The sequence below is a fragment of the Paraburkholderia sp. BR13444 genome, assembly GCF_040948755.1.
In the GTDB taxonomy this organism is placed as follows: Bacteria; Pseudomonadota; Gammaproteobacteria; order Burkholderiales; family Burkholderiaceae; genus Paraburkholderia; species Paraburkholderia youngii.
The window spans coordinates 115,344-167,084 of sequence record NZ_JBFPKM010000014.1; the positions used below are offsets into that span (position 1 = coordinate 115,344).

Here is a 51,741-nt window from a genome sequence, read left to right on the forward strand (position 1 = left end):
CGGCAGCCGGCGTTCGCCGTTGCGCGCGCTGATCTGCACGGCCGCTGGGCGCTTCGAGCTCGCTGCGCGATCGTCGCCGATGCAGCGAGACCTGGACGCAGCTCGGCGCTTTCCAGAAAGGACAAAAGAATGAATCAGATGAATCCCGCCTTCGTGATGCCCGACGTGCAAAGCACCCCCGACACGCGCCAGATTCCGATCCAGCGGGTCGGCGTGAAGGGCGTGCGTCATCCGTTGACGGTTCGAACGCAAGCCGATGAAGTGCAGCCGACGGTCGGCACGTGGAATCTCGACGTGCATCTGCCGGCCGAGCAGAAGGGCACGCACATGTCGCGCTTCGTCGCGTTGCTCGAAGAGAACAAGGCGCCGCTCGAACCGGCCACGTTCCGCACGATGCTCGCGGCCATGCTCGATAAGCTCGAGGCCGAGGCGGGCCGCATCGAAGTGTCATTCCCGTACTTCGTGAACAAGACCGCGCCGGTGTCGGGCGTGCAGAGCCTGCTCGACTATGAAGTTACGCTGACCGGCGAGACCCGCCATGGCGCGACGCGGCTGTTTCTGAAGGTGCTGGTGCCGGTCACGAGCCTGTGCCCGTGCTCGAAGAAAATCTCGCAGTACGGCGCGCACAACCAGCGCTCGCACGTGACGATCGATGCCGAGCTGATCGGCGACGTCGCTGTCGAAGAGTTGATCCGCATCGCCGAGGAAGAAGCGTCGTGCGAACTGTGGGGTCTGCTCAAGCGTCCGGACGAGAAGTTCGTTACCGAGCGCGCGTACGAAAATCCGAAGTTCGTCGAAGACCTCGTGCGCGACGTTGCCCAGCGTCTGAATGCCGACGAGCGCATCGTCGCGTATGTGCTCGAGGCCGAGAACTTCGAGTCGATTCACAATCACAGCGCTTATGCGGTGATCGAGCAGGACAAGCGCCTCGCCTGATACGTTCTGCGTCGGTCCACGCCGTTTCGTTGCAAAGCATTGAACCCATAAAAAAGCCGCTTTTAAAGCGGCTTTTTATCGTCTTGCGGCGGCGGTTCAGTGCGCGAGCGACGTCAGATCCCACCGCGGCTTCACGGTGAACGCGTAGTCGTTGACGGCCTGTTCGGGCCAGCGTTGCAGACGCAGCGCGCCGGCCAGCGCGATCATCGCCCCATTGTCCGTGCACAGCGACAGGTCGGGATAGTGCACGTAAAAATTGCGCTTCTGCGCGGCGGCCGACAACGCTTCGCGCAACTGCCGGTTCGCGCCGACGCCGCCCGCCACCACCAGCCGGTTCAGCTTCGTGCGCTTGAGCGCCGCGAGCGATTTCGCGGCCAGCACTTCGACGGCGGCATCGACGAAACCGCGCGCGAGATCGGCCTTGGCCTGTTCGCAAATGTTCGCGCCGCCCAGCCGGTTGGCGTGCGTGAGCACGGCGGTCTTCAGGCCGCTGAAGCTGAAATCGAGGTCGCCGGAATGCAGCATCGGGCGCGGCAGCACGACTGCGCCGGGGGTGCCGAACTCGGCCATGCGCGAGACTTCCGGGCCGCCCGGATAGCCGAGGCCCAGCAGCTTGGCGGTTTTGTCGAAGGCTTCGCCGGCGGCGTCGTCGAGCGTTTCGCCGAGCGTCTCGTAGACGCCGACATCCGTCACGCGCATCAGTTGCGTATGGCCGCCCGACACCAGCAGCGCGACGAACGGAAACGGCGGCGGCTCATCGACGAGCAGCGGCGACAGCAAATGCCCTTCGAGATGGTGAATGCCGACGGTCGGCTTGTTCCACGCCATCGCCAGCGAATTGGCGACGCTCGCGCCGACCAGCAGCGCGCCCGCGAGCCCAGGGCCTTGTGTGTAGGCGATCGCGTCGATGTCGCCGCGCGCGACGCTGGCGCGCTCCATCACCTCTTCGAGCAGCGGCAGCGCACGGCGGATGTGGTCGCGCGATGCAAGCTCCGGCACGACGCCGCCGTACTCGCGATGCATCGCAATCTGCGAATGCAGCGCGTGCGCGAGCAGGCCGCGCTCCGTGTCGTAGAGCGCGAGACCGGTTTCGTCGCAGGAGCTTTCGATGCCGAGAACGAGCATGATGAATCGCTTGAGACGGGCGCGCGCAATGCGCGTCCGAAAGTAAAAGGTAAGCCTGAAAGTATACCAGCGCGGACCAGCAGCCGCTGGCGGTCGGCAGCGCACGGACATGGACGCGAGGGCCCGGCAGGTACAATGCGGCCCCATGGAATCCTTCGATATCGCGGTGATCGGCGCGGGCGCGGCCGGCATGATGTGCGCTGCAGTTGCCGGTCAACTCGGTCGGCGTGTGGCGCTGATCGACCACTCGCAGCGTCTCGCGGAAAAAATCCGCATTTCCGGCGGTGGCCGCTGCAACTTCACGAATCTGTATGCGGGGCCGGCCAATTATCTGTCGGCGAATCCGCATTTTTGCCGCTCGGCGCTGGCACGCTATACGCCGCGCGACTTCATGGCGCTGCTCAAGCAACATCGCGTGACGTGGCATGAGAAGCACAAGGGCCAGCTGTTTTGCGATCAATCGAGCGACGCGGTCATCGACGTGCTGAAAAGCGAGTGCGACGCCGGTGGCGTTGCATGGCGCACGCCGCTATCGGTCGAAGAAGTGCGCCGGGATGCCGAAGGGCGATTCCTGCTCGGCACGACGGCGGGCACGATCGCCGCCCGTGCGCTCGTGATCGCGACGGGCGGTCTGTCGATCCCGAAGATCGGCGCGACCGATTTCGCATACCGCATCGCCAAGCAGTTCGGCCACAAGCTGATCGACACGCGCCCCGCGCTGGTGCCGCTGACCTTCGCGCCGGCCGACTGGGAGCCGTTTGCGGCGCTGTCGGGTGTGTCGCTCGAAGTCCAGCTATCGACTGGCAACAAGAAGACCGGCGCCGAGTTCACCGAAGATCTGCTGCTCACGCACCGCGGCCTGTCGGGCCCGGGGGTGCTGCAGATATCGAGCTTCTGGCAGCCCGGCGAGCCGATTCACATCAATCTGCTGCCGGAGCGCGACGCCGCGGCTGCGCTCATCGACGCGAAAAACGGCACGAAGCGGCAGATCGCCAATCTGCTATCGGAATGGGTGCCGCAACGGCTCGCGCACGTGTGGCTCGACACTCATCAGGTGGCGGCCGAGGCCCGCGTCGCCGATCTGCCGGACAAGTCGCTGCGCCGCATCGGTGAGGCGCTGTCGCGCTGGACGCTCACGCCGAACGGCACCGAGGGTTATCGCAAGGCCGAAGTGACGCGCGGCGGCGTCGATACGCGCGGTTTGTCATCGACGACGATGATGAGCGCTCGGGTGCCGGGTCTCTACTTCATCGGCGAGGCGGTCGACGTGACCGGCTGGCTCGGCGGCTACAACTTCCAGTGGGCGTGGGCGTCGGGTGTCGCGGCGGGGGAGGCGGCCGCCGAATATGCCCGGGGGCTTGACGGCGCAATGGCTTTGTGAGAAAGCTCTGCTATACTCCTGAACCTTTACAAAGTTCCGTTATTGAAAAATGACGACCATCCGCGTAAAAGACAATGAGCCGTTCGAAGTCGCCATGCGCCGTTTCAAGCGCACCATGGAGAAAAACGGCTTACTGACGGAACTTCGCGCTCGCGAGTTTTACGAGAAACCCACAGCCGAACGCAAGCGCAAGAAAGCGGCGGCGGTGAAGCGTCATTTCAAGCGTCTGCGTGGCCAGATGCTGCCAAAAAAGCTCTACTGATTCTGGCGTTGCCCCGCTGTACGCGGCGCGGCAGCATCCCAGCCGATGGCGGCACCCCAGTGCCATCACGGCAAACCCGGCCCATCGGGCCAGCCGGCAGGGTCGCATCCACTACGCATATTGCGCCAACCCGCTTGAGGAAGAAGTCCCAAGCGGGTTTTCGTGCTGATGCGGCGGTATCGCCGCCATCGACCGGCCGGTTTTTCAACTTTTCAACGCAATTCAGGTGAGTGATGAGTCTCAAGGACCGGATCAACGACGATATGAAAGCTGCCATGCGGGCGCGCGAGACCGAGCGTCTCGGCACGATCCGCCTGCTGCTCGCCGCGGTCAAGCAGCGTGAAGTCGATGAGCGGGTCACGCTCGACGATGCCGGCATAACCGCCGTGGTCGACAAGATGATCAAGCAGCGCAAGGATTCGATCAGCCAGTTCGAGGCCGCCGGACGCACGGATCTCGCGGACAAGGAAAAGGCCGAGTTGGCCATTCTTTCCGCCTATATGCCTGAGCAGATGTCCGAAGCGGAAATCGTTGCCGAAGTGCAGGCGGCGGTCGCGCAAACCGGTGCTGCCGGCCCGCAGGACATGGGCAAAGTGATGGGCGTGCTGAAGCCGAAGCTGGCCGGCCGCGCCGACATGACCGCCGTCTCCGCGCAGGTCAAAGCCGCGCTTGCGAAGTAACCCTGTCGATTTGTCCGGGTCGCGGGGCCCCGAAAAAACGGGCCCCGGGGCCCGGTCGCGGTGTCGGGCCCGGACTCCGGGCTTGGATTTTGAAGCTTTCCAGGCAGCGTTAATTACTGTGATCCCACCGTCATTCCTGCAGGACCTGCTCAACCGCGTCGATATCGTCGACGTGGTCGGCCGGTATGTGCAGCTGAAAAAGGGCGGCGCGAACTTCATGGGGCTGTGCCCGTTTCACAACGAGAAGAGCCCCTCGTTTACGGTTAGTCCGACTAAGCAGTTTTATCACTGCTTCGGCTGCGGTGCGCATGGCACGGCCATCGGGTTCCTGATGGAACACTTGGGCGCGTCGTTTCCCGAAGCGGTGAACGAGCTCGCGCAATCGGTGGGTCTAACTGTGCCGAACGAGCCTTCGCCCGGATATGGCGGTGGTGGCGGAGCTGGCGGCGGCTACGCGCCGGCGGCGTCGAAGGCCGTCACCACGGCGCTGTCCGATCTCATGCAGACCGCCTGCGACTATTACCGTAAGCAGCTGCGCGGTGCGCCGGGCGCGATCCAATATTTGAAAAAGCGCGGTCTGACCGGCGAAATCGCCGCGCGCTTCGGTCTCGGCTACGCGCCCGAAGGCTGGCAAAACCTCGAGGCGGCGTTCCCGAACTACCGCGACGACGCGCTGGTCGAAGCGGGTCTCGTGATCGTCAGCGAAAAGTCCGACGCGCAGGGTCAGAACCGCCGCTACGACCGCTTCCGCGAGCGGATCATGTTCCCGATCCGCAATGTCAAAGGACAGGTGATCGGCTTCGGCGGCCGCGTGCTCGACGGCGGCGAGCCAAAGTATTTGAATTCGCCGGAAACGCCGCTATTTAACAAGGGCAGCGAGCTGTACGGGCTGTTCGAGGCGCGTCTGGCGATTCGAGAGCAGCACTACGTGCTGGTCGTCGAAGGTTATATGGACGTGGTCGCGCTGGCCCAGTTGGGCTTCCAGAACGCGGTCGCGACGCTCGGCACCGCTTGCACACCGATTCATGTGCAGAAACTGATGCGCCAGACCGATACCGTCATTTTCAGTTTCGACGGCGACGCGGCCGGCCGGCGTGCAGCACGCCGCGCGCTCGACGCGTGCCTGCCGCATGCCGCCGACAACCGGACGATCCGTTTCCTGTTCCTGCCGAGCGAGCACGATCCCGACAGCTACGTGCGCGAGTTCGGCACCGAGGCTTTCGCCGAGCAGGTCGAACGGGCGATGCCGTTGTCGCAGTTCATGCTCAACGAGGTGCTGACCGGCAAGGAGCTCGATCAGCCCGAGGGCAAAGCCCGCGCGCTGTTCGACGCAAAGCCGCTGCTGCAGGCATTGCCGGCGAATGCGCTGCGCGCGCAGATCATGCATATGTTTGCGGACCGGCTCGATGTGCCGTTCAGCGAAGTCGCGGCGCTTTGCGAAGTCGATGCGCGGATCGCGGCCGCGGCGCGCGAGGCGCCGGCCCGCAAGGATCGCCGCAGCGTGACCGGCATCGAGGAAAAGACGCTGCGCAACCTGGTGATGTATCCGCGCACGGTCGCGATGCTCGACGAAGAGGCCGAAGAGGCGCTGCTCACCGTGACCCGGCACGGCGAACTGTTCGCGGAAGTGACGACGCACGCGCGCGCCCTCGGCGATTCGGCGGCGTTCCAGTTGTTGTCAGATCTCTTGCGAAATGGCGCGAACGCCCCAACTTTCGAGGAAATCTTTCGCAAAATTCTAGACTATGATGAAAACGTCCGGGATTTGCTGCTGAAAGACCCGCAGGACGCGGCCGTCATCGAGGAACGGCGCGAGCAGGAACGAATCGTCGGCGAGGAGTTGAAGGCCGCGATTTTGAAGATGCGATACGACGCTTATTGCGATCGTCTCGATCAGCTTTCGCGACAGTCACGACATACGCCGGAAGAGTTTGCCGAGTTTTCGGAGCTCAACCGGAAGCGGGCCGAGATGAAGCGTCAACTCGGCCTGTAGCGGAGAGGCGAAAACCTCGGGTGCTATAATTAAAAGTTTCTAGCGGTTTGTTTTTTCAAGGGTTTTCCTAGCAAAGGCGAAAGGCGATGCGATGGCAAAGACGACAGGCGGAAATCAGACAACTGGCTCACGCGCTAAAGAGCGCACCGGAAAAGTTACCGAAGCCAGGCTGACTGCATCCGCCAGAAAAACGTCTGCTGTCAGCGTTGCGCCAGCTGCCGGGAAGAAGTCGTCGACCACGGCGGCCGCGCAGGCCGCACCGGTTCGGGCGGCGAAAGCTGTAGCACCGCCGGCTGCCAAGCGGGCGGGTGTCAGAAGCGCAAGGGAAGCGGCTGCCGTTCAGGACGATGCGGCAGCGCGCGTGACTTCAGTATCCACGGTTCATCCGGCTGTTGTCCAACAGCCGGGGGTCGAGACTACAGCCGGTACGGCGAACTCCATGACGAAAAAGCTGAATGAAGTACCCGTCGATGACGATGCAACCCAGGCCGAAGAAACCGCTGCCGCCGCACCGGGCAAGGTGGAAAAGGTCAAGGCTCGCGACCGTCGTGCAAAGGAAAAAGCGCTGCTGAAGGATGCGTTCGCGTCGTCGCAGCCTGGCACGGTGGAGGAACTCGAGGAGCGTCGTTCCAAGCTGCGCGCGCTGATCAAGCTCGGCAAGGAGCGCGGCTTCCTCACGTACGCTGAAATCAACGATCACCTGCCGGACAACTTCACCGAGACCGAGGCGATCGAAGGCATCATCAGCACGTTCAACGACATGGGCGTCGCCGTCTACGAACAGGCCCCTGACGCCGAAACGCTGCTGCTCAACGACAACGCACCCGCGGCTTCGTCGGACGATGAAGTCGAAGAGGAAGCCGAAGTCGCGCTGTCCACCGTCGACTCCGAATTCGGCCGCACTACCGACCCCGTGCGCATGTACATGCGCGAAATGGGCACGGTCGAGCTGCTTACGCGCGAAGGCGAAATCGAAATCGCGAAGCGCATCGAAGACGGCCTGAAGCACATGGTGATGGCCATCTCCGCGTGCCCGACCACGATCGCCGACATCCTCGCGATGGCCGAGCGCGTCGCCAACGACGAAGTGCGCATCGACGAACTCGTCGACGGTCTGATCGACGCCGACGCGGAAGACGCCGACGGCTTCTCCGCGCAGGAAGCGGAAGCGATCGAGAACGAAGACGAGGAAGCCGAGGAAGAGGACGAAGAGGACGAGGAAGAAGACGATGGCTCGGCGCAAGCCACCGCCAACGCCGCACAGCTCGAAGCGCTGCGGCGCGCGTCGCTCGAAAAATTCGCGTTGATCAGCGAATGGTTCGACAAGATGCGTCGCGCGTTCGAGAAGGAAGGCTACAAGTCCAAGTCGTACCTGAAGGCGCAGGAAACCATCCAGAACGAGCTGATGACGATCCGCTTCACCGCGCGTACCGTCGAGCGTCTGTGCGACACGCTGCGCGCGCAGGTCGATGAAGTGCGCCAGGTGGAGCGTCAGATCCTGCATACGGTAGTCGACAAGTGCGGCATGCCGCGCGCGGAATTCATCGCGCGTTTCCCGGGCAGCGAGACGGACCTCGAATGGGCCGACAAGATCGTCGCGGAGGGGCATGTATATAGCGCGATCCTCACGCGCAACATTCCAGCGATCCGCGAACAGCAGCAGCGTCTGCTCGATCTGCAGGCACGCGTGGTACTGCCGCTGAAGGACCTGAAGGAAACCAACCGTCAGATGGCGGCCGGCGAACTGAAGGCGCGTCAGGCAAAGCGTGAGATGACCGAGGCGAACCTGCGTCTCGTGATCTCGATCGCGAAGAAGTACACGAACCGCGGTCTGCAGTTCCTCGACCTGATTCAGGAAGGCAACATCGGCCTGATGAAGGCGGTGGACAAGTTCGAATACCGTCGTGGCTACAAGTTCTCCACGTATGCGACGTGGTGGATTCGCCAGGCCATTACGCGTTCGATCGCCGACCAGGCGCGCACGATCCGGATTCCGGTTCACATGATCGAAACGATCAACAAGATGAACCGCATCTCGCGTCAGATCCTGCAGGAAACCGGTCTCGAGCCGGATCCGGCAACGCTGGCCGAGAAGATGGAAATGCCGGAAGACAAGATCCGCAAGATCATGAAGATCGCGAAGGAGCCGATCTCGATGGAAACGCCGATCGGCGACGACGACGATTCGCATCTGGGCGACTTCATCGAAGATACCAACACGGTCGCCCCGGCGGATGCCGCGTTGCATGCGAGCATGCGCGACGTCGTGAAGGATGTGCTCGACTCGCTGACGCCGCGCGAAGCGAAGGTGTTGCGCATGCGTTTCGGTATCGAGATGAGCACCGATCACACGCTCGAAGAAGTCGGTAAACAGTTCGACGTGACGCGTGAGCGGATTCGTCAGATCGAGGCGAAGGCGCTGCGCAAGCTGCGTCATCCGAGCCGTTCCGACAAGCTGAAGTCGTTCCTCGAAGGGAATTGACGGCGGCGGCCGCGGCTGGCCGCACATGATGCGATAGAAGGGGCCGCCCGGTCGTTTCGCGGAAGTGAAGCGGTTGCGCAGGCCCCTTTTTCGTGTAGTATGTCGGCCAATCGACGAAACGGGCCCGGCCTTCACGACCGGGTCTTTTTTCTTGGGCTGGACGCCGTGTTGGTTGCAGGCAGTGGACTCATAATCCACCTCCGAAAGGACATCGTGGGTTCGAACCCCACCCGGCCCACCAAAGTATCGAAAAAAGGGTTCCGAATTCCGGAACCCTTTTTGTTTTTGGGGCGGCCTTCGTCGGGCGTGGCGTTGCAAGTTCGGTTTCGAGCCAGCGCAATTTCTACAGGCGCCGCCGCGGGGCGAACTGCCAGCGATCGCAGGAATGGCCGTTGCGCATCCAGCGTAGGGAACTGTTCCCATCCACCTGGAGGTCGTCATGCAAACCGACCCAACCATCGACCCCGTCGCGCCTCCGAATCAGCCGCTGGAGGAATCCGACGGCGAGCCGCGTCCATTGCCCGACACGCCGCCCGACACCGACCCGCTCGCGCCGGGTTCCTCGCCCGAGGACGAGGAGGCGCTCGAGCGCGCTCCCCGCAAGCCATAAGCGGTGCTCGCGCGTAATCAGGGAAACTCCGTGTAAATGCGGGTGCCGCCCGGCCGTTAATTGAATGCGGAAGGCTTGTTGATGCACGCCGTCCGCTTTCAGCACGGGTCTTGTCACGCGGCGGCCGGCGCCGCAATTCACCTCCGGGCAATGCCCGTGCTGAAGGCTTCTTCGTTTGGTCGCGAGCGCATCTTATAGAGACGTGACAAAACGTGAAATAGAAGACCGTCGCAATGGCGGTTTCTCAAAAGTGAATGCTGATTCGACGAGGCAGGCTAGAACCGATGTGCTGCCGGGGAGTGGCAGCAACTGCTTAAGCTGGCCAATAAAGATCAAGTGAATAAGCGGTCTTGTCGATTCGACAAGTTAATCGGCCCCGCCTGAAACGATTAATTGCTAGACGCGCCAAGCCGACTGCATTAACTCCATCAAGTTCCGGCCATCGCAAAATAAATTTCAAACAACGCGGAAAACCATCATTCGAACCGTTCCATTCGAAGAAATATCGACGGTCTTTTCGTCAGCTTGCTCCGACCCGATTACGTCACGCGTATTAAAACACTGTTGCAAACGCACAACTTCGAATATTGGCGCGTTGCAAATTCGTATTGGCTGGGGCTGGCGATCCGGCACTTAGATCTTCCGACAAACGTTGGAAAAACAATAAGTTATGCCCGCCGGCCCCAACATTGTTGCGAAATTCGAAAAATCCTGTTGCGTGAATTGTCGGCGTCGATACCAGGGTGTCCCCCTACACTCACGCTTCGCTTCAAGGGTGCCCGGTCGATCCGAACGGGTCGGCCAAGCGGGCGGCGGCGGGTGCGATGCATCGGCTGCTGAGGCAGGTCCTGCTCCCCGTATAAATTTTTCGAATTGGAGTTCCCATGAAAAAGAGTCTCATCGTCGTTGCGGCTGCCGCATCGTTCGCTTCGGTCGCTCACGCACAAAGCAGCGTGACCCTGTACGGTCTGATCGACGCAGGTCTGACCTACACCAGCAACGTTGCTGGCAGCTCCAAGTGGGCAGCAAACAGCGGCGGCATCGACCAGAGCCGCTTCGGCCTGCGTGGCTCGGAAGATCTGGGCGGCGGTCTGAAGGCAATCTTCACGTTGGAAAGCGGCTTCAACATCAACAACGGCCAGTTCGCCAACAACAAGGGCATGTTCAACCGTCAGGCCTTCGTCGGTCTGTCGAGCGCGCAATTCGGTACGGTCACGCTGGGTCGCCAGTACGACGCAGCGCAGGACTACCTCGCACCGCTGACCGCAACGGGCAGCTGGGGCGGCACGTACTTCGCGCACCCGTTCAACAACGACAACCTGAACACCAACGGTGGTCTGTCGGTCAACAACTCGATCAAGTACTCGAGCGCTAACTACGCTGGCTTCACGTTCGGCGGCACGTACGGCTTCTCGAACCAGGCAGGTGGCTTCGCCAACAACCGTCAGTACAGCTTGGGCGCTGCTTACCAGTGGCAAGGCCTGCACCTCGGTGCTGCCTACGCTCAGCAAAACAACCCGGCTGCTAACACCAGCGGCGCATCGGACGGCGTTCTGGCGAACACGTCGGGCGTCCTGACGGGCAACTTCCGTCAGCGTCAGTTCGGCGCAGGCGCTTCGTACGGCTTCGGCCCGGCGCTGGTCGGCGTGGCCTGGACGCAATCGCGCGTCGACAACCTGGTTGGTGCAGCAGCTGGTCAGCGTCAAGGCCACACCAACAACTACGAAATCAACGGCAAGTACAACCTGACGCCGGCGATGGCTCTCGGCGTTGCGTACACGTTCACCGACGCACGCGGCTACGGCATCAACGCCGACGGTAACGACATGAAGACCCGTTACCACCAGATCGGCCTGCAGGCTGACTACTCGCTGTCGCGTCGCACCGACGTCTACGCTCAGGCTGTGTACCAGCACGCAATGGGCGACGGCGGCGTGGCTTCGATCTACAGCGGCGACAACACGGTTCCGACCTCGTCGTCGAAGAACCAGACGGCTGCTACGGTCGGTCTGCGTCACCGCTTCTAAGATTCAGCAGAAGCTGCCTGTAGTACAGAAAGGTGCCGTTCGCGGCACCTTTTTTTATGCGCGCGGCAGACCGGTAAGCCGGTTTCCGTATGCGAGAGCCAAAAAAACGGGCGTCCCTGGGCACGCCCGTTTTGCGATGACGACCCGGAGACTTAGAAAATCGTCCGCAGACCGAGCGCAACGCCGGTCTGGTTGTTGCGGCCCGGCAGTTCGACCGAGGCCGCGCCTGACACCTTGTCGAAATCGACGGTGCCGTACACCTCGGTGCGCTTCGACAGCGCGTACTCGGCCAGTCCGACGAACGTGTAGCGATAGCCGCTACCGACCTGACCATTGCCGATCGCCGCGTTCGACATGTGGTCGTAGTACGCGGCGCCCGTCAGCGTCAGCGCGGGCGTGGCCTGCCAGGTGACACCGGCGAACGGTCGATCCGCGTCGAGCCATCAGCGCGTTGACGCAATAGGCTATTGCCATTTTTGACATTGCGCCGTTCCGGATCACAAAAGTTGACTTTCTCCCAGGCAAGCTTCGAGTAGTCTCGAACGAGTTGACGTAACGACACTACTTTTGGAGCGACGCCGACACGCGCTTGGCGCGTGCGCTTTCACGCATGAATAGCCCATCTTCCGAATCCATCGGGACGAGGCCGGTCGTTCAGGAGTTGACCGACGAGCAATGGCAGCAGGTCGCGCCGCTATTGCCCGAAACCCTGAATGACGACGTCCCGCGGCGTGGTCGTCCGCCGATCGATATTCGCCACGTGCTCAATAGCGTGATGTGGGTGCTGCACACGCGCGCACCGTGGAGCGCGATGCCCGGGCGCTACGTGCCGTGCCAGACCGCACATCACTACTATCTGCGCTGGAAAAAATCGGGCGTGTTGAGCGCGATCATGCTCCCGCTGTTCAAGACCGACGCCGCTCTCGAAATGCGCGCGACACGCAAGGGCGGCGTGCGCGCCGGATAGCGTGCGCCCGCCGCGCCGCTAGATCTGCTCTCGTCCGTACGCCTCTAGCCGCTCGAGATCGAGCACCTCGATCTGGTTATATGACAGACCCAAAATCCGCAGCTTCTCGAGGTTCTGCAGCGCCTGATTGATGCGCTGCCGCGACACCCCCGCGAGCAAACCGACCTCTTCCTGCGAAATCGCCAGTGTGTGGCCCGTGTCCGGATACAGATCCGGGTTGAACAGCTGCGCGAGCGATTGCGCGACGCGTGCGTCCACATCGAGCAGCCGGCTGTTCTGGATCGATGCGATGAATTCCCCCATCCGGTTGTTCAACTGCCGGATCACGAAACCCGTGAACGGCAGGCTCGATTCGAGCAGCGCATGGAAGGTCGCGGCCGGCACGAACATCACGAGCGACGGCTGGATCGCGGCCACGTCGTACTTGCGCAACTCGCGCTTGATCACGCTGCCTTCGCCGAACCAGCCGCCCGGCGGCACCCCCGACAGCGTGCAACTGCGGCCCGACGCGTTGTAGATAGCGAGCTTGATGAGCCCCGAATGCACGCCGATCCAATAGTCGGACGGTTGCTGGCGACGCGCGATCCACGCGCCGCCTTCAAAGTGCTCGGCGTGCGCGCTGGCGAGCACCATCGCCTGATGCTCGGCGGCGAGCGCGCGAAACCAGGCGCAGGTGGCGAACAGCCGCGCGAGGTCGGCGGGCGCGACGCGTTGGGGCGGGCGAGAGTCGGCGCGGTCGGTGAAAGGAGCGACGGTCATTGGAGATAAGCGTCCTGGGAGCGGTTCCGGCTGAGCCAGGTCAAGGCGGAGCGCTAGCGGCGCCACTCTGTCATTTGAATGACAGACAGTTCATGACGACAATTGCTAGGCTAGGCCCTGGTTATTCATGGAAAACGATCACAACAATCGGCGGCGCGGCTCGCGCCTCAGGAGACGAAGCAATGACACAGCACATGTTCGACGAAGGCCTCGGGCGGCGCGAGGCCAATTATGTCCCGTTGACGCCGATCGATTTCCTCGTGCGCGCAGCGCAAGTGTATGGCGAGCGGCTCGCGATCGTCCACGGGGAGATCCGCCGTAACTGGCGCGAGACGTATGAGCGCGCGCGGCGGCTCGCGAGCGCGCTGCACGAGGCCGGTATCGGCCGCGGCGATACGGTCGCCGCGCTGCTGCCGAACATTCCGCCGATGGTAGAGGCGCACTTCGGCGTGCCGATGGCCGGCGCCGTGCTGAACACGCTAAACACGCGGCTCGACGTCGCGACGCTGCTGTTCATGCTGCGCCACGGGGAGGCGAAGGCGTTGATCGTCGATACCGAATACGGCGAGTTCGCGCATCGCGCTGCGCTCGAATTCCCGGAACTGCGCGTGATCAGCGTGGCCGATGCGCAGCCCGCCGACGCCGCGCAGTTCAACCGCGCGACCGACTACGAGCAGTTCCTGCAAACCGGCGACCCGTCCTACGAGTGGACTCCGCCCACCGACGAATGGGACGCGATCGCGCTGAACTACACGTCGGGCACGACCGGTGACCCGAAGGGCGTGGTCTACCATCACCGTGGCGCGTATCTGAACGCGCTGAGCAACATTCTCGAATGGGATATGCCGAAGCACGCGGTCTATCTGTGGACGCTGCCGATGTTCCACTGCAACGGCTGGTGCTTTCCGTGGACCGTGGCCGCGCGCGCGGGCGTCAACGTCTGTCTGCGCAAGTTCGACGCGAAGACCGTGTTCGAGCTGATTCGACGCGAGCACATCACGCACTACTGCGGAGCGCCGATCGTACAGAGTTCGCTCGCGAACGCGCCGGCCGAATGGCGCGAGGGCATCACGCATCGCGTGTCGACGATGGTCGCGGGCGCCGCGCCGCCGCCCGCGGTGATCGCGAAGATGAAGCAGATCGGTTTCGACCTGACGCACGTGTACGGGCTCACAGAAACCTACGGCCCGGCGGCCGTCTGCGCGAAGCAGCAGGAGTGGGACGCGCTCGACGAGCAAATCAGCGCCGACCTGACCGCCCGCCAGGGCGTGCGGTATCACCTGCAGGCGGCGGTCGCGGTGCTCGATGCGGACACGCTCGCGCCGGTGCCGGACGACGGCGAAACGATCGGCGAGATCATGTTTCGCGGCAACATCTGCATGAAGGGCTATCTGAAGAACGAGCGCGCGACCGAAGCCGCTTTCGATGGCGGCTGGTTCCACACCGGCGATCTCGGCGTGCGCACGGCCGACGGCTATATCCGCATCCGCGACCGCAGCAAGGACATCATCATTTCGGGCGGCGAGAACATTTCGAGCATCGAGGTCGAGGACACGCTGTACCGGCATCCGGCGGTGTCGGTGGCGGCGGTGGTCGCAATGGCAGATCCGAAGTGGGGCGAGGTGCCGTGCGCGTTCATCGAGTTGAAGGAAGGCGCGCAGGCGACCGAGGAGGAAATCATCGCGCACTGCCGGCTGTTTTTGGCCGGCTTCAAGTTGCCGAAGGCGGTGCGCTTTGGCGAGTTGCCGAAGACCTCGACGGGGAAGATCCAGAAATTCGAGTTGCGCGCGCGGATCAAGGCGGAGGGAAAAGCGTAACGCGCCGCGATTAACGCTGTTTCAGGGCGGCGCGCAGCGAGTCACGCCGGCGCGCGCCGCTTCATGTTGGCGTCAAATCCCGACCTTGTGCGCATTCAGAATCAGCCGCAGGCCCAGCGCGGTCACCGCGCCCGCGGCGATGCGATCGATCCACGCCTTCCAGCGCAGATAGATTTCGCGCGGCCGTTGGCTCGAAAAGCACAGTGCGACGATCGTGTACCAGCCCGCTTCGATCGCGAAGATCGCCGGCGGCAGCGCGAAATAGCACCACACCGGCGGATGCTGCGGCAGCAGCGCGGCGAAGATACTGCCGTAGTAGACGGCCGTCTTCGGATTGCTGAGCTGCGTGCTCAAGCCGATCCAGAACGACTTGCGCGGATTGACGCCATTGCCGGTTTGCGTTTCGCTGAACGCGAGCGGCTTCGCGGCGCCGCGCCAGATTTTCGACGCCAGATAAACCAGGTAGACGCCGCCTGCCACTTTCAGCCCGACGTAGAGCCATTCGACCGTCGCGAGCAGCGTATAGAGCCCGAGCAGCGCGATGCCGCTAAAAAACACACCGCCGATGCCCATGCCGAGCGCCGTCGCGAGACCGTCGCCGCGCGACAGACCGATCGCGTTGCGCGCGACGATGACGAAGCTGGGTCCCGGACTCATCGCGCCCAATAGCAGCGCGGCGAGGATCGTGAGGATGGCGGTCGAGGCGGGCATGGTCGTGTCTCCTGAGGTCGGGCCGATGCCAGTTGCTCTGGCGAACCCCGGGTTTCGCATTGTCCGCCAAACGGGTGGTGGAAGCCACGATTACCGAAAACTCGGAAGTCACGCAATTAGTACAATTAGAAAAACTTCTTTGCTGCGGCCAAAATACATCGAATGCTAGAATCACTTTCGATACGCTGAAGTTCCCTCACCACGACGAGGCGACGCACGAAGCGAAACACGGGCGCAATTCGAGCGCCTTCTATTCTTCGAGTAGCCCATTCGCTTGATCCCAGCGCTTTAATTCAGAATCTGACAGGCATCAGTTGCAAATGCGGGTTTTTACGCATTTGCAGGGATTGCGTGAATTCGTCGAATCGCTTTCGTTCAAAATTGAATTAAGCACGAGCCTCGCGTTGTTATGCGAGTTGCCAGTTTGTCTAATGCCAGCAAGAGCTGCGACACAATACGTTATGAAACAACGAGAAGGACAACAACGACTGTTCGAACGCGACGAGAACCTGCGGGAGCGCATGATCGCGTGGATTCGCCGACGCATGGACGACCACAACATCACCCTCGAAGCGCTGGCCGAATCGCTCGAAGCCGATGCGAACGCTGTGGCCGCGGTGCTGTACCGCGACGCGTTCGGCAACACGTGGGACGGTCAGGGCGATAAACCGGCGTGGCTCGCGCGCGCGATTCACGCCGGACAAAGCATCGATCACTTCCGCTGCTAACGCGCGCAGGTGCACCGCGAAACGTCCGCGCGAAAAAAAGCCCGCACAAGGCGGGCTCGATTTTTACTGCTCGGAGCTTCGCGACGAATCGCGCATCACAGGTCGAAAAACACGGTTTCCTGATCGCCCTGCATGTGGATGTCGAAGCGGTACACGTTGGCCGTACCGGCAACGCGTCGCGCGATCAGCGTATCACGGCGCTCGGCCGGCACCGACGCCAGCACGGCGTCCTGCTCGTTCGCCTGCGCTTCGTCCTCGAAATAGATGCGCGTGAACGTGTGCAGCAGCATGCCGCGCATCGTCAGGATCACGTCGATGTGCGGCGCTTCGTCGGGATTCGCGCGGCCCGGCTTCACCGTCTCGACGATGAAGCGCTTGTGCGGGTCCGTACCGGTACCGACGCGCGCAAAGCCGTGAAAGCCGGTCTTCAGGATGTCCTCGCGCGATTCCGGATAGTGGCCGTTCGAGTCGACCTGCGACATTTCGATCATCGCGTCGCCAACCACCTTGCCGTCGCCGTCGAACACCTGACCGACGATCGTGATGTGCTCGCCGGCCGCTTCCATGTCGGCCAGCACGTGCGTGAACAGGCTCTTGTAGTCGAAGTCGTATTGCTGCGGGCAAAGACCGTAGGCGAAGTACGGACCAACGGTTTGCGAAGGCGTTTGCTTGAGAGTCGTCATGGCTTAGCGCTCCATCGGGGTTTCGTTCGGGCCGCGCAGCACGATGTCGAAATCGTAGCCGAGCGCATAGGCCTCTTGCGTAATGTCGAGCGAGAACTTCGAGATCATGCGCTCACGGGCGTTTTCCGGAGTGCCCTGGTAGATCGGGTCGAACGCGAGCAGCGGATCGCCGGGGAAGTACATCTGCGTGACGAGACGCGAGCCGAAGTGGTCGCCGAACAGCGAGAAGTGGATGTGCTGCGGACGCCATGCGTTCGGATGGTTGCCCCACGGATACGCGCCCGGCTTGATGGTCAGGAAGCGGTAACGGCCTTCGTTGTCAGTGATGCAGCGGCCCGCGCCGAGGAAGTTCGGATCGAGCGGCGCGTCGTGCTGGTCGGCCTTGTGCACATAGCGGCCGGCGGCGTTCGCCTGCCAGATTTCCACGAGCGTGTTGCGCACCGGACGGCCTCCTTCGTCGAGCACGCGGCCCGTCACGATGATGCGCTCGCCGAGCGGCTCGCCATTGCGCACCGCGTTGCGGGTCAGGTCGTTGTCGAGCGGATCGAGGTCGTCGCTGCCGTAGACCGGCACGCGCTGGTCGCGCAGACGTTCTTTCAGCGGAATCAGCGGACGGGTCGGGCCGCGCTTGACCGACGAACCGTACGGCGGATAGATGTACTCGGGATGGGACGCGAAATCTCGCGGGGAAAGAATTGAATCTTCCATGAAGTGTCTCCGTTGGAGGAATCGGGGGATGCGGCGTTATGACTCGCACTTTATACAAAGCAGCCGGTTATGAAAAATGACGTTTTTGCCCGTTTCGTATAACCTTCTGTTATGCAACGCAGTCTCGCGGATAGCCGCGTCAAATTTCGCCATCTCCAGTGCTTTCTGGCCGTCGCGCAGTTCGGCAGCGTCCAGCGGGCGGCGGACAGTCTGTCGATCACGCAGCCGGCGGTATCGAAGACGGTCGCCGAGTTGGAAACCATTCTCGGCGTGAAGCTGTTCGAGCGCGGCCGTCACGGCGCGGTGCCGACGCGCGAGGGACAGCTTTTCATGCCGCACGCAAGCGCCTGCGTGAGCGCGCTGCGTCAGGGCGTCGATCTGCTGGCGCGCGCCGAGGGCGCGGCCGCCGCGACGCTCGAAGTCGGCGTGCTGCCCACTGTCGCCGCGGTGCTGGTTCCGCCCGTGCTGAGACAGTTCGCGACGCAGTGGCCGCGCGTGATCGTGCGCCTCGCGACCGGCGCAAATCCGGAATTGCTCGAACGCCTGAAAGCGGGTTCGATCGAATTCGCGATCGGCCGTCTCGCGGACCCCGAGCGGATGGTCGGCCTGAGCTTCGAGCAGTTGTTTACCGAGCCGCTGATCGCGGTCGTGCGCGCCGGGCATCCGCTCGCGCAGGGAACGGCCTTGCCGGCCACGTCGCTGGAGGATTTTCCGATCGTGCTGCCGCCGTTCGGCACGCTGATCCGCCAGTCGACCGAAAGCCTGCTGAGCGCGTGGGGCGTGGCGCCGTTGTCAGGGTTCGTCGAGGTGTTGTCGGTATCGACGGGGCGTGCGCTGACGCTCGAAAACGGCGCGGTGTGGTTCGTGCCGCAAAGCGCGGTCGAATACGAACTCGCGCACGGCATGCTGGTGCGCTTGCCGCTGCCGTTTGCGGGCACCGGCGAGCCGGTGGGGCTGATCCGTCGCTCGGATACGCAGCCGTCGGCGGTGGGGCGCGCGTTCATCGAGGCGGTGCGCGAGGTCGCGCGGGGCAGAATGGCGGCGGTGTCAGGCAAGGATGCGGGCAAAAGCACCGGTAAAACCGCCGGCAAAACGGCGCGCAAAGGCGGCCCGGGCGACGCGCCGCTCGAGTGATCCGGCGGCCTGCCGCACGCATGCCCCCGGGCGCCCATCGGCATGTCGTTCTCCGTATGAACCAACCAGTACAAAATGACGGTTGCGAATGCCCCGCGACCCGGTGTAAAAACACGGTGCGAAAGCCGCCGCAGCCCGTATTTTTTTGCGGCACACCGCGCGCACGCCACCAGCGGGCGCGCGTCAAGCAGCCCATCGCGAACGGCCGGAACGGTTCGCACCGAACCCCGGAAAGACCGGCCACCGCATCGAAAGACCGTACAAGGAGATTGCCATGCCTAGCGACTTGCCCACTCCCGAGGCCGCGCAGCGCGCCGTGATGGCGCCGGAGCACAATCCGCTCGGCACGGCCGGCCTCGAATTCGTCGAGTTCGCCGCCCGCGATCCGCAGGCGCTCGGCGAGACCTTCAAGCAGCTCGGCTTCAAGGCGATCGCGCGTCATATCAGCAAGGACGTGACGCTATACCGTCAGGGTGAGATGAATTTCCTGATCAACGCGGAGCCCGATTCGTTCGCAGCGCGCTACGCGGAGGAATACGGGGTCGGCATCTGCGCGATCGGGATTCGGGTCGCCGACGCGCAGCGCGCGTTCGAACGCGCGGTGGAGCTCGGCGCGTGGGAGTTCGAGGGCGAACGCCTCGGGGCCGGCGAACTGCTGATTCCGGCGATTCAAGGTATCGGCGATTCGCACATCTATTTCGTCGATCGCTGGCGCGGACGCGGCGGTCAGCGCGGCGGCCTCGGTGATATCTCGATCTTCGACATCGACTTCCGCCCCATCGAAATCGACACGGCCGAAGCCGATCTGAGTCACGCGGGCAGCGGCCTGGTCGCGGTCGATCATTTGACGCAAACCGTTGGGGAAGGCCGCATGCAGGAGTGGATCGACTTCTATCGCGACCTGCTGAATTTCCGCGAGATTCACGAGTTGCACGCGAATTGGCACGTGTCGGCGGAATCGCGCGTGATGGTGTCGCCGTGCGGCGCGATCCGCATACCGCTGTACGAGGAGGGCACGCGCCGGACCAACCTGATGCACGAGTATCTGCCCGATCATCCGGGCGAAGGCGTGCAGCACATTGCACTCGCCACCGACGACATCTTCGCGTGCGTCGAGCGCCTGCTCGCGAACGGCGTCGAATTCGTCGAGCCGCCGCCGCGCTACTACGAGCAGCTTGATGCACGCCTGCCGGGCCACGGGCTCGATGTCGAGCGGCTGCGGCGCACGCATGTGCTCGTGGACGGTGAGATCGGCGCGGACGGCGTGCCGCTGCTGTTTTTCCAGACCTTTGTACGCCGTCGCGCCGGCGAGATCTTCTTCGAGATCGTGCAACGCCAGGGGCATCATGGCTTCGGCGAAGGCAATTTGGCCGCATTGGCGCAGGCGCGCGCCTCCAACTGAGTCTCACCCGGTCGCATGTGTGATTGATCCAATCACCCATGCGACTGGCGTTTCCTCACGCCCCCTCGGGCCGCTCCGCCAACTCCGGATAAATCGCGCCGTACGCGGCCGCTTCGCGCAGCAGCCACTCGCGAAAATTCGCGAGCGGTTTGCCGTGGCTCAACTCGGTTGGGTACACGAGGTAGTACGCGGCGTCGGCAACGGCGGGTCCGTCGAACGGAATCACGAGACCGAACTGCTGCAACTGCGTATCGACGAAGAAGCGCGGTACCAGTGCAATGCCGAGTCCGGCCGCGGCCGCGCTGATCAGCATCGTGTGCAGTTCGTAGCGCACGCCCTGCATCGTGCGATTGTCGTCGACGCCGAAGTTTGCGAACCAGGTCGCCCAGCCATCGGGTCGCGTCGTCGAATGAAGCAGCGGATAGTTGAGTAGTTCGGCGATGTTGCGGACCGGCCGCTTCAGCAGACTCGCCGCGCAGATCGGCACCACTTCCTCGCTGAACAGAAAATCGGCCGACGTACCCGGCCACGTCGGCTTGCCGTAGTGAATCGCCGCTTCGAAATGCGTGTCGGCGAACGGGAACGTCGCGGTACGCACGCCCATGTTCACGCGCACGTCCGGGTATTGTTCATTGAAGGTGGCCATGCGCGGGATCAGCCATTGCGATGCGAACGTCGGCAATACCGCGAGTTCCAGATAGCCGCCGCCGCTGCCGTGCGCGATGATCGACAGCGTGTCGCGATCGAGGTGTTCGAGCGAGCGTCGCACCTGCGCGCTGTAGACCTTGCCCGCGCGCGTCAGCACCACGCGTTGCTTGACGCGCACGAACAGCCGCACGCCTAGATTGCTTTCGAGCGTATTGATCTGTCGCGACACCGCGCTTTCGGTGAGGAACAGCTCGCGCGCCGCGTGCGTGAAGCTCTCGTGCCGCGCCGCGGCTTCGAACGCGAGCAGCGCGCCCATGTTGGGAATCTTGAACTTTCGCACGTTAATTCCAAAAACGCATCAAGTGGCGATTTTATCTCGCTTTACGGGGGCGGAGCGGATTTTGAATAATCTCGCCCGTCATGAGCGCTTCTGCGGGCGCTCAATGTATAGCGTGGAGAAGCCGGATGCGAAACCTGAAGAATGCGAACGTCGAACAACTGCTGGTGAAGCTGCTGGGCGCGGAGAAGACCGCGCGCCTGTTTGCGACGCTGAATCATCCGCATGTGTTGAACGAGTGGGAAAGCGGCAGCATCACACGTGCCGAACTCGCACAGGCGATGAACATGGCGCTGTTCGACGATCTGCTCGCGCGCTCGGAAAACGGCCGCCGCTATACGGAGGAAACCGTCGCCGGCGGCGGCAGCGTGTACTTCGATCATGGCGCGCTGCGCACCGTGCGCTGGCCGCACAGCGGCGCGCTGCCGCCCGGCGAGGCCGCGTTCGCGCGCATTCTGCGGCCGCTCGGCTTTCGGATCAACGGCCGTTATCCGCTCGATCGTCTCGGCATGACCGGCCGCGCATGGGCGCATGACGACGCGCCCGACGAGATCGCGCAGTTCTTCGTCAGCGAACTGCACCCGGAGCGTTTTTCCGCGGCGTTCCAGCAGGCGGTGACCAACGTGATCGGTGCATCGCGCGATCCGTTGACGCCGCGCGCTAGTGGCCTGTTGTGGGAACTCGAACGCGACGGCGTGCTGCCGATCGATGCGGCGCAAGAGTTGCTACCGGTAATAGTCGGTGCGTTCGCGCGTCAGCACGAGATGCCACGCGAAGCCGACTACGAAGTATTGTTGAAGGAGTCGGCGGAGATGGCGTGGATCGCGACCGAAGGTAACGCGTTCAATCACGCGACCGATCGCGTCGCGGATGTGTTCAAGCTGTCGGACGAACAGAAGGCGAAGGGTCGGCCAATGAAGCCGGACGTCGAGCATTCGCGTTCCGGGCGCGTGTTCCAGACCGCATATCGCGCGGATCTCGTGCAACGCGAATTTCGCGCGGCTGACGGCAGTGTCGTCGCGCGCGACGTGCCGGGCTCGTTCTACGAATTCATCACGCGCAAGCGCAGTTTCGATCAGGACGCGCGCCGCTGGGAAACGGACCTGCGTTTCGACGCGGGCAATGCACAGGGCATCTTCCGGATGACCGCAAGCCAGGCGGCCTGAGCGCATACGACGGCGCAAGCGCCGGCATCGCAGACGAGGAGCGCAGTGGGGACGTCATTGTCATTGGATGAAGAGCGCCGGGTCGGCGAGCGCGGCGCTTCGAATGAACCGCGTGTCGCCAGGCCTTTCGCGGGCAGCGCCGCGGTATTGCAGGCGCTGGAAAGCGATCTGCGCCAGCATGTGCGCGGCGAAGTGCGCTTCGATCAGGGTTCCAAAGCACTGTACGCGTCGGATGCGTCGAACTATCGGCAAGTCCCGCTCGGTGTGGTGATACCGGCCGATATCGACGATCTGCTCGCGACGCTCGCCGCATGCCGTCGCAACGACGTGCCGTTTCTCCCGCGCGGCGGCGGCACCTCGCAGAACGGCCAGTGCGTAAACGTCGCGGTCGTCGCCGATGCGAGCAAGTATCTGAACCGCGTCGTTTCGATCGATCCGCTCGCGGGCGTCGCGGTCGTCGAGCCGGGCGTCGTGTGCGACTCGTTGCGCGATGCCGCCGAACAGCATGGCCTCACGTTCGCGCCCGATCCCGCCACGCATAGCCGCTGCACGCTAGGCGGCATGATCGCGAACAACTCGTGCGGCGCGCATTCGGTGATGGCCGGCAAGACCGTCGAGAACATCGAGGCGCTCGAAATCGCGACCTTCGACGGCGCGCGTTTCTGGGTCGGCCCGACCTCGGAAGAAGAACTCAAACGCATCATCGCGGCGGGTGGTCGTCAAGGCGAAATCTACGCGGCGCTCAAGCAACTGCGCGACACGTACGCGGAACGGATTCGCGCGAAATTCCCGAAGATCAAGCGGCGCGTGTCGGGCTTCAATCTCGATCAACTGCTGCCGGAAAACGGCTTCAACGTCGCGCGTGCGCTGGTTGGCAGCGAAGGCACTTGCGCGGTCACGTTGCAGGCGAAAGTGAGACTCGTGAAGAGTCCGGCGAGGCGCGTGATCGTCGTGGTCGGGTTCACCGACATCTATACGGCGGCGGACGCCGTGCCGCATTTCATGCGCTGCGGGCCGATCGCAGTCGAGGGACTCGACCGCGCGATCATTCGCGGCCTGCAGGCGCGCGGGCTGAAGAAGGATGAGATCGCACTGCTGCCCGAAGGCGATGCATGGGTCGTGCTCGAATTCGGCGCGGATACGCAGCATGAAGCACTGCAACAAGCACGCGACGCCGCCGCGTATTTTCAGTCGGGCGCGGCGGGGCCGGAAATCTCGACGGTGCTCGTCGAAGATCGCGCATTGCAGGCGAAGGTGTGGTCGATTCGTGAGACTGGCGCGTCGGCGGTCGCGTTATCGGTGGATCGCGACAAGCCCGATCCGGTGGTCGGCTGGGAAGATGCCGCAGTCGATCCGCTGCGGCTCGGCGATTATCTGCGCGCGTTTCAGGCGCTCGTCGATCGCTATGGCTACGAGACGAGCCTGTACGGCCATTTCGGCGACGGCTGCGTGCACGCGCGCATCACGTTCGATCTGCGCAGCGCGGAAGGTATCGCGACGTGGCGCGGGTTCTTGCGCGAAGCGGCGGAACTGGTGGTCGAATTCGGCGGCTCGCTGTCGGGCGAACACGGCGATGGCCAGGCGAAGGCCGAGTTTCTGCCGATCATGTACGGCCCCGAACTGATGCAGGCGATGGAGCAGTTCAAAGCGATCTGGGACCCGGCGAATCGTTTGAATCCGGGCAAGGTCGTGCATGCATACCGCGCCGACGAAAACCTGCGCATCGGTCCCGCGTACAATCCGGTGACGCTGCATACGAAGCTCGCGTTCGCGAGTCAGGAAGGCGACGGCTTTCAGCGTGCGATCGAACGCTGCATCGGCATGGGCAAATGCCGCTCGCTCGAAGGCGGCACGATGTGTCCGAGCTATCGCGGCACGCGCGAGGAAAAGTACTCGACGCGCGGGCGCGCTCATCTGTTCTGGGAAATGCTGCAAGGCGACGTGATCGCCGATGGCTGGAACAGCCGCGAAGTGAAGGAAGCGCTCGATACCTGCCTCGCATGCAAGGGCTGCAAGTCCGATTGCCCGACGCATACGGACATGGCGTCGTACAAGGCGGAGTTCCTTTCACACTACTATCAAAACAATCGTCGGCCGCGTCAGGCGCTGTTCATGGGGCGGATCGGCGAATGGGCGCCGTGGGCCGCGCGTTTTCCACGCGTGACCAACTTTCTGACGACGGCGCCCGGTTTGTCCGCGCTCGGCAAATGGATGGCGGGCGTGGCGCAGACCCGTGCGTTGCCGCGCTTTGCCGCTACGACTTATAGACGGAGCGCATCGCCGCAAGCATCCGCGCTTGATGCGCGCGGCGGCGACGCAAAGAAAGTGATCCTGTGGGTGGACACGTTCAACGACCACTTCACGCCCGAGATCGCGCGGGCCGCCGCTGATGTGCTGGCGCAACTGGGCTGGCGCGTCGTCCTGCCGAAGAAGCGTTTGTGCTGCGGACGTCCACTGTACGACTTTGGTCTGCTTGAACGCGCGCGCGAACTGCTCACGCATATCGTCGACGATCTCGCGGACGACATCGCCGCCGGCGTGCCGCTGGTCGGTCTGGAGCCTGGCTGTCTATCGGTGTTCAAGGACGAGTTGCTGAAGCAACTCCCCGATCATGCGTTGGCGAAGAAGCTGTCCACGCAAACCTATCTGTTTGCCGATTTCGTCGCGCGTCAGCCGTTCGAGTGGCCGACGCTCGAGGCCGATGTGATCGTGCATGGCCATTGTCATCAGAAGGCGCTATTCGGCATGCAGGGCGATACGGCGTTGCTGAACAAGCTCGGCGTCAGATGGAAGCTGCTCGATACCGGCTGCTGCGGGATGGCGGGATCGTTCGGCTTCAATGTCGAGCATCACGCGTTGTCAGAAAAGATCGGCGAGGACAAGCTATTTCCGTCCGTGCGCGACGCGATGGCGGCGAATGCGGAAACGATCGTGCTGACCAACGGCTTCAGTTGTCGCGAGCAGATCGAGCACGGTACGGGCCGACACGCACTGCATATAGCGCAACTCGCGCAACGCGCGCTGGCGGCGCGCTAAGTGCGCGCGCCGTGCACGGCGCGCTATTTCTTCGCTGAATCGTTCGCTGAAGACGGTGTATGCGGAAGGTCCGCATTGGTCGCCATCCACAATACTTCGGCGTCTTCCTCGCTGGTCGACACCGCCGCGTGACCCGTGCGGCTGTCGAAGTAGAGGCTGTCGCCCGCGTTCAGATGTGTCGGCGCGTACAGCTCCGAATAGAGGCACACGCTGCCGCTGATCACGTAGAGAAACTCCTCGCCTTCGTGGCGGCCCCAGTCGTCGAAGGCGTCGAGCGTGTGCGCGGAGATGCGGATGCGAAACGGCAGCATCGCCTTGTGCGCGAGATCGGTGGCAAGCAACTCCATCTGATAGCCGCGATACGCGTGGCGCTGGCCTTCGTTTTTGCGCGTCAGCGCGCGCCGGCCGCTCGCGCTGACTTTCGGCGTCGAGCCGAACAGTTCGCCGATTTCGATCTTCAGGCCCAGCACGATTTTCTGCAGCACGTCGAAAGTGGGGGACATCAGGCCGTTTTCGATTTTCGACAGCGTCGAGCGCGAGACGCCGCACAGGCGGCTCGCGGTTTCGAGCGTCAGATCCTGCGCCTGACGGGCGGCGCGCACGCGCCGGCCGAGATCGGAGGACGCGGTGTCGGCGGATTTGGTGAGATGGGTGTCCATGAGGCTTGCTGCGGGTCAGGTATGCGCTTTGATCGGGGCGAACAATGTTTCCGATCATAACATTTGGCTTGACGGGTGCCTGTGTGCGCCGATTCATGCGTTCGCGAGCTTTTCTCATCGGAAACGCCGCCACTTTCCCATCGCGTCGATGCGGCGCGCGAACACCTGTGTGCACGGCGTTTTTCACGCGTTGCGATCGAAAAGCTCATTGAGCTGCTTGCCCGGCACCGCGCCGGTGAAGTCGAAGCGGCCATCGGCCAGCGCCTGAGCGGCGTGCATGAAGCCACCCCACGCCGCGCGCGCGAGCCCGCCGCCGACGCTGATCCGCCGCACGCCGAGCGCGGCCACGTCCTGCAACTTCAGCGTCGAGGTCGAGCCGATCAGCAGATTGACGGGCTTCGGCGCGACGGCCGCGACCACCGCTTCGATCTGCTCGCGCGTCTGGATGCCTGGCGCATACAGGCAGTCCGCGCCCGCCGCCGCATAGGCCGTCAGACGCGCGATGGCATCGTCGAGATCGGCCTTGCCGGCGAAGAAATTCTCCGCGCGGCCGACCAGCAGCGTATCGCCGCCGTTCTGATCGATCGCACGGCGCGCGGCGCTGAGCCGTTGCACCGCGACGTCGACCGGAAACAGCGGCGCGGCGGGGTTGCCGGTCGAGTCCTCGATCGACAGACCCGCGACGCCCGTTGCCACCGCGAGCGCCACGCTCTCGGCCACTTCTTCCGGATCGCGGCCGAAGCCGTTTTCGAAGTCGGCATTGACCGGCAGATCGGTCGCATCGACGATCGCGCGCAGGTGGGCGAGGATCGTTTCGCGCGGCAAGGTGTTATCCGCGTGTCCGGTCGACCACGCAAAACCAGAACTGGTAGTGGCGAGCGCCTTGAAGCCGAGCGTATGCAGATAACGGGCGCTGCCCACGTCCCACGGATTGGGCAGCACGAAACAGCCAGACGAGTGCAGCGCGCGGAAAGCGGCGCGTTTTTCAGCGGCGGTGCGGGGCATCGCATGTCTCCTTGGAATGAGGAAGCGCGGCTCCCTCGTTGAGGGGAAAACGTCGGGTCAACTGATGCGGGGGCAAATCGGCATTCGCAAGGGGAAAGTCTATGTCCGTATCGAAAGCGCGGCTGATGAAATTGGTGGCGAGTTTCGCGGGCGTTGCGAATAATTCAAAATGCCGACAGCGAACAAGTCGGCTCAGAAATGCGAAGGTCCCTTACCCAAAGGAGGCGCGACATGAACATCGCGACGCGGATACGGTCGATCCCTGCCGTGTTGGTGCTCACGCTCGTTGGCTGCGCCGCGGGCGGCGGGAACGGCGGCGCGCAAACCCATCTGAGTGCAACGCAATGCCAGGACCTGACCGACCTCAAGAACAAGGCACCGTCCACGCATCAGCGGAGCATGAGCGAACTGACAGCGCTGCAGCAAGCAGGCTACCACCCTGAACGACGCTTCGATCCTGACTATCCGGCGAGTCTCGAGCGCGCGCAGCGTCAGGTGAACATCTGGTATCAGACGGAATGCCCGCAGGCACGGTCTGGCTGAATCCGCGGCGGCGTGGGAATTAGAGGTACGGTTCGTGGGGCCGCGTATAAGTAGAAAAGCGAGCGCATGCGTTGAAAACATGCGCTCGCTTCATATCGGTACAAAACGGCGAAAATCGCAAAGACGGAAAAGCCGCTAACTCACGAATCTTTCCTCGCTGCGGACATTCGCAACACGTTTGCGACTCGTTATTGACCGTCCGGATTTACTACCATCGGATGATGGCCCGATTGCGACGATCCGCCCATCGGCGACCCGTAACCCGAGGTATTGGCTTGTCCGTTCCCGTTCATCGCGGCGACACGTGCCTCGGCCGCCTGAATGTCCGCGGGATACTGGGCATCGAGCGAGATGGCCGGGTTATAGCCATTCTGTTCGAGTTGCTGCACTTCCGCTTTGACTTCGGCTCGCGTGACCGGCTGTTCCGATTGCGCGAACGACGCGACCGGCGCAGCAGCGATCACGGCCGTAAGCGCAACTGCCTGGATAAGCGATTTCATGATGTTTCCCTCCGTAGTTGTGTATCCGGCGCCGCAGGGATGCCGGCGCCATAAAAACAGTCTAGAAGGGTGCGTACTTCGGGAAAACCACTAGTCGACTAATTCAGTATTGCAGAGAACGGCTAGTCGGCGAACTGTAATCTGGCCGTCGCGGTGTTCGTAAAACACCGGAAAAGCGCCCGTAAATCCAGTCACACGCCTTCGCGTACATCGACGCGGTAAGTCGTGACCTGGCGGTAGGTATCGCCGGGTCGCACGATCACTTCGTCGTGGCCGGCCATATTGACCTCGTTCGGAAAACCGCCCGCCTCGAGGCACAAGCCGGCGTGCCGTTGATAGCGAACGCCCCCGCGTCCCGGATTGCCGTTCAACGCGTTGCCCGTGTAAAACTGCAAGCCCCGCTGATCGGTCGCGACGGTCAGTTCGCGTCCGCTGCCTGGATCGTATGCGCAGGCAACTTCGCGCAGCGGCAGCGCGTGGCCATCGTCGCCGCTGATCGCGTCTGCCGGCGCCTCGCGCAGCACGTAGCAATGATCGAAGCCGCCAGCGCGCGCGAGTTGCGAGTGCGGCCAGTCGAGCCGTCCGCCGATCGGCGCGCTCTGCCGGAAGTCGAATGCGTTGCCCGCGACGTCGGCGAGCTTGCACGGAATCATCGTCGCGTCGACTTCGAAAAAGCGCTCGGCGTCGATCGACAGCACGTGGCCGCGAATGTCGGTGCCCGCGCTTCCGGTCAGGTTGAAGTACGGATGGCTGGTCAGATTGAGCGGCGTCGGCGCGTCGGTGATCGCTTCGTAGCCGATCGTCAGCGTGCCGTCGTCGTCGAGCGAATAGCGCACCTGCACCGTCACGTTGCCCGGGAAACCGGCGTCGCCCTCGGGCGACTCCAGGCGCATCAGCAACGCGCCGTCGTCCTCGGCGACGTCCCACAACGCGCGATGAAAACCGACCGTGCCGCCATGCAGCAGGTTCGGACCTTCGTTGCGATCCAGCGTGTACTCGATGCCGTCGAGCGCAAAGCGCGCGCCCGCAATGCGATTCGCCCAGCGGCCGATCAGTCCGCCCATGTAGGTCGAGGCCGCCACGTATTCGGCGGGCGTGTCGTGGCCGAGCAGAATGTCGCCGAGACGTCCGGCGCGATCCGGCGCGTGCCACGAAACCAGCGTCGCACCAAGGTCGCTGATGGCGACTTTCATGCCGTGTGCGTTACGCAGCGTATAGAGCCGGACTCGATCGCCGCCCGGCAGCGTGCCCCACGGTTCGGAAGAGAGTTGTGCGATGCTGATCATGTGGTCAGTGCGAAGAAAAAATAGAAAAGCATGCTCAGCCAGTGGTTTTCGTCTTCGGGCCCACGCGCTCCTGGTATTCGCGCGGCGTGCAGCCGAGTTCGCGGCGAAATACCGCGTACATGTATTGCAGCGACGTGAAGCCGCAACGAATCGCGACTTCCGCACTCGACGCATCGCGTTTCGCCAGCAGCGACTTCGCGACGTCGAGCTTGTGGCGCAGGATCTCCTGATGCACGGTGCATTGCCGCTCGCGCCGAAAATACTCTTCGAGCGACGAACGCGAAACGCCCACATAGTCGGCCACCTGCTCGGTGCGGATGCCTTGGCACGCGTACTGGCGGATGAAATGGCGCGCGCGCATCACGTACGGACTCGCGAGCGGCTGATGCCGCGTCGATTCGAGCACGTTGATGCCGACCGGCGGCACCAGAATGCGGCGCCCCGGAAAGCGCGCGCCGTGCAGCATCTGATGCAGGATGTGCGCGGCGGTACGGCCCATTTCCTCAGTGCCCTGAATCACCGACGACAGCGGAATGCGGGTCAGCGTGCGCGTGAGCGGATCGTTGTCGATGCCGATGATCGCGACTTCCTCGGGCACCGGAATGCCCGCGATCAGACAGGCCTGGAGCAAATGCCGTGCACGCGCGTCGGTCACCGCGATGATGCCGACCGGCTTGGGCAGTTGCCGCAGCCACGTGGTCAGCTGTTCGATCGCCTGGTTCCAGGACGGCGCGCTCGTCGACAGACCGCGATAGATTTCGCTATCGATCTGCGCCGCGCTGTGTCCGTCCGCCCTGCGCAGATGCGCGAAGGCGAGTTCGCGCTGTTGCGCCCAACGGTTTTCCTGCGCCTGCGGCAGGCTGTACAGCGCGAAGTTTTCGAGGCCCGCGCCGATCAGATGCGTGTACGCGAGCGACACGAGCTTGCTGTTGTCGGTCGCGATATAGGGTAAATCCGAGGGGTACTGCGTCGGATCCTCGTACGACGAACCGACCGCGACCACCGGCAGCGGGCAGTCGCGCAGGGCTTCGCCGACAGCGGGATCGTCGAAGTCCGCGATGATGCCGTCGCCGTCGAAGCGCTGGATACCGGCGAGCCGGCAGCGGAAGTCCTCTTCGAGGAAGAGATCCCATGCGACGCGGGTCGACAGCAGGTAGTTGCCGATACCCGTGATGATCTCGCGATCGTAGACCTTGTTCGCGTTGAACAGCAGCGCGATCCGATGGGTTGTCTGAGGTGCTTGTGGACGGGTCATGGCGGTGTGCGGCGTGCGGACGATGGACCACGCGCCTTTGTCTCCATTGTGTCGGGTGCCTGGGGGCAACTCCGTTTTTAAGCGTCTGGCTATTCTAGGCGTCGAATCGCGCGCCGGCAGCAAACAAACGCGCCGGCGGTAAGAAACATCAAGCGCGCTGCGAAATTTCGCAATTGCCGGCACATCGTGCAAGCGGCAGCATGGCGTCACCTCGTCGGCCTGCACGGCCAAACCGCGCGGGTCGCGGTGAAGAATGCAAAGAAAACCTTTCATGGGACCCGAGTAGTCGCTTTGCGGCAACTCGGGCCAACTGGAGACGCCGATGTCCTACTTCGAACACATTCCCGAGATTCGTTACGAAGGCCCGCAAACGGACAACCCGCTCGCGTACCGTCACTACGACAAAACCAGGAAGGTACTCGGCAAGACGCTCGAGGAGCATCTGCGTATCGCCGTGTGCTATTGGCACTCGTTCGTCTGGCCGGGCGTCGATATCTTCGGTCAGGGCACGTTCCGGCGGCCGTGGCAGCAACCCGGCGACGCAATGGAGCGGGCGCTTCAGAAGGCTGACGCCGCGTTCGAATTCTTCTCGAAGCTCGGCACGCCGTACTACACGTTCCACGATACCGACGTCGCGCCCGAAGGCGCGAGCGTGAAGGAATACAGCGAGAACTTCCTGCGCGTGTCCGACTACCTCGCGCGCAAGCAGCAGGATACCGGTGTCAAGCTGCTATGGGGCACCGCGAATCTGTTTTCGCATCCGCGTTACGCGGCCGGTGCCGCGACCAATCCGAATCCGGAGGTGTTCGCCTTTGCGGCGACCCAGGTGCGTCATGCGCTCGACGCGACGCTGCGCCTCGGCGGTGAGAACTACGTGTTGTGGGGCGGACGTGAAGGCTACGACACGCTGCTGAACACCGACCTCGTGCGCGAGCGCGAGCAGTTCGCGCGCTTCCTGCACATGGTGGTCGAGCACAAGCACCAGATCGGTTTCAAGGGCACCCTGCTGATCGAGCCGAAGCCGCAGGAGCCGACCAAGCATCAATACGACTACGACGTCGCAACCGTGCATGGCTTCCTGCTGCAGCACGGTCTCGACAAGGAGATCCGCGTCAACATCGAGGCCAATCATGCGACGCTCGCGGGCCACTCGTTCCATCACGAAATTGCGACCGCGTTTGCGCTCGGCATCTTCGGCAGCATCGATGCGAATCGTGGCGATCCGCAAAACGGTTGGGATACCGACCAATTCCCCAACAGCGTCGAGGAACTGACGCTGGCGTTCTACGAGATTCTGCGCCACGGCGGCTTCACGACCGGCGGCATGAACTTCGATGCGAAATTGCGGCGCCAGAGTGTCGATCCCGAAGACCTGTTTTATGGCCACATCGGCGCGATCGACAACCTCGCGCTCGGCCTCGAACGCGCGGTGGTGCTGGTCGAAAACGAGCGCCTCGAACAGTTCAAGCGGCAACGCTACGCGGGTTGGGATGGCGAATTCGGCCGCAAGATCCTGTCCGGCGAGTATTCGCTGTCGACGCTCGCGGAGGACACGCTGGCGCGCGATCTGAAGCCGCGGCATGTGAGCGGGCAGCAGGAACAGATGGAAAACATCGTAAATCAGGCGATTTATAGCGGACGTTGAATAAAGATTGCGCGGCCACGTGGATCGCGCGCACCAGCAAGCTGTGGGTTGTCGCTTGTCCGAGTCTGCGGCTCGCAGCGCAGACCGAAACGTCCGGTATTCCGGCGATCACTAACGAAGGAGACAAAAATGAAGTTCGCAATGCGTCGTAACGTACTGAGCTCGCTGCTGTGCGGCGCGGTACTCGCCAGCCTGTCGCTCGCCGCGCCGCTCGCGCACGCCAGCAAGGATCATCCGGAAATCGGCTTCTGCATCGACGATCTGCGCGTCGAGCGCTGGTCGCGCGATCGCGACTATTTCGTCGCCGCGGCGGAAAAGCTCGGCGCGAAGGTGTCCGTGCAATCGGCCGATGCGAGCGAAGAGCGTCAGATCTCGCAGATCGAAAACCTGATCTCGCGTGGCGTCGACGTAATCGTGATCGTGCCGTTCAACTCGAAGACGCTCGGCAACGTGGTGGCCGAAGCACGCAAAGCGGGCATCAAGGTCGTGTCGTATGACCGCCTGATCCTCGACGCGGATATCGACGCCTACATCTCGTTCGACAACGAGAAGGTCGGCGAAATGCAGGCGCAGGGCGTCTACGACGCGCGGCCGAAGGGCAACTACTTCCTGCTCGGCGGCGCACCGACCGACAACAACGCGAAGATGCTGCGCCAAGGTCAGCTGAAGGTGCTGCAACCGGCGATCGACAAGGGTGACATCAAGGTCGTCGGGCAGCAGTGGGTGCCGGAGTGGAGCGCATCGACCGCGCTGCGCATCATGGAAGACGCACTGACCGCGAACAACAACAAGATCGACGCAGTCGTCGCGTCGAACGACGGCACCGCTGGCGGCGCGATCCAGGCGCTCGCGGCGCAAGGCCTCGCGGGCAAGGTACCTATCTCGGGTCAGGATGCCGACCTCGCGGCTGTGAAGCGCGTGGCTGCCGGCACGCAGACGATGACCGTCTACAAACCGCTGAAGCTGATCGCGGGCGAAGCGGCGAAGCTGTCGGTCGCTCTGGCGAAGGGTGACAAGCCGGCGTTCAACGCGCAGTACGACAACGGCAAGAAGAAGGTCGATACGGTGCTGCTGCAGCCGACCAAGCTGACGAAGGCGAACCTCGACACCGTCGTGAAGGACGGCTTCTACACGCAAGAGCAACTCGCGAGCAAATAACACTGAGACGGGTGTGATGTGAACGCCACGCTCCCGGGCCATCGCGCCCGGGAGCGTGCTCGAACATCGGCCCAACTTGCAGCGAGGCATAGCGAATGACGCAACCTCTTCTGACGATGCGCGGCATCGTCAAAGCTTTTTCCGGCGTGAAGGCGCTCGATGGCATCGATCTGACCGTATCGCCGGGCGAATGCGTGGGCCTGTGCGGCGAAAACGGCGCGGGCAAATCGACGCTGATGAAAGTACTGTCCGGCGTGTATCCGCATGGAACCTGGGATGGCGAAATAACCTGGGAAGGCGAGACGCTGAAGGCCGCGAGCGTACGCGACACCGAACGCGCGGGCATCATCATCATCCACCAGGAACTGATGCTCGTGCCGGAGCTGTCGGTCGCGGAAAATATCTTTCTCGGCAACGAAATCACGCTGCCGGGCGGCCGCATGAATTACGCGGCGATGTATCAGCGCGCCGACGAACTGCTACGCGAACTCGGCATCAGCGGCATCAACGCCGCGCAGCCCGTGATGAACTACGGCGGCGGCCATCAACAGCTGATCGAAATCGCGAAGGCGCTGAACAAGCGCGCGAAGCTGCTGATTCTCGACGAACCGTCGTCTTCGCTGACCGCCTCGGAAATCGCGATTCTGCTCGACATCGTGCGCGATCTGAAACGGCGCGGCATCGCCTGCGTGTATATCTCGCACAAGCTCGACGAAGTCGCGGCAGTCTGCGACACGATCAGCGTGATTCGCGACGGCCGCCATGTCGCGACCGAGCCGATGCACGCGCTGACGACCGAACGGATCATCGCGCTGATGGTCGGCCGCGAGATCAAGAATCTGTTTCCGCGCGAGCCGCATCCGATCGGCGACGTGATCTTCGAAGCCCGCAACGTCACCTGTTTCGACGTGACGAATCCACGCCGCAAGCGCGTGGACGACGTGTCGTTCTCGTTGCGACGCGGCGAGATTCTCGGCGTCGCCGGGCTCGTCGGCGCGGGCCGCACCGAGCTGATGCAGGCGATCTTCGGCGCGTATGCGGGCATCAGCGAGGCACATGTCGTGCTCGACGGCAAGCCGCTGAAGATTCGCGCGCCGATCGACGCGATTCGCGCCGGCATCGCGATGGTGCCCGAGGACCGCAAACGCCACGGCATCGTGCCGGGCATGAGCGTCGGCCATAACATCACGCTTGCGGTATTGCAGCGTTTCGCGTCGGGCGGACGCATCGATTCCGCAGCCGAACTCGACACGATTCATACGGAAATGAAGCGGCTTTCCGTGCGCGCGGCGAATCCGATGCTATCGATTGCAAGTCTGTCGGGCGGCAATCAGCAGAAGGCCGTGCTCACGCGCATGCTGCTGACCAACCCGACCGTGCTGATCCTCGACGAACCGACACGCGGCGTCGATGTCGGCGCCAAGTACGAGATCTACAAGCTGATCTTCCAGCTGGCACAGCGCGGCATGTCGATCGTGATGGTGTCGTCCGAATTGCCGGAAGTGCTCGGCATCAGCGACCGTGTGCTGGTGATCGGCGAAGGCGAGTTGCGCGGCGACTTCGTCAACGACGGTCTCACGCAGGAAGACATTCTCGGCGCCGCGATCCGCCCCGTGCATCTATCTACGAACTCAACCGCAGCGAGTGCCGCATGACTCCCGACGTAACTTCCCAACGCACCGACAACGCCGCGCCGCGAGACACATTCGGCGGCTCGCAACGGCTCCAGCAACTGTTCGCGCGCTACAAGATTCTCGCGCTGCTGATTGCCGTGGCCGTGATCTGGATTTTCTTTTCGGCGCTTACGCACGGCGCGTTCGTCACGCCACGCAACCTGTCGAATCTGCTGCGGCAGATGTCGATTACCGGCATGCTGGCGTGCGGCATGGTGTTCGTGATCATCGCCGGTGAAATCGACCTGTCTGTCGGCTCACTCCTCGGCTTGCTCGGCGGCGTCGCGGCAATTCTCGACGTGAACCGGCACTGGCCGATCGGCGTGACCATTCCGGTCGTGCTGCTGCTCGGCATCGTGGTCGGCTTGTTCAACGGCTGGTGGTCGACGTATCGGCGCGTGCCGTCGTTTATCGTCGGGCTCGGCGGGATGCTGGCGTATCGCGGCATTCTGCTCGGTATTACCGGCGGCTCGACGATCGCGCCGGTGTCGGACAGCTTCGTGTTCGTCGGCCAGGGCTATCTGCCGCGGCTCGCCGGCGACACGCTCGCCGTCGTGCTGTTCGTGCTGCTGGCCTTCCTGACGATCCGCCAGCGCGCCAACCGGCAGCGTTATCAGTTGCGCGTCGTGCCGTTCTGGCAGGACGTCGCGAAGGTGGTCGGCGCGGGCGCGATTCTCGCCGGCTTCGTCGCGATGCTCGACAACTACGGCGGCATTCCGGTGCCGGTGTTGCTGCTGCTCGCGCTGCTCGGCATCTTCACGTGGATCGCGACGCAGACCGTGTTCGGACGCCGCATCTACGCGGTCGGCTCGAATCTCGAAGCGACGCGGCTCTCGGGTGTCAACACCGACCGCGTGAAGCTTGCGATCTTCGCGCTGATGGGGCTGATGTGCGCGTTCGCCGGCATCGTCAACACGGCGCGGCTCGCGGCCGGTTCGCCGTCGGCCGGCTCGATGGGCGAGCTCGATGCGATCGCCGCGTGCTTCATCGGCGGCACGTCGATGCGCGGCGGCTCCGGCACCGTGTACGGCGCGCTGATCGGCGCGCTGGTGATGGCGAGCCTCGACAACGGCATGTCGATGCTCGACGTCGACGCATACTGGCAGATGATCGTGAAGGGCGGCATCCTCGTGCTGGCCGTATGGATCGATGTGGTCTCGGGTTCGAACCGCCGTTGATCCTGTTGCATGATCGCCTGATTGAATCAAAGCGCAAGGTTCGCGGTGTGCCAGCGGTTTTAACCACGCTCGCACACCGCGGCCCGCGCGACAGCAGTTAATGAAACACCCCACGACTTTCCCCCGCCGCTTTCAGTTCCCGCCTTTCCACGCCGCACGGCCGCTCCAGGTTCACGCGCGCAATTAAGTCTCACGCACGCCGATTCGTCTTATTACTATTCGCAGTCAAAGACGGGTGCATCGGCGCTGTCGCCGCTTTCCTACCATCGAGCCAGCCGAGCGAGTCATGCCATGTTGACGCGCAGAACCTTTCTGCTTGGCGGCGCCAGTGCGTTGGGCGGACTGCTGGTCGGCTGGGGCGTGCTGCCGCCGCGCCAGCGCCTGATGACGTCGACGCCGCTGCCGACGCAAGGCACGCAGGTCGCGCTGAACGGCTGGGTCAAGATCGACACCGATAACCGTGTGACGATCATCGTACCGAAGGCCGAGATGGGGCAGGGCATCCATACGGGGCTGGCGATGCTGCTCGCCGAAGAGCTCGACGCCGACTGGTCGCAGGTGCACGTCGAAGAGGCGCCGATCGACCGGATCTACAACGCGGTGCAGAGCATCGTCGACGATCTGCCGTTTCGCCCGGACGACGACAGCTATATCCGGCGCGGCACCGTGTGGATTACGAGCAAGGCGGTGCGTGAGATCGGCACGATGATGACGGGCGGCTCGTCGAGCATGAACGATCTCTGGACGCCGATGCGCGAGGCCGGCGCGTCGGCGCGCGTGATGCTGATCGGGGCGGCGGCCGAGCGCTGGGACGTGCCGGTCCGCGAATGCCGCGCGGAACACGGCTACGTGCTGCATCCGCGGGGACATAAGGCGACGTTCGGCGAGTTGTCGTCGGTGGCCTCAGGCCAGCCGCTGCCGCGCAGCGTCGTCCTGAAGCAGCCCGCCGACTTCAAGCTGATCGGCCAGCCCGTACGGCGCATCGAAGCCGCGTCGAAAATCGACGGCGCGGCGCGCTTCGGCATCGACGTGCTGCCGAACGGCCTGGTCTATGCGAGCGTCGTGATGTGCCCGACGCTCGGCGGCACGGTCGCGCATTTCGACGCGACGCCAGCGCAAAAGATGCCGGGCTTCATCAAGGCGCTCGCCGTGCGGCCGTATGCGGGCGGCACCGGCGGCGTAGCCGTGATCGCGGACAATGCGTTTCACGCGATGAACGCGGTCGAGGCGATCAACGTGAGCTGGCATCACGGCGAGGCCGCGAAGCTGTCGAGCACGGAAGTGGATCGCCGCCTCGTCGACGCGCTCGACCATACGGACGGTCACGTTTATTACGACATCGGCAACGTCGACAAAGCGATGACCCGCGCGGCGCGCAAGATCGAAGCGGTCTATCACGCGCCCTACCTCGCGCATGGCGCGGTCGAGCCGCTGAACTGCACGGTGCAGGTCGCCGACGGCGCGGCGACCGTCTGGGTATCGACGCAAATGCCGCGGCTCGCGCGGCACCATGCGGCGAAAGTGCTCGACCTCGACGTCGATCTCGTCGATGTGCAGACGCAGTTGTTGGGCGGCGCGTTCGGCCGGCGCCTCGAACTCGATTTCGTCGCGCAGGCCGCGGCGATCGCGCGCGAGGCCGATGGCCTCCCGGTGCAGACCATCTGGTCGCGCCAGCAGGATTTCACGCACGACTTCTACCGGCCCGCGTGCGCGGCATGGCTGCAGGCCGGCTTCGACGAGCAGGGCAAGCTGGTCGCGTGGCACGCGAAGTCGGCGGGCCAGGCGATCGTGCCGGATGCGCTCGCGCGCTACTACGGCATGCCCCGCATTCCGATCGACAAGACCACCTGCGAAGGCGCGTTCGATCAACCGTACGAGTGGCCGGCCGCGCGCGTGTCGCACAAGATCGTCGAATTGCCGGTGCCGATCGGCTTCTGGCGCTCGGTCGGCCACTCGCATCAGGCCTTCTTCACCGAGAGCTTCACCGACGAAGCGGCCGCCGCGGCCGGCCAAGACCCGATCGCGTTTCGCGCGATGCTGCTCGCCCAGCATCCGCGTCATCTGGCGGTTCTGAAGCGTGTCGAGAAGTTATCGGACTGGGGACGTCCGCTCAAACCCGCCGCCGATGGCGCGCGCTGCGCCCGCGGCGTCGCGTTGCACGAGGCATTCGGCAGCGTCGTGGCGCAGGTCGCGGAGGTGTCGATCGGGGCGAACCGGCAGATTCGCGTGCATCGCGTGGTGTGCGTGATCGATTGCGGCTTACCGGTGAACCCGAACCTGATCCGTCAGCAGATGGAAGGCGGCATCGTGTTTGGGCTGTCGAGCGCGTTGCAGAACGAGATCACGATCGTCAACGGCCAGGTGCAGCAGAAGAACTTCGTGGACTTTCCGGTCGTGCGGATGAATGTGTGCCCGGCGATCGAAGTCGACATCATGCCGAGCCAACTGCATCCGCAAGGTGTCGGCGAGCCGGGCGTGCCGCCGATCGCGCCGGCGGTGGGCAATGCGGTGTTCGCGCTGACGGGGCAGCGTTTGCGGGCGCTGCCGTTGCGGCTTGCATGACGGACGGCGGACAGGCAACAGCTTGCGATGCAGCGTGGCGACTCAGGAGGCAGGCATGGCGGTACTGAACATCAACGGACGCAGAGTGCTGGTCAATGCCGACCCGGACATGCCGCTGCTATGGGTACTGCGCTGCGATCTCGGCATGACCGGCACCAAGTTCGGCTGCGGCGTGGGCATCTGCGGCGCATGCACGATCAATCTCGATGATGCCGCGTGCCTCGCTTGCCAGACGCCGATGTCGAGCCTGCATACGCAGAAGATCACGACGATCGAGGGTTTGCAGGGACGCGAGGCGCAGGCGCTGAAGACCGCGTGGCTCGAACTCGATGTGGTGCAGTGCGGTTATTGCCAGAGCGCGCAATTGATGGCGGCTTGCGCGTTGCTGAAGCACAAGCCCGATCCGACCGATGCCGACATCGACGAGGCGATGACGCCGGTGGTGTGCCGTTGCGGCACGTATCCTCGGGTGCGGGCGGCGATACATCAGGCGGCGGCGAAGGCGCGCAAGAGCTGAGCCGCTCTGGCGGAGCGCCGCCCGCCCAAGTCAACGCGCAAACATTTCGACCACCGTCACCACCGCGGTGAAGATACCGATGCATCCGCCCAACGTGACTACGCCCTGCATGAATGGCGACATACGAGACCCCGTAGTTGAAGTGGTGTCACGTATTTGACCGAAAGGGAAAGCAAAAAGAAAGCTTGTCAAAAATAAATCGTAAGACGGCCGATCAAGGCGCTTTCGCAGTCGCGGCGCCCGACGCTCCCGACTTCGCGCTCGGCTTGCCCGCCACAGGTGTTGCCTGCAACTGCGGCCGGGTTTCTCCCGGTGTGCTTTGCCCGCCGACCTCCCACCCGCCGCCCAGCGACAGGAACAGATTGACCTGATCGACCGCCACCTGCCCTTCCGCCGCCGCGAGCTGCGACCTCGCGGACGTCAGCGTGCGCGTTGCGTCGAGGTCGGCGATGAACGACTCGCGCCCCGCGCGATACAGCCGATGCGTTTCATCCGCCGATTGCGCGGCCGACTTCAGCGCCGCGCGCAGCGCTTCGGCGCGTGCGTAATCGGACGCGTAGGTTGCGAGGTTGGTCTCGGTTTCACGCAGAGCGCCCAGCACCACGCCGTCGAACTTCGCGAGCGCGACCTGGCTCGACGCTTCGGCTTCGCGGACCCGCTGCCGCGCGCCATTGGCCGGGAAGTTCCAGCTGATCAGCGGACCGAAGCCCCAACGCGCAGTCGGCTGGGTGGGAATGTCTTCCAGAATGCCGGTGAAGCCCGCCGACGCGCCGATGCTGATGCTCGGGTAAAGCGCGCCGGTCGCGACGCCGATGCGCGCCGTCGACGCCGCGAGCTGACGCTCGGCTTCGTGCACATCCGGGCGCCGCCGCAGCAGCCCGGCGCCGTCGCCGATCGGAATCGGCTGGTGGATTTGCGGCAGCCGGTCGCACGCGAGCACGGCCGGCGGCAACTGGGACGGTGACTGCGCCAGCAGCATTGCGAGCCGGTATTGCGCGATCTTGCGGCGCGCGGTGTAGCGCGGAATGTCGGCCGTCAGCGTCTCGACCTGGGTCTGGCCGCTCGTGACCGCGGTCTGGTTGCCGCGGCCCGCGTCGCGCAGACGGCGCGACAGATCCACGCGCTGCATCTGCAACGCGAGCGATTGCTGCGCGATGTGCAATTCCTCCGCCGCCGAGCATTGTTCGACGTACGAGCGCACCACGTCCGCGACGACGGTGATGCGCGCGAGGTCGCCCGCGGCTTCCACCGCCTCGGTGTCCGCCGCCGCCGCTTCGACACCGCGGCGCAGCTTGCCGAACAGATCGATTTCGTACGAGACGTTGATGCCCATGTCGCCCAGATTGGCGACCGGCAGTTTCTCGAACAGCAGGAATTGCTCGGCCGATTCCTGCGCGCGCTGGATCGCCACCGACGCGTTGCCCGAGAAGCCGCCCTGCGCCTGCGCCACGCCCAGCGCTTCACGCGAGCGCGCGAGATTCGCGGCCGCGACGCGCAGGTCGGTATTCGATTTCAACGCCTGTTCGACGAGACCGTTCAGCACCGGATCGTCGTACAGCTTCCACCAGACGGTCGGCGTATTGAGGTTCGACGTCAGCGTGGGATCGGCGCCCTCGATCGCTCCGGTGGCGAGCGGCGCATTGACGAGCGCCTGTTTCGGCAGCGTGTAGTTCGGCCCGACGTTGATGCAGCCGTTCAGCGCGAAGGCGAGCGGCAATAACGGCAGCAGCGGCAGCAGCGGCAAGCGCGGCGCCAGCGAGGACAAGGTACGCACGAACTTCATTGCGACGCGCCCGACGGTGCGGTGGCCGTTGCCCCGGCCGACCCGGAGCCCACCGACGAACCCGGCGCCACCGGCGCAGCCGAAGCGGCGACCGAGCCAGATGCGCCGCCCGTGCCCGACACGGCTCGGGTCCTGACCGGCGACAGGTCACGCACCGACACCGTCGCGGTCCGCCCCGCGATCAGGCGAAAATCAGCGGGCACTTCATCGAGCGCGACGCGCACCGGAATGCGCTGCGCGAGCCGCACCCAGCTGAACGCCGGGTTCACGTTCGGCAGCAGATTGGCGCTTTGCGTGCGGTCGCGGTCTTCGATGCCGGCGACGATGCTCTGCACGTGCCCGCGCAGCGGCTTCGGCTCGCCCATCACGATGATGTCGACCGGCTGGCCGATGTCGATGCCGCGCAGCTTGGTCTCCTCGAAGTAGCCGTCGACGCGGAACGAATGCATGTCGACCACCGCGACCACCGCGCGGCCCGCCGCGACGAATTCGCCGGCGCGCGGCGCGCGGTCGTTCAGATAGCCGTCGACCGGGCTTTTGATCGTCGAACGTTCGAGGTTCAGCTTGGCGGTGTCGATCGCGACGTTCGCGTCGGCAAGTGCGGCTTCGCCCGCGTCGACGCGCGAACGGCTTTCTTCGAGCACTTCGGCGGCGACGAGATTGCCGAGCTGGCGGTTGCGCGCATATTCGCGGCGCGCCTGATCGAGCGTCGCGCGGCGCTGCTGCGCGGTTGCCTCGGCCTGACGCAAAGCGAGCGTGTAGCGGGCCTGATCGATTCTGAACAGCACCTGGCCCTGCTTGACCTGCTGGTTGTCCATGACCTCGACCGACGAAATCAGTCCCGACACGTCGGGGGCGACCTGGATCACGTCGGCGCGTACGTGGCCGTCGCGGGTCCACGGTGCGAACAAGTAGTAGTTGACGAGCTTCCACAGCACGAATGCCGCGACCACCACGACGATCAGGGTCAGCAGGATCTGACCGACGGAGAACCAGGTTTTTTTCACGTTATTAGTCTGTGCGAAACGACGACGACAAGGCCCAGCACCAGCACATAGATGCCGAGATCGAAGACGGAGCGATGCCAGACGAAGCGGTAAAACCCGGCGTAATCGAGCACGGTGCGAATGCCGAGGTTGATCAGATACGCGATCAACATCAGGACCAGCACGGACGGTACGAACACGCCGAAGATATCGATTTCACCGATCATCGCGGGAACTGGGAAAAGGGGGGGCGGGGCGCGCCAGCGGGTACGAGCGGTGGCGCAAGAATGGGTACATCACGCGGCGGCCTCCGGTTCGGTCGGCGTTGGTTTCGTGAGGGTCGCCGGAAACAGCGAAAGACGCAAGCCGACCAGCGCGTGCAGCGCATCGCGCAACTGGCGCGCCGAGGTTTGCGAGGTCTCGGTCGGCGCCGCGGCGTTGGCGAGCCCCTGCGCGGTGACGCGCGCGACGGCCACGTCGATCAACGACATCAGGCTGTCCGGTACCGGCTCGCGGTGGCGTCGAGCGACGCAGCTCTCGTAGTATGTACGCACTCCGTCGAGCACATGCTCGATCGCGCCGGCCGCTTCGCCGCCGAGCTTGCGTGTGAGGCGGCGCAGATCGAGCGCGTTGAACGCGATGCGCAGGTCGCGGAAGCTCTCGATCGATGGATGGCGGTAATCGTCGGTGGCCGCGAGGCGCGGGATCAATTGCATCAACCGGTCGAGCATGCGCGCGGCGAGGTTGCGCGGATCTTCGATCGGCCGCGTGGATGCGGTCAGAGCGACGTCGGCCCAGCTCGAGCGCAACAGGCGCGCCGCGGCGAGCTCGGCGCCGAACGGGCGCGTCACGCGGGTCCACAGATAGGCGTAGAGCAGGCCAGAAAGGCCCGCGAGGTTGGCGTTCAGGAACGTCAGGAAGTTCGCGTCGTAAGCGTCCTGAATGCTGATGAAGGTGGCCGTGTTCACTGCGACCAGCACCGTCACCATGTTGAACTGCGGGCGTGGAATCAGCGTGCCGACCAGAATGAACGGCGCGGCGAACAGGATCACCAGCATCGCGAAGTCGTGCACCTGCGGCAGCACGACGAACAGATAGAGGCCCGCGGCCACGACGGCGACGCCCGTCGCGACGAAGAAGCGGAACACGAACGGCGCGGGCTCGTCGAGCGCGGCGAAGAAGCAGCAGGCCACTGCCGCCAGCGTGACCGCGCTCGCGCCGTCGTTCCAGCCCGAGCCGATCCACAGCGCGCACGCGAGCACCACGGCCGCGCCCGCCGACAGCGTCGCGAACAGCATCATGCCGCGATCGTAGAAGCGCTCGGTGCCGCCGAGCCGCCAGTGACGGAAATGCGGCCGCCACGAACCTTCCTCGCGCGTGATGATGATGCGCAGCGAGCGGCAGTCCTGCCACACGTCGATCACTTGCCCCAGGCGCCACAGCGCGTTCGACAGCAGCGCGCCGTCCCAATGCGCGAGCGCGGCGGCAGGCGGGCGCATCGCGGCGATGCGCGCGCGCAGCGCGTTGGCGGTTTCGTCCGCATGATAGCCCTCGCTCGGCTCGGGCAGCGGTTGGTCGAACCACTTGATGACGTCGTCGATCAGCGTCTGCAGCCCTTCGGGCCAGTGTTGCGGGCCGTTGTTGTAGAGCGCGAGCAGCGGATCGGCGAGCGACGACATGATAGGCAGCAGCAACTGCATGCGGCCGCGCAGTTCACGCGCGCGCGCGAGCACGTCGGGCCGCGTGTGATCGTAGGCGAGCTGGCTCAGCAGCAGTTCGAGACCATTGATCGTGCTCGCGAGCCGTTGCCGTGCGCCGGAAATCGCCGAGCTTGCGATACGGCCCGATAGCGTTTCGGTCGCGTAGAACGCGGCGTCGCGAAACCATGCGTCGGTGCGCTCGATGATCGTCGGCGCGAGCCGGCTCGGAAACACCGCGCTGCCGACGATGCTCGCGCAGACGATGCCGACAAGGATCTCGAGGGTCCGGCTCACGGCGAGATCGAAGACGCCGGTCGGATTCGTCACCGATGGCAGCGCGATGATCGGCATCGTATAGGCGGCCAGCATGAACACGTAGCTGCGAGCGGTGCGGTCCGATACCGCGAGGTACAGCATTGTGCCGGTCCACGCTGCGACGATCACGCTGAACAGGTACGGCGATTCGACGAACGGCGGCACCAGCAGCACCGCGCCCGAAGCGCCGAGCACCGTGCCCAGCGCACGATAGATCGCCTTCGAGCGGGTCGCGCCGACGAACGGGTTCGACACGATGTAGACGGTGGCCATCGCCCAGTACGGCCGCGGCAGTTGGAACGCGAGGCCGATGTAGAGCGCGAGCATGGCCGCGGCGAACGTCTTGACGGAGAACAGCCAGTCGCGGAGAGTGGGATAGACCATAAGCCGTTACGCGGAATCGGCGTTGTGCGGCGCGCTGGCTCGCGCGCCGCGCTTGGTGGACTTGCGCGCCTTGACGGTGCCGCGTGATTTGCCGGCCGTTTTGGCCGCGCTTTTGCCGCTCGTCCGTTTGACCTTGCTGGCAAGCGCCTCGCCTTTGGCCGGCTCGGGCTCGCCGCCGCCGCCTGGTTCGGCAAGTGCGGCGGCATCGGTCGTGAATGCGGCGAGCACGCGCAGCGCGGCTTCGAGATCGTCGCGCGATACACCTTTGAGCGCCTGCGCGCGCAGCGTGACCAGCTCCTCTTCCATCTTCGCGGTGACGGCGCGGCCTTCGTCGGTCAGGGCGACGGTCTTCGCGCGGCGGTCTTCAGGGTCTTCGTCACGGCGCATCAGGCCGGCCGCGCACAACTGGTCGAGCAGCCGCACGAGCGATGGCCCCTCGATGCCGATGTGATCGGCGAGCGTGACCTGACGTACCGCCGAGCCGAGCCGACTTGCGGTCAGAAGCGGTGTCGCGCACGCTTCGGAGACGTTGAAGGCCGCGAGCACACCGTGACTCGTGCGCCGCCACTTTCTGGCGGCGACGACCAGCGTGCTGCTGACGGTGCGGCGCAAGGCATCGAGATTCGACATGGCCGGTATTGTATTTCCAAAATATTCGTTAGCAAACTATTGATTTTGGAAATCGTGGCCGAAGCGGAGGAGTCTGCGGTGCGAATCACGCAACCAGCCCGATCCGCACCGTGCGCGCCAGATCGTCGAGCTGGAATGGCTTGCGCAGGATCGTGCAATGCTTGACTGCGAGATCGGAAATGTTCACGTCCGCATAACCGGTCGCGAGGATCACCGGAAGATCGGCACGCAGCTTGCGCGCCGCGGCGATCACGTCGATGCCGTTCATGCCCGGCATCGCGAAGTCGACCATCAGCAGATCGGGATGATCGTCGACGAGGCGGTCGAGGCCCGCCTGGCCGTCGGCGGCCTCGGTCACCGTATAGCCGAGCATGCGCAACGATTCAACGAGCATCGCGCGCACCTCGTTGTCGTCCTCGACCACGAGCACATGCTTGTCACCGGCCGCGTTCGCTTCCGCGTCGGACTCCGCTTCGTTGTGCGCGAGCACCCGCTCGCGCATCGGCAGCCAGATCTGCACCGTGGTGCCGGTGCCTTCTTCGCTGAAGATGCGCGCGGTGCCGCCCGCCTGCCTCGCGATGCCATACACCTGGCTCAGGCCGAGCCCCGTGCCCTTGCCGACAGGCTTGGTCGTGAAGAACGGATCGAACACGCGCGACAGGACGTCGGGCGGAATGCCTTCTCCGGTATCGATGACTTCGATCACGACGTAGCGGCCTTGCTTCAGCGTCTGGTCGGGCGCATCGCGCAGGGTCACGTGAATGTCGAGGCGGCCGCCATCCGGCATCGCGTCGCGAGCGTTGATCGCGAGATTGAGCACCGCGAGCTCGAGCTGATTCGCGTCGGCCCGGGTCCACATTTCATTACGCTCGAAGTCGTTGCCATAGCGGATGCTGGAGCCGAGCGACACCGCGATGATGTCGCGCATGCCTTGCAGCAGCGCGACCACGTCGATCGCTTTCAGATTCGGGTTGCTGTTGCGCGAGAAGGTCAGCAGCTGGCCGGTCAGTTTCGCGCCGCGCTCGGTCGCACGTTTGACGGTGGCGGCCATGCCGCGCAGGCGTTCGTCGCCGCTCAAGCGCGCGATCAGTTCCGCGTTCACCATGATCACGTTCAGCAGATTGTTGAAGTCGTGCGCGATGCCGCCAGTCAGCTGGCCGAGCGCCTCCATCTTCTGCGATTGCACGAGCACGGCCTGCACCTTCGCGCGTTCGTGGATCTCGGCCATCAGCCGGTCGTTGGCTGACGCGAGTTCGTGCGTGCGCGCGGCGATGCGGCTTTCCAGCGAATCGTTCAGCTGCTCCAGCGCGTCCTGTGCCTCGATGCGCTCGGCAAGCAGCCGTCGCGATTCATATTGCCGCCCGCGGGCGCGCAACGATGACGCGACCGCGCGCCGCAAGGTTTCCGAATTGAGCGGACGTTCGAGCACGACGACGTTGCCGAGCCGTTCGAGCACTTCGAGCCCGCGCGTGGAGCGATGGCCGATGCTGCGCGCGGCGAGCAGGATGAACGGGAAGTCGGACCATGCGGGCTGGCGTTCGAGCCACGCAAAGAGGCCCGAGCCGTGGCCGTTCGCGAGCGCTTCCTCGGTGAGCAGCGCGGTGCCCGCGCCGGCGTCGAGCTCGCTGGTGAGCGCGTCGGCGTCGTCGCAGGTCACGCAGGCGCGTGCGTCGTTGTGCAGCACAGCGGCGATCACTTCGGCGTCGCGGCCGAACGGTGCGAGGATTAGGACGCGCTGCTCCATCGCTTACTGTCCCGACGTGTCGATCAGATTCGCCGCACCGAGCATCGCGGTGTTGCCGCGATACGAGGGCAGGCCCGACAGCACGCCCTCGAAGTCACGCAGCGCTTCGCCGACCTCGACGCCTTTGGTGCCGAGGCGGAACTGGCGGATCGTGCGTTCATGATCGTTCGCGCGGCTCTTGACGGCGGTTACCGCGGTCAGCACTTCGCCGTGATGCTCGAAGTAGCGGAACAGCACGACCACGTCGCTCAGATAACTGATGTCGACCTCGGTCTGCACCTCGCCGATGATGCCGTGCTGCCCGAGCACGAGCATCGTGACCACGCCCTGCTGATTCAGATAGCCGAGCAGCTCGTGCATGTGCAGCAGCAGGAAGCGCTCGCCGGGCATCGCCTGCAGATAGGCGTTCAGGCTGTCGACCGCGACATAGCGCACGCCCTCGTTTTCGACCGCGTTGCGCACGTCGCTCGACAGCTCTCCCGGCGAAATTTCCGCGGGATCGATCTGGCGCAGCGTCAGCAGGCCGCTGTCGACATGCGGTGCGAGATCCATGCCGAGCGACGCGCAGCGCGTGACCAGGGTGCTGAGCGTTTCATCGAACACGTAGTACGCGCAGCGCTCGCCGCGTTCGAGCGCGGCAAGCAGGCACGACACGACGGTGGTGGTTTTGCCGACCCCCGACGGGCCGATGATCAGCGAATTGGTGCCGGGAACGAGGCCGCCGCCGAGCAGCGCGTCGAGGCCCGACGTGCCGGTGCTCATCGGGCTCGTGCCAAATTCGCGGTGATGCTCGGCGGCGACGAGGCGCGGATAGACGCGCAGACCGCCGGTGTTCAGCGTGAAGTCGTGATAGCCCTCGCGGAACTTGATGCCGCGCATCTTCGCGATGCGCAGACGCCGGCGGTTGCCGCCGTAATCGTGGGCAATGTTGTCGAGGCTGATCACGCCGTGCACGATGCTGTGAAGCTGAATGCCGGAGGCGCTGGCCGACGTGTCGTCGAGCAGCAGCACCGTGCATGCGCGCGTCGAGAAATGGTGCTTGAGCGCGAGAATCTGCCGACGGTAGCGCAACGGGTTCTCCGCCAGCAGACGCAGTTCTGACAGGCTGTCGAGCACGACGCGCGCGGGTTTCAGTTCGTCGACGTGTTCGATCACGTTGCGCACGCTTTCGCCGAGTTCGACTTCGGCCGGGTGCAGCACGCTCTGTTCGTATTGCGGTTCGAGCCCTTCTTCGGGTAGCTGTTCGAGTATCTTGAAGCGGCTCAGATCCCAGCCGTGGCTATTGCCGATCGCGAGCAATTCGGCACGCGTTTCGGACAGCGTGACGTAAAGACCGGTCTGCCCTTCGTCGAGGCCCTTGAGTAAGAATTGCAATGCCAGGGTCGTTTTGCCCGTGCCTGGCGCACCCTCTACGAGGTACATGCGGTTCGGCGTAAGACCACCGCCGAGGATGTCGTCGATTCCTGCGATGCCCGACGATAAGCGGGCGGGGGTGGGGGCGGCGGTGGTAGTCGACATGATGGTTGCAATGACGTCGGCAGTGGCTTTGATCGGAAGCGGCGTGATGTTGCGGCCGGTATGGCGCCACGCAATTTGTGTGCCGTCCTGCGCGGCCTGCGTGCTGGGCGCTCGCGCGAATGGGCATGAAGCGTGCTCTTGAGGGTGGCTTGCTGCGAGCTTTTTCTCGGCAGCACTCTGGAAGCTTCACGCACAACATGAAAACCTATCGACTCTCCGCTATCGCGCTTACCGCGGCATCGCTCGTTGCGCTGCTGCCGGTCGGCGCATCCGCCGACGATAGCCCCAGACCTTGCGGCGCGCTCAAACGGATCGTCGCCGCGGCGCCCGACGGCTTCACCTCGCTGACGCCCGACGACAGCAAAGGCGTCGCGCAACCCTATGGCGACGACGCGCAATGTTCAGCCGCGCATCGTAGTTTCCAGTGCACTTGGACGCCGCATCAGGCGGCGGGCTCGAACGCGGATGCATTGGAAGCGGTCGCGGCCGACATCGCGTCGTGCCTGCCCGATGCAACGCACGATCAGAATTCGCCGGGACGTCAGCACTTTTATCTCGGCGCGAAGGATCGACGCACCGAAATCACGCTGACTCCCGAGGGGGCGAACCGGTTACGGCTCGTGGTGTCGGGCAGGTAAGCGGCGGTTCCGGTCAGGCGGTGGCAGACGGCCACCATGACCAGCCGCGTCGCGAGTGGCGCAATTCGACGACCGACAGCGGCGTGATCTCGATGCGACAGAACACGGTTGGCGATGCGTCGAGGGCATGCACGATTGCCGCTCGCAGAAGCGTTGCGTGGGTGATCGCGACGATGGTTCGACGGTGTGCAGAGGCCGCGAAGCCTGCTTCGTTGACCGCGTTGCATGAGCGTACGTCTGCCTGTTGCGCGTCGAGCCACTCTCCGATCCGCCGCACGAGTCGATCGAACGATTCACCCCCGGGTGGTGCTGCGTCGGGCTCGCGCGTCCAGGCGGCGAGTTCGCGGGGGGCTTCGTCGGCAATGTCCGCGAGGCGCTGGCCGCGCCATTTGCCATAGTCGATATCCGCCAATGCATCGGCAGGCGTGGCGCTCAGACCGAGCGCGGCGACCGTTTCGCGGGCGCTGGCGGCGGGGCTGGTGAATACGGTGGCGTCGGCGGGAAGCGCGAGACGGGCGCGCGCCGCTTCGGCTTCGGCGCGGCCGCGCGCGTCGAGCGGATCGTCGGCGAGGAAGCGGCCCGCGCGCTGCGCGGCCGTTGCCGCATGGCTCACCAGTAATAATCGTGTATCCATTCTTTGCGTTAGCGCCTCATTCGCACTTGCCTGCGTGGCTTGACAGGCTCGCGGCGTGCGTTGCGCGTTGCAGCGTGGCCCTCGCCGTCGCGGAAGCCGCAGTTTAGCGCGTAGAATACCGACACTGCGAAGCACGGAAGCCGGTGAGAGCCCGGCGCGGTCGCGCCACTGTAATCGGCCTTGCAATCCACAAGAACCGAAAGCCAGACCTGAGCTTCGCACCATTCCTCTGCAATCGACTATCGGGGCGCGTTACCCCAGGAGATGTCCATCATGACCGAAGCTGTTTTCGATCGCGCCGCGCAACCGGCGGCCCAGCCCACTCCCATTCCCTTGCGTGAACTGCTGCCGTGGGTCGTATTCGGCGGCTTGCTGCTGTTGCTCGCGCTTTACTTCGTTGGTGCGGAACAGGGTGCGACGTCGCTCGTGCCTGGCATGTACGTGCATGAGTTCGTGCACGACGGCCGCCATCTGCTTGGCTTTCCCTGCCACTAACGGAGTTCGACATGGTAGGTAAATTGTTAGTGCGCGGGATGCTCGCGGGCATCGTCGCGGGCTTGCTCACGTTCGCGTTCGCGCGAATCGTCGGCGAACCACAGGTCGATCAGGCCATATCGCTCGAAGAAAAAGCGGCGGCCGCGCGCGGCGAGGCGCCCGAGCCCGAAATCGTGAGCCGTGAGACGCAGGCTGGCCTCGGCCTGCTGACTGGCGTGGTCACGTATGGCGCGGCATTCGGCGGTCTGTTCTCGCTGGTGTTTGCTTATGCGTATGGACGCGCGGGTTCGTTGAGCGTGCGCGCGCTGTCCGCGTGGCTCGCGCTTGGCGCGTTCATCGCCATCGTGGTCGTGCCGAATATCAAGTATCCGGCCAATCCGCCGTCGGTCGGTGACCCGGACACGATCGGCGCGCGCACGGGCCTGTTCTTTCTGATGATCGCGATTTCGCTCGCGACGATGGTGTTTTCGCTGAAGGTGCGGCGCCGCGCGGCGGCGAAGCTGGGTGCATGGAACGGCTCGATCGTCGCGGGGCTCGTATTCGTCGCGATCATCGCGGCCGTACAACTGTCGATGCCGGTCATCAATGAAGTGCCGGCCACGTTCCCGGCCGTGCTGCTGTGGAAGTTCCGCGTCGCGGCGATCGGCATGCAGGTGGTCATGTGGACGACGATCGGGCTGTTGTTCGGCGCGATGGTCGAGCGCAGTGCTTTTATGCGTACGAATGCGCGGGTGACGATGAAGTCCGCTTGAATAAGACGGTGACGCGTGGCCGCACAAGCGGCGACGCTTCGCGCGCAACGCGCGAGAATGGTTTTGGATCAAGTACTTGGCGCGGTTGTGGAGCGGTTATCCACAGCCTTGCGAACATTTTCTGTGGAAAAGCTGCTTAACGGCTTTTCGCAACTCCACTCGACGCGGCGCCTAGGGAAATCCAATTGGACGCCTAACTAATTCATGTTGTACGCGGCACTGCTCAATTTTTAAGCTCTTCAACTTTTTAAAATAATTTGTGAGAAGGGTATTGACGCGGCGCGGACCGCTCTCCATAATCTCGCTTCTCTGCTGCAGACGCAGCGACGCAAACGAAGCAGTGCCGGGTGGTGGTAGTTCAGGTGCTGCGGGTTGGGCGGATCGATCTTTAAAAACTAACAGCCGATAAGTGTGGGCGCTTGATGCGGAATGCGGCGGCGGATCCGTATGGATCTGCTGCAGGGCAAAAGTATCAGAAGCCTCACACAGTATTAGAGGAAGGTTTATCTGTCGGAAGACGGATTGATCATCGTCAGTACGTTGAGTGAGCGACCGGTTCATAAGCAGGAAACTGCGGAACCGAAAACAG

Annotated in this window: 45 protein-coding genes, 1 tRNA gene, 1 pseudogene and 1 riboswitch; of the genes and pseudogenes, 26 read left to right on the plus strand and 21 right to left on the minus strand. The window is 63.9% G+C overall.

Annotation, left to right across the window (positions count from 1 at the left end; all coding sequences use genetic code 11):
• Positions 1-129 precede the first annotated feature (129 nt).
• The gene (folE2, locus tag AB3X95_RS30330; protein ID WP_176107229.1) at positions 130-936 is read left to right on the plus strand and encodes a GTP cyclohydrolase FolE2; all 807 of its coding nucleotides are present in this window, start codon (positions 130-132) and stop codon (positions 934-936) included.
• A gap of 96 nt (positions 937-1,032) precedes the next feature.
• Here folE2 and tsaD read toward each other — a convergent pair whose 3' ends face one another.
• Positions 1,033-2,061: a tRNA (adenosine(37)-N6)-threonylcarbamoyltransferase complex transferase subunit TsaD gene (gene tsaD / locus AB3X95_RS30335; protein ID WP_176107230.1), complete on the minus strand. Its 1,029-nt coding sequence runs from the start codon at positions 2,059-2,061 to the stop codon at positions 1,033-1,035.
• Between the two features lie 145 nt (positions 2,062-2,206).
• Here tsaD and AB3X95_RS30340 point away from each other — a divergent pair, with 145 nt between their 5' ends.
• The 8 genes from AB3X95_RS30340 (at position 2,207) to AB3X95_RS30375 (ending at position 11,496) form a co-directional block, all read left to right on the plus strand.
• Positions 2,207-3,442, plus strand: a complete 1,236-nt coding sequence (locus tag AB3X95_RS30340; protein WP_176367604.1) for an NAD(P)/FAD-dependent oxidoreductase — start codon at positions 2,207-2,209, stop codon at positions 3,440-3,442.
• A 49-nt stretch (positions 3,443-3,491) separates the two neighbouring features.
• On the plus strand, positions 3,492-3,704 hold the full coding sequence (gene rpsU / locus AB3X95_RS30345) for a 30S ribosomal protein S21 (protein WP_008919901.1): 213 nt from the start codon (positions 3,492-3,494) through the stop codon (positions 3,702-3,704).
• Positions 3,705-3,937: 233 nt separating this feature from the next.
• Positions 3,938-4,384 (plus strand): GatB/YqeY domain-containing protein, encoded by a 447-nt coding sequence (locus AB3X95_RS30350; RefSeq protein WP_176107232.1) that lies wholly within the window; start codon positions 3,938-3,940, stop codon positions 4,382-4,384.
• A gap of 118 nt (positions 4,385-4,502) precedes the next feature.
• The gene (gene dnaG, locus AB3X95_RS30355; RefSeq protein WP_368623282.1) at positions 4,503-6,377 is read left to right on the plus strand and encodes a DNA primase; all 1,875 of its coding nucleotides are present in this window, start codon (positions 4,503-4,505) and stop codon (positions 6,375-6,377) included.
• Positions 6,378-6,468: 91 nt separating this feature from the next.
• The gene (gene rpoD / locus AB3X95_RS30360; protein ID WP_176123304.1) at positions 6,469-8,859 is read left to right on the plus strand and encodes an RNA polymerase sigma factor RpoD; all 2,391 of its coding nucleotides are present in this window, start codon (positions 6,469-6,471) and stop codon (positions 8,857-8,859) included.
• Positions 8,860-9,012: 153 nt separating this feature from the next.
• A tRNA-Ile gene (locus tag AB3X95_RS30365) sits at positions 9,013-9,100 on the plus strand.
• Positions 9,101-9,298: 198 nt separating this feature from the next.
• Positions 9,299-9,469, plus strand: a complete 171-nt coding sequence (locus AB3X95_RS30370; RefSeq protein WP_368623283.1) for a hypothetical protein — start codon at positions 9,299-9,301, stop codon at positions 9,467-9,469.
• 884 nt (positions 9,470-10,353) lie between these two features.
• A complete protein-coding gene (locus AB3X95_RS30375; RefSeq protein ID WP_176123242.1) occupies positions 10,354-11,496 on the plus strand; it encodes a porin in 1,143 nt (380 codons plus the stop codon).
• Positions 11,497-11,648: 152 nt separating this feature from the next.
• Here AB3X95_RS30375 and AB3X95_RS30380 read toward each other — a convergent pair.
• Positions 11,649-11,936: pseudogene (locus AB3X95_RS30380) on the minus strand (porin); the annotation flags it as partial.
• 170 nt (positions 11,937-12,106) lie between these two features.
• Between AB3X95_RS30380 and AB3X95_RS30385 the strand changes: the two are divergent.
• The gene (locus AB3X95_RS30385) at positions 12,107-12,463 is read left to right on the plus strand and encodes a transposase (protein ID WP_368623284.1); all 357 of its coding nucleotides are present in this window, start codon (positions 12,107-12,109) and stop codon (positions 12,461-12,463) included.
• Between the two features lie 18 nt (positions 12,464-12,481).
• On the opposite strand, the gene AB3X95_RS30390 is transcribed toward AB3X95_RS30385, so the two are convergent.
• Positions 12,482-13,222, minus strand: a complete 741-nt coding sequence (locus AB3X95_RS30390) for a Crp/Fnr family transcriptional regulator (protein WP_184228055.1) — start codon at positions 13,220-13,222, stop codon at positions 12,482-12,484.
• Positions 13,223-13,404: 182 nt separating this feature from the next.
• Here AB3X95_RS30390 and AB3X95_RS30395 point away from each other — a divergent pair, with 182 nt between their 5' ends.
• Positions 13,405-15,039 (plus strand): acyl-CoA synthetase, encoded by a 1,635-nt coding sequence (locus AB3X95_RS30395; RefSeq protein ID WP_368623285.1) that lies wholly within the window; start codon positions 13,405-13,407, stop codon positions 15,037-15,039.
• Positions 15,040-15,111: 72 nt separating this feature from the next.
• On the opposite strand, the gene AB3X95_RS30400 is transcribed toward AB3X95_RS30395, so the two are convergent.
• Complete coding sequence (locus AB3X95_RS30400) at positions 15,112-15,750, minus strand: LysE family translocator (protein ID WP_176123239.1); 639 nt, start codon at positions 15,748-15,750, stop codon at positions 15,112-15,114.
• Positions 15,751-16,211: 461 nt separating this feature from the next.
• On the opposite strand from AB3X95_RS30400, the gene AB3X95_RS30405 reads away from it, so the two are divergent.
• Positions 16,212-16,478, plus strand: coding sequence for an H-NS family nucleoid-associated regulatory protein (locus AB3X95_RS30405; RefSeq protein ID WP_176123238.1), 267 nt, complete (start codon positions 16,212-16,214; stop codon positions 16,476-16,478).
• A 95-nt stretch (positions 16,479-16,573) separates the two neighbouring features.
• Here AB3X95_RS30405 and pcaG read toward each other — a convergent pair whose 3' ends face one another.
• Positions 16,574-17,161, minus strand: a complete 588-nt coding sequence (pcaG, locus tag AB3X95_RS30410; protein WP_176107242.1) for a protocatechuate 3,4-dioxygenase subunit alpha — start codon at positions 17,159-17,161, stop codon at positions 16,574-16,576.
• A gap of 3 nt (positions 17,162-17,164) precedes the next feature.
• Positions 17,165-17,869 carry a protocatechuate 3,4-dioxygenase subunit beta gene (pcaH, locus tag AB3X95_RS30415; RefSeq protein WP_176123237.1) on the minus strand — a complete coding sequence of 235 codons (705 nt, stop codon included), beginning with the start codon at positions 17,867-17,869 and terminating at the stop codon, positions 17,165-17,167.
• Between the two features lie 111 nt (positions 17,870-17,980).
• Here pcaH and pcaQ point away from each other — a divergent pair, with 111 nt between their 5' ends.
• Both pcaQ and AB3X95_RS30425 read left to right on the plus strand, forming a co-directional pair.
• Positions 17,981-19,003 carry a pca operon transcription factor PcaQ gene (gene pcaQ / locus AB3X95_RS30420; RefSeq protein WP_176123236.1) on the plus strand — a complete coding sequence of 341 codons (1,023 nt, stop codon included), beginning with the start codon at positions 17,981-17,983 and terminating at the stop codon, positions 19,001-19,003.
• A 274-nt stretch (positions 19,004-19,277) separates the two neighbouring features.
• Positions 19,278-20,405 (plus strand): 4-hydroxyphenylpyruvate dioxygenase family protein, encoded by a 1,128-nt coding sequence (locus AB3X95_RS30425; protein WP_368623286.1) that lies wholly within the window; start codon positions 19,278-19,280, stop codon positions 20,403-20,405.
• Positions 20,406-20,460: 55 nt separating this feature from the next.
• Here the strand turns inward: AB3X95_RS30425 and AB3X95_RS30430 are convergent, their stop codons facing one another.
• Positions 20,461-21,393: a LysR substrate-binding domain-containing protein gene (locus AB3X95_RS30430; RefSeq protein WP_368623287.1), complete on the minus strand. Its 933-nt coding sequence runs from the start codon at positions 21,391-21,393 to the stop codon at positions 20,461-20,463.
• Positions 21,394-21,518: 125 nt separating this feature from the next.
• Here AB3X95_RS30430 and AB3X95_RS30435 point away from each other — a divergent pair, with 125 nt between their 5' ends.
• Together AB3X95_RS30435 and AB3X95_RS30440 are read left to right on the plus strand one after the other, a co-directional pair.
• A complete protein-coding gene (locus AB3X95_RS30435) occupies positions 21,519-22,556 on the plus strand; it encodes a DUF1338 domain-containing protein (protein WP_368623288.1) in 1,038 nt (345 codons plus the stop codon).
• Between the two features lie 63 nt (positions 22,557-22,619).
• Complete coding sequence (locus AB3X95_RS30440; protein WP_368623303.1) at positions 22,620-25,592, plus strand: FAD-binding and (Fe-S)-binding domain-containing protein; 2,973 nt, start codon at positions 22,620-22,622, stop codon at positions 25,590-25,592.
• A 23-nt stretch (positions 25,593-25,615) separates the two neighbouring features.
• Here the strand turns inward: AB3X95_RS30440 and AB3X95_RS30445 are convergent, their stop codons facing one another.
• Both AB3X95_RS30445 and AB3X95_RS30450 read right to left on the minus strand, forming a co-directional pair.
• Positions 25,616-26,251 carry a helix-turn-helix domain-containing protein gene (locus tag AB3X95_RS30445; protein WP_368623289.1) on the minus strand — a complete coding sequence of 212 codons (636 nt, stop codon included), beginning with the start codon at positions 26,249-26,251 and terminating at the stop codon, positions 25,616-25,618.
• A 183-nt stretch (positions 26,252-26,434) separates the two neighbouring features.
• The gene (locus tag AB3X95_RS30450) at positions 26,435-27,256 is read right to left on the minus strand and encodes an oxaloacetate decarboxylase (RefSeq protein WP_368623290.1); all 822 of its coding nucleotides are present in this window, start codon (positions 27,254-27,256) and stop codon (positions 26,435-26,437) included.
• Between the two features lie 231 nt (positions 27,257-27,487).
• Here AB3X95_RS30450 and AB3X95_RS30455 point away from each other — a divergent pair, with 231 nt between their 5' ends.
• Positions 27,488-27,799 (plus strand): hypothetical protein, encoded by a 312-nt coding sequence (locus AB3X95_RS30455; protein WP_368623291.1) that lies wholly within the window; start codon positions 27,488-27,490, stop codon positions 27,797-27,799.
• Between the two features lie 188 nt (positions 27,800-27,987).
• Here the strand turns inward: AB3X95_RS30455 and AB3X95_RS30460 are convergent, their stop codons facing one another.
• From AB3X95_RS30460 to AB3X95_RS30470, 3 genes are all read right to left on the minus strand, one after another.
• Complete coding sequence (locus tag AB3X95_RS30460; protein WP_176107250.1) at positions 27,988-28,299, minus strand: DUF4148 domain-containing protein; 312 nt, start codon at positions 28,297-28,299, stop codon at positions 27,988-27,990.
• Between the two features lie 191 nt (positions 28,300-28,490).
• Positions 28,491-29,585 carry an aldose epimerase family protein gene (locus tag AB3X95_RS30465; RefSeq protein ID WP_368623292.1) on the minus strand — a complete coding sequence of 365 codons (1,095 nt, stop codon included), beginning with the start codon at positions 29,583-29,585 and terminating at the stop codon, positions 28,491-28,493.
• 34 nt (positions 29,586-29,619) lie between these two features.
• The gene (locus AB3X95_RS30470) at positions 29,620-30,840 is read right to left on the minus strand and encodes a XylR family transcriptional regulator (protein ID WP_368623293.1); all 1,221 of its coding nucleotides are present in this window, start codon (positions 30,838-30,840) and stop codon (positions 29,620-29,622) included.
• Between the two features lie 322 nt (positions 30,841-31,162).
• Between AB3X95_RS30470 and xylA the strand changes: the two genes are divergently transcribed.
• The 6 genes from xylA to AB3X95_RS30500 all read left to right on the plus strand — a co-directional run bounded on the left by xylA (position 31,163) and on the right by AB3X95_RS30500 (position 39,573).
• A complete protein-coding gene (gene xylA / locus AB3X95_RS30475) occupies positions 31,163-32,485 on the plus strand; it encodes a xylose isomerase (protein WP_368623294.1) in 1,323 nt (440 codons plus the stop codon).
• 129 nt (positions 32,486-32,614) lie between these two features.
• Positions 32,615-33,643: a D-xylose ABC transporter substrate-binding protein gene (gene xylF, locus AB3X95_RS30480; RefSeq protein ID WP_176107254.1), complete on the plus strand. Its 1,029-nt coding sequence runs from the start codon at positions 32,615-32,617 to the stop codon at positions 33,641-33,643.
• A 95-nt stretch (positions 33,644-33,738) separates the two neighbouring features.
• Positions 33,739-35,298 (plus strand): D-xylose ABC transporter ATP-binding protein, encoded by a 1,560-nt coding sequence (gene xylG, locus AB3X95_RS30485; protein WP_176107255.1) that lies wholly within the window; start codon positions 33,739-33,741, stop codon positions 35,296-35,298.
• Positions 35,295-36,494, plus strand: a complete 1,200-nt coding sequence (locus AB3X95_RS30490) for a sugar ABC transporter permease (protein WP_176107256.1) — start codon at positions 35,295-35,297, stop codon at positions 36,492-36,494. The genes xylG and AB3X95_RS30490 overlap by 4 nt, the downstream gene beginning before the upstream one ends.
• 291 nt (positions 36,495-36,785) lie before the next feature.
• Complete coding sequence (locus tag AB3X95_RS30495) at positions 36,786-39,056, plus strand: molybdopterin cofactor-binding domain-containing protein (RefSeq protein ID WP_368623295.1); 2,271 nt, start codon at positions 36,786-36,788, stop codon at positions 39,054-39,056.
• 55 nt (positions 39,057-39,111) lie between these two features.
• Positions 39,112-39,573 (plus strand): (2Fe-2S)-binding protein, encoded by a 462-nt coding sequence (locus AB3X95_RS30500; RefSeq protein ID WP_176123225.1) that lies wholly within the window; start codon positions 39,112-39,114, stop codon positions 39,571-39,573.
• A gap of 214 nt (positions 39,574-39,787) precedes the next feature.
• On the opposite strand, the gene AB3X95_RS30505 is transcribed toward AB3X95_RS30500, so the two are convergent.
• From AB3X95_RS30505 to AB3X95_RS30535, 7 genes are all read right to left on the minus strand, one after another.
• Positions 39,788-41,356, minus strand: a complete 1,569-nt coding sequence (locus AB3X95_RS30505) for an efflux transporter outer membrane subunit (RefSeq protein ID WP_368623296.1) — start codon at positions 41,354-41,356, stop codon at positions 39,788-39,790.
• A complete protein-coding gene (locus tag AB3X95_RS30510; RefSeq protein WP_176367619.1) occupies positions 41,353-42,363 on the minus strand; it encodes an HlyD family secretion protein in 1,011 nt (336 codons plus the stop codon). The genes AB3X95_RS30505 and AB3X95_RS30510 overlap by 4 nt, the downstream gene beginning before the upstream one ends.
• On the minus strand, positions 42,360-42,569 hold the full coding sequence (locus AB3X95_RS30515; protein WP_176123222.1) for a DUF1656 domain-containing protein: 210 nt from the start codon (positions 42,567-42,569) through the stop codon (positions 42,360-42,362). The genes AB3X95_RS30510 and AB3X95_RS30515 overlap by 4 nt, the downstream gene beginning before the upstream one ends.
• Positions 42,570-42,638: 69 nt before the next feature.
• On the minus strand, positions 42,639-44,741 hold the full coding sequence (locus AB3X95_RS30520; RefSeq protein ID WP_368623297.1) for an FUSC family protein: 2,103 nt from the start codon (positions 44,739-44,741) through the stop codon (positions 42,639-42,641).
• Between the two features lie 6 nt (positions 44,742-44,747).
• Positions 44,748-45,371 carry a MarR family winged helix-turn-helix transcriptional regulator gene (locus AB3X95_RS30525; protein WP_368623298.1) on the minus strand — a complete coding sequence of 208 codons (624 nt, stop codon included), beginning with the start codon at positions 45,369-45,371 and terminating at the stop codon, positions 44,748-44,750.
• A gap of 85 nt (positions 45,372-45,456) precedes the next feature.
• The gene (locus AB3X95_RS30530; protein WP_184228042.1) at positions 45,457-47,115 is read right to left on the minus strand and encodes an ATP-binding protein; all 1,659 of its coding nucleotides are present in this window, start codon (positions 47,113-47,115) and stop codon (positions 45,457-45,459) included.
• Positions 47,116-47,118: 3 nt separating this feature from the next.
• On the minus strand, positions 47,119-48,633 hold the full coding sequence (locus AB3X95_RS30535) for an ATPase domain-containing protein (RefSeq protein ID WP_184228041.1): 1,515 nt from the start codon (positions 48,631-48,633) through the stop codon (positions 47,119-47,121).
• Between the two features lie 197 nt (positions 48,634-48,830).
• Between AB3X95_RS30535 and AB3X95_RS30540 the strand changes: the two genes are divergently transcribed.
• Positions 48,831-49,271, plus strand: coding sequence for a hypothetical protein (locus AB3X95_RS30540; RefSeq protein ID WP_176367624.1), 441 nt, complete (start codon positions 48,831-48,833; stop codon positions 49,269-49,271).
• 13 nt (positions 49,272-49,284) lie between these two features.
• Here AB3X95_RS30540 and AB3X95_RS30545 read toward each other — a convergent pair whose 3' ends face one another.
• Positions 49,285-49,905 (minus strand): histidine phosphatase family protein, encoded by a 621-nt coding sequence (locus AB3X95_RS30545; protein WP_368623299.1) that lies wholly within the window; start codon positions 49,903-49,905, stop codon positions 49,285-49,287.
• A gap of 77 nt (positions 49,906-49,982) precedes the next feature.
• Positions 49,983-50,138: riboswitch (cobalamin riboswitch) on the plus strand.
• 40 nt (positions 50,139-50,178) lie between these two features.
• Between AB3X95_RS30545 and AB3X95_RS30550 the strand changes: the two genes are divergently transcribed.
• Complete coding sequence (locus AB3X95_RS30550) at positions 50,179-50,400, plus strand: CbtB-domain containing protein (protein WP_013093044.1); 222 nt, start codon at positions 50,179-50,181, stop codon at positions 50,398-50,400.
• 11 nt (positions 50,401-50,411) lie between these two features.
• Positions 50,412-51,152: a CbtA family protein gene (locus AB3X95_RS30555; protein WP_176367627.1), complete on the plus strand. Its 741-nt coding sequence runs from the start codon at positions 50,412-50,414 to the stop codon at positions 51,150-51,152.
• A gap of 171 nt (positions 51,153-51,323) precedes the next feature.
• Here the strand turns inward: AB3X95_RS30555 and AB3X95_RS30560 are convergent.
• Positions 51,324-51,741, minus strand: a 418-nt coding sequence (locus AB3X95_RS30560) for a hypothetical protein (protein WP_368623300.1), incomplete at its 5' end; no start/stop codon positions are given.

Bases quoted from the DNA above. Each gene is read 5' to 3' on its own strand.
- xylA (WP_368623294.1), top strand. From the start codon at position 31,163: ATGTCCTACTTCGAACACATTCCCGAGATTCGTTACGAAGGCCCGCAA.
- AB3X95_RS30520 (WP_368623297.1), bottom strand. From the start codon at position 44,741: ATGGTCTATCCCACTCTCCGCGACTGGCTGTTCTCCGTCAAGACGTTC.
- tsaD (WP_176107230.1), bottom strand. From the start codon at position 2,061: ATGCTCGTTCTCGGCATCGAAAGCTCCTGCGACGAAACCGGTCTCGCG.
- AB3X95_RS30515 (WP_176123222.1), bottom strand. From the start codon at position 42,569: ATGATCGGTGAAATCGATATCTTCGGCGTGTTCGTACCGTCCGTGCTG.
- AB3X95_RS30390 (WP_184228055.1), bottom strand. From the start codon at position 13,222: ATGACCGTCGCTCCTTTCACCGACCGCGCCGACTCTCGCCCGCCCCAA.
- pcaG (WP_176107242.1), bottom strand. From the start codon at position 17,161: ATGACGACTCTCAAGCAAACGCCTTCGCAAACCGTTGGTCCGTACTTC.
- AB3X95_RS30385 (WP_368623284.1), top strand. From the start codon at position 12,107: ATGAATAGCCCATCTTCCGAATCCATCGGGACGAGGCCGGTCGTTCAG.
- AB3X95_RS30530 (WP_184228042.1), bottom strand. From the start codon at position 47,115: ATGGAGCAGCGCGTCCTAATCCTCGCACCGTTCGGCCGCGACGCCGAA.
- AB3X95_RS30340 (WP_176367604.1), top strand. From the start codon at position 2,207: ATGGAATCCTTCGATATCGCGGTGATCGGCGCGGGCGCGGCCGGCATG.
- AB3X95_RS30460 (WP_176107250.1), bottom strand. From the start codon at position 28,299: ATGAAATCGCTTATCCAGGCAGTTGCGCTTACGGCCGTGATCGCTGCT.
- AB3X95_RS30425 (WP_368623286.1), top strand. From the start codon at position 19,278: ATGCCTAGCGACTTGCCCACTCCCGAGGCCGCGCAGCGCGCCGTGATG.
- AB3X95_RS30505 (WP_368623296.1), bottom strand. From the start codon at position 41,356: ATGAAGTTCGTGCGTACCTTGTCCTCGCTGGCGCCGCGCTTGCCGCTG.
- AB3X95_RS30495 (WP_368623295.1), top strand. From the start codon at position 36,786: ATGTTGACGCGCAGAACCTTTCTGCTTGGCGGCGCCAGTGCGTTGGGC.
- folE2 (WP_176107229.1), top strand. From the start codon at position 130: ATGAATCAGATGAATCCCGCCTTCGTGATGCCCGACGTGCAAAGCACC.
- rpsU (WP_008919901.1), top strand. From the start codon at position 3,492: ATGACGACCATCCGCGTAAAAGACAATGAGCCGTTCGAAGTCGCCATG.
- AB3X95_RS30545 (WP_368623299.1), bottom strand. From the start codon at position 49,905: ATGGATACACGATTATTACTGGTGAGCCATGCGGCAACGGCCGCGCAG.
- AB3X95_RS30375 (WP_176123242.1), top strand. From the start codon at position 10,354: ATGAAAAAGAGTCTCATCGTCGTTGCGGCTGCCGCATCGTTCGCTTCG.
- pcaH (WP_176123237.1), bottom strand. From the start codon at position 17,869: ATGGAAGATTCAATTCTTTCCCCGCGAGATTTCGCGTCCCATCCCGAG.
- AB3X95_RS30465 (WP_368623292.1), bottom strand. From the start codon at position 29,585: ATGATCAGCATCGCACAACTCTCTTCCGAACCGTGGGGCACGCTGCCG.
- AB3X95_RS30395 (WP_368623285.1), top strand. From the start codon at position 13,405: ATGACACAGCACATGTTCGACGAAGGCCTCGGGCGGCGCGAGGCCAAT.
- AB3X95_RS30500 (WP_176123225.1), top strand. From the start codon at position 39,112: ATGGCGGTACTGAACATCAACGGACGCAGAGTGCTGGTCAATGCCGAC.
- AB3X95_RS30555 (WP_176367627.1), top strand. From the start codon at position 50,412: ATGGTAGGTAAATTGTTAGTGCGCGGGATGCTCGCGGGCATCGTCGCG.
- AB3X95_RS30350 (WP_176107232.1), top strand. From the start codon at position 3,938: ATGAGTCTCAAGGACCGGATCAACGACGATATGAAAGCTGCCATGCGG.
- AB3X95_RS30525 (WP_368623298.1), bottom strand. From the start codon at position 45,371: ATGTCGAATCTCGATGCCTTGCGCCGCACCGTCAGCAGCACGCTGGTC.
- AB3X95_RS30435 (WP_368623288.1), top strand. From the start codon at position 21,519: ATGCGAAACCTGAAGAATGCGAACGTCGAACAACTGCTGGTGAAGCTG.
- xylG (WP_176107255.1), top strand. From the start codon at position 33,739: ATGACGCAACCTCTTCTGACGATGCGCGGCATCGTCAAAGCTTTTTCC.
- AB3X95_RS30550 (WP_013093044.1), top strand. From the start codon at position 50,179: ATGACCGAAGCTGTTTTCGATCGCGCCGCGCAACCGGCGGCCCAGCCC.
- AB3X95_RS30470 (WP_368623293.1), bottom strand. From the start codon at position 30,840: ATGACCCGTCCACAAGCACCTCAGACAACCCATCGGATCGCGCTGCTG.
- AB3X95_RS30370 (WP_368623283.1), top strand. From the start codon at position 9,299: ATGCAAACCGACCCAACCATCGACCCCGTCGCGCCTCCGAATCAGCCG.
- AB3X95_RS30535 (WP_184228041.1), bottom strand. From the start codon at position 48,633: ATGTCGACTACCACCGCCGCCCCCACCCCCGCCCGCTTATCGTCGGGC.
- AB3X95_RS30450 (WP_368623290.1), bottom strand. From the start codon at position 27,256: ATGCCCCGCACCGCCGCTGAAAAACGCGCCGCTTTCCGCGCGCTGCAC.
- xylF (WP_176107254.1), top strand. From the start codon at position 32,615: ATGAAGTTCGCAATGCGTCGTAACGTACTGAGCTCGCTGCTGTGCGGC.
- AB3X95_RS30400 (WP_176123239.1), bottom strand. From the start codon at position 15,750: ATGCCCGCCTCGACCGCCATCCTCACGATCCTCGCCGCGCTGCTATTG.
- pcaQ (WP_176123236.1), top strand. From the start codon at position 17,981: ATGCAACGCAGTCTCGCGGATAGCCGCGTCAAATTTCGCCATCTCCAG.
- AB3X95_RS30405 (WP_176123238.1), top strand. From the start codon at position 16,212: ATGAAACAACGAGAAGGACAACAACGACTGTTCGAACGCGACGAGAAC.
- AB3X95_RS30455 (WP_368623291.1), top strand. From the start codon at position 27,488: ATGAACATCGCGACGCGGATACGGTCGATCCCTGCCGTGTTGGTGCTC.
- AB3X95_RS30445 (WP_368623289.1), bottom strand. From the start codon at position 26,251: ATGGACACCCATCTCACCAAATCCGCCGACACCGCGTCCTCCGATCTC.
- rpoD (WP_176123304.1), top strand. From the start codon at position 6,469: ATGGCAAAGACGACAGGCGGAAATCAGACAACTGGCTCACGCGCTAAA.
- AB3X95_RS30490 (WP_176107256.1), top strand. From the start codon at position 35,295: ATGACTCCCGACGTAACTTCCCAACGCACCGACAACGCCGCGCCGCGA.
- AB3X95_RS30540 (WP_176367624.1), top strand. From the start codon at position 48,831: ATGAAAACCTATCGACTCTCCGCTATCGCGCTTACCGCGGCATCGCTC.